The sequence below is a fragment of the Cryobacterium sp. TMT1-66-1 genome (assembly GCF_004403435.1).
Taxonomy (GTDB): Bacteria; Actinomycetota; Actinomycetes; order Actinomycetales; family Microbacteriaceae; genus Cryobacterium; species Cryobacterium flavum.
In genome coordinates this window covers 113,591-171,261 of record NZ_SOGP01000016.1, presented here as the reverse complement: position 1 = coordinate 171,261, position 57,671 = coordinate 113,591, and the positions used below count along the sequence as shown (strand labels likewise).

54 protein-coding genes, 4 tRNA genes and 3 pseudogenes (1 of these 61 cut by a window edge) are annotated in these 57,671 nt (G+C 64.2%); 39 read left to right on the top strand and 22 right to left on the bottom strand.

From position 1 onward, the window contains the following. A protein-coding gene (locus E3T29_RS11870; protein ID WP_166792397.1) for a maleylpyruvate isomerase family mycothiol-dependent enzyme crosses the window boundary here: on the top strand, nt 1–71 show its 3' end. The gene continues 613 nt to the left of window position 1, outside the view; the window shows 71 of its 684 coding nt (coding positions 614–684); its start codon lies beyond the left edge, outside the window; its stop codon occupies nt 69–71. 90 nt (nt 72–161) lie between these two features. Here E3T29_RS11870 and E3T29_RS11865 read toward each other — a convergent pair whose 3' ends face one another. The 12 genes and pseudogenes from E3T29_RS11865 to E3T29_RS11805 form a co-directional block, all read right to left on the bottom strand. After that, entirely contained in the window at nt 162–395 is a 234-nt protein-coding gene (locus E3T29_RS11865) for a hypothetical protein (protein WP_134345593.1), read from the bottom strand. 163 nt (nt 396–558) lie between these two features. Then, a complete protein-coding gene (locus tag E3T29_RS11860; RefSeq protein WP_166792396.1) occupies nt 559–1,128 on the bottom strand; it encodes an alpha/beta fold hydrolase in 570 nt (189 codons plus the stop codon). A gap of 582 nt (nt 1,129–1,710) precedes the next feature. Next, complete coding sequence (locus E3T29_RS11855; RefSeq protein ID WP_134345591.1) at nt 1,711–2,901, bottom strand: glycosyltransferase; 1,191 nt, start codon at nt 2,899–2,901, stop codon at nt 1,711–1,713. Then, the gene (locus E3T29_RS11850) at nt 2,901–3,512 is read right to left on the bottom strand and encodes a TetR/AcrR family transcriptional regulator (protein ID WP_134345590.1); all 612 of its coding nucleotides are present in this window, start codon (nt 3,510–3,512) and stop codon (nt 2,901–2,903) included. The genes E3T29_RS11855 and E3T29_RS11850 overlap by 1 nt, the downstream gene beginning before the upstream one ends. Before the next feature lie 343 nt (nt 3,513–3,855). After that, a complete protein-coding gene (locus tag E3T29_RS11845) occupies nt 3,856–4,227 on the bottom strand; it encodes a cupin domain-containing protein (protein ID WP_134345589.1) in 372 nt (123 codons plus the stop codon). A 708-nt stretch (nt 4,228–4,935) separates the two neighbouring features. Further along, complete coding sequence (locus E3T29_RS11840; protein WP_134345588.1) at nt 4,936–5,364, bottom strand: SRPBCC domain-containing protein; 429 nt, start codon at nt 5,362–5,364, stop codon at nt 4,936–4,938. Further along, nucleotides 5,361–5,741, bottom strand: a complete 381-nt coding sequence (locus E3T29_RS11835) for an ArsR/SmtB family transcription factor (protein WP_370449162.1) — start codon at nt 5,739–5,741, stop codon at nt 5,361–5,363. The genes E3T29_RS11840 and E3T29_RS11835 overlap by 4 nt, the downstream gene beginning before the upstream one ends. Nucleotides 5,742–5,951: 210 nt before the next feature. After that, nucleotides 5,952–7,399, bottom strand: a pseudogene (locus E3T29_RS11830) (IS3 family transposase). A 189-nt stretch (nt 7,400–7,588) separates the two neighbouring features. Beyond that, nucleotides 7,589–7,789: a hypothetical protein gene (locus tag E3T29_RS11820; RefSeq protein ID WP_134345585.1), complete on the bottom strand. Its 201-nt coding sequence runs from the start codon at nt 7,787–7,789 to the stop codon at nt 7,589–7,591. Between the two features lie 167 nt (nt 7,790–7,956). Further along, a pseudogene (locus E3T29_RS11815) lies at nt 7,957–8,846 on the bottom strand (PLP-dependent aminotransferase family protein); the annotation flags it as partial. A gap of 8 nt (nt 8,847–8,854) precedes the next feature. Then, a pseudogene (locus E3T29_RS19900) lies at nt 8,855–8,995 on the bottom strand (transposase); the annotation flags it as partial. Between the two features lie 70 nt (nt 8,996–9,065). After that, nucleotides 9,066–9,500, bottom strand: coding sequence for a hypothetical protein (locus E3T29_RS11805; RefSeq protein WP_134345583.1), 435 nt, complete (start codon nt 9,498–9,500; stop codon nt 9,066–9,068). A gap of 925 nt (nt 9,501–10,425) precedes the next feature. Here E3T29_RS11805 and E3T29_RS11800 point away from each other — a divergent pair. Continuing rightward, entirely contained in the window at nt 10,426–11,034 is a 609-nt protein-coding gene (locus tag E3T29_RS11800) for a hypothetical protein (RefSeq protein WP_134345582.1), read from the top strand. Nucleotides 11,035–11,217: 183 nt separating this feature from the next. Then, complete coding sequence (locus E3T29_RS11795) at nt 11,218–11,532, top strand: hypothetical protein (RefSeq protein WP_134345581.1); 315 nt, start codon at nt 11,218–11,220, stop codon at nt 11,530–11,532. 346 nt (nt 11,533–11,878) lie between these two features. Here E3T29_RS11795 and E3T29_RS11790 read toward each other — a convergent pair whose 3' ends face one another. Beyond that, nucleotides 11,879–13,477, bottom strand: coding sequence for an FAD-dependent monooxygenase (locus E3T29_RS11790; RefSeq protein WP_166792394.1), 1,599 nt, complete (start codon nt 13,475–13,477; stop codon nt 11,879–11,881). Between the two features lie 145 nt (nt 13,478–13,622). Here E3T29_RS11790 and E3T29_RS11785 point away from each other — a divergent pair, with 145 nt between their 5' ends. From E3T29_RS11785 to E3T29_RS20730, 5 genes are all read left to right on the top strand, one after another. Next, complete coding sequence (locus E3T29_RS11785; RefSeq protein ID WP_166792393.1) at nt 13,623–14,219, top strand: TetR/AcrR family transcriptional regulator; 597 nt, start codon at nt 13,623–13,625, stop codon at nt 14,217–14,219. Between the two features lie 110 nt (nt 14,220–14,329). Next, on the top strand, nt 14,330–16,519 hold the full coding sequence (locus tag E3T29_RS11780; RefSeq protein WP_166792392.1) for an MMPL family transporter: 2,190 nt from the start codon (nt 14,330–14,332) through the stop codon (nt 16,517–16,519). 60 nt (nt 16,520–16,579) lie between these two features. Then, the gene (locus E3T29_RS11775) at nt 16,580–16,975 is read left to right on the top strand and encodes a hypothetical protein (protein ID WP_134345577.1); all 396 of its coding nucleotides are present in this window, start codon (nt 16,580–16,582) and stop codon (nt 16,973–16,975) included. 212 nt (nt 16,976–17,187) lie between these two features. Beyond that, complete coding sequence (locus tag E3T29_RS20735) at nt 17,188–17,556, top strand: hypothetical protein (protein WP_134345576.1); 369 nt, start codon at nt 17,188–17,190, stop codon at nt 17,554–17,556. Further along, nucleotides 17,553–17,996, top strand: coding sequence for a hypothetical protein (locus E3T29_RS20730; protein WP_134345575.1), 444 nt, complete (start codon nt 17,553–17,555; stop codon nt 17,994–17,996). Before E3T29_RS20735 ends, E3T29_RS20730 begins: the two co-directional genes overlap by 4 nt. On the opposite strand, the gene E3T29_RS11760 is transcribed toward E3T29_RS20730, so the two are convergent. Continuing rightward, nucleotides 17,968–18,360: a VOC family protein gene (locus tag E3T29_RS11760; protein WP_134345574.1), complete on the bottom strand. Its 393-nt coding sequence runs from the start codon at nt 18,358–18,360 to the stop codon at nt 17,968–17,970. The genes E3T29_RS20730 and E3T29_RS11760 overlap by 29 nt on opposite strands. Before the next feature lie 128 nt (nt 18,361–18,488). Here E3T29_RS11760 and E3T29_RS11755 point away from each other — a divergent pair, with 128 nt between their 5' ends. Further along, nucleotides 18,489–19,043, top strand: coding sequence for a recombinase family protein (locus E3T29_RS11755; RefSeq protein ID WP_134345573.1), 555 nt, complete (start codon nt 18,489–18,491; stop codon nt 19,041–19,043). A 60-nt stretch (nt 19,044–19,103) separates the two neighbouring features. Here E3T29_RS11755 and E3T29_RS11750 read toward each other — a convergent pair whose 3' ends face one another. Beyond that, the gene (locus E3T29_RS11750; protein ID WP_174776421.1) at nt 19,104–19,571 is read right to left on the bottom strand and encodes a GNAT family N-acetyltransferase; all 468 of its coding nucleotides are present in this window, start codon (nt 19,569–19,571) and stop codon (nt 19,104–19,106) included. A 450-nt stretch (nt 19,572–20,021) separates the two neighbouring features. Between E3T29_RS11750 and E3T29_RS11745 the strand changes: the two genes are divergently transcribed. Then, nucleotides 20,022–22,481: an AAA family ATPase gene (locus tag E3T29_RS11745; protein ID WP_134345571.1), complete on the top strand. Its 2,460-nt coding sequence runs from the start codon at nt 20,022–20,024 to the stop codon at nt 22,479–22,481. A 656-nt stretch (nt 22,482–23,137) separates the two neighbouring features. Here the strand turns inward: E3T29_RS11745 and E3T29_RS11740 are convergent. Continuing rightward, nucleotides 23,138–23,911, bottom strand: coding sequence for a hypothetical protein (locus E3T29_RS11740; RefSeq protein ID WP_166792391.1), 774 nt, complete (start codon nt 23,909–23,911; stop codon nt 23,138–23,140). Between the two features lie 302 nt (nt 23,912–24,213). Here E3T29_RS11740 and E3T29_RS11735 point away from each other — a divergent pair, with 302 nt between their 5' ends. Then, nucleotides 24,214–25,206, top strand: a complete 993-nt coding sequence (locus E3T29_RS11735) for a site-specific integrase (protein WP_198417754.1) — start codon at nt 24,214–24,216, stop codon at nt 25,204–25,206. Between the two features lie 10 nt (nt 25,207–25,216). Here E3T29_RS11735 and E3T29_RS11730 read toward each other — a convergent pair. The 3 genes from E3T29_RS11730 to E3T29_RS11720 form a co-directional block, all read right to left on the bottom strand. Further along, nucleotides 25,217–25,292, bottom strand: a tRNA-Phe gene (locus E3T29_RS11730). A gap of 70 nt (nt 25,293–25,362) precedes the next feature. After that, nucleotides 25,363–25,436, bottom strand: a tRNA-Asp gene (locus E3T29_RS11725). An 85-nt stretch (nt 25,437–25,521) separates the two neighbouring features. Beyond that, nucleotides 25,522–25,594: transfer RNA gene (locus E3T29_RS11720), tRNA-Glu, on the bottom strand. Nucleotides 25,595–25,965: 371 nt separating this feature from the next. Here E3T29_RS11720 and E3T29_RS11715 point away from each other — a divergent pair. Next, nucleotides 25,966–27,201: a M23 family metallopeptidase gene (locus E3T29_RS11715; RefSeq protein WP_166792390.1), complete on the top strand. Its 1,236-nt coding sequence runs from the start codon at nt 25,966–25,968 to the stop codon at nt 27,199–27,201. Next, nucleotides 27,194–28,594, top strand: coding sequence for an NlpC/P60 family protein (locus tag E3T29_RS11710; protein ID WP_134345568.1), 1,401 nt, complete (start codon nt 27,194–27,196; stop codon nt 28,592–28,594). Before E3T29_RS11715 ends, E3T29_RS11710 begins: the two co-directional genes overlap by 8 nt. 185 nt (nt 28,595–28,779) lie before the next feature. Here E3T29_RS11710 and ppa read toward each other — a convergent pair whose 3' ends face one another. Then, nucleotides 28,780–29,271, bottom strand: coding sequence for an inorganic diphosphatase (gene ppa, locus E3T29_RS11705; protein WP_092341769.1), 492 nt, complete (start codon nt 29,269–29,271; stop codon nt 28,780–28,782). A gap of 44 nt (nt 29,272–29,315) precedes the next feature. On the opposite strand from ppa, the gene tilS reads away from it, so the two are divergent. The 21 genes from tilS (at nt 29,316) to E3T29_RS11605 (ending at nt 52,647) form a co-directional block, all read left to right on the top strand. Next, nucleotides 29,316–30,287, top strand: a complete 972-nt coding sequence (tilS, locus tag E3T29_RS11700; protein ID WP_134345567.1) for a tRNA lysidine(34) synthetase TilS — start codon at nt 29,316–29,318, stop codon at nt 30,285–30,287. Between the two features lie 31 nt (nt 30,288–30,318). Further along, nucleotides 30,319–30,891 carry a hypoxanthine phosphoribosyltransferase gene (gene hpt, locus E3T29_RS11695; protein WP_105036013.1) on the top strand — a complete coding sequence of 191 codons (573 nt, stop codon included), beginning with the start codon at nt 30,319–30,321 and terminating at the stop codon, nt 30,889–30,891. An 83-nt stretch (nt 30,892–30,974) separates the two neighbouring features. Beyond that, a complete protein-coding gene (ftsH, locus tag E3T29_RS11690; protein WP_134345566.1) occupies nt 30,975–32,984 on the top strand; it encodes an ATP-dependent zinc metalloprotease FtsH in 2,010 nt (669 codons plus the stop codon). A 6-nt stretch (nt 32,985–32,990) separates the two neighbouring features. Continuing rightward, nucleotides 32,991–33,560: a GTP cyclohydrolase I FolE gene (folE, locus tag E3T29_RS11685; RefSeq protein ID WP_134345565.1), complete on the top strand. Its 570-nt coding sequence runs from the start codon at nt 32,991–32,993 to the stop codon at nt 33,558–33,560. After that, nucleotides 33,557–34,414 (top strand): dihydropteroate synthase, encoded by an 858-nt coding sequence (gene folP, locus E3T29_RS11680; RefSeq protein WP_134345564.1) that lies wholly within the window; start codon nt 33,557–33,559, stop codon nt 34,412–34,414. Before folE ends, folP begins: the two co-directional genes overlap by 4 nt. Continuing rightward, a complete protein-coding gene (gene folB / locus E3T29_RS11675; protein WP_104087752.1) occupies nt 34,407–34,769 on the top strand; it encodes a dihydroneopterin aldolase in 363 nt (120 codons plus the stop codon). The genes folP and folB overlap by 8 nt, the downstream gene beginning before the upstream one ends. After that, a complete protein-coding gene (gene folK / locus E3T29_RS11670; protein ID WP_134345563.1) occupies nt 34,766–35,299 on the top strand; it encodes a 2-amino-4-hydroxy-6-hydroxymethyldihydropteridine diphosphokinase in 534 nt (177 codons plus the stop codon). Before folB ends, folK begins: the two co-directional genes overlap by 4 nt. Beyond that, nucleotides 35,296–35,778, top strand: coding sequence for a DUF3180 domain-containing protein (locus tag E3T29_RS11665; RefSeq protein WP_134345562.1), 483 nt, complete (start codon nt 35,296–35,298; stop codon nt 35,776–35,778). The genes folK and E3T29_RS11665 overlap by 4 nt, the downstream gene beginning before the upstream one ends. After that, on the top strand, nt 35,771–36,328 hold the full coding sequence (locus E3T29_RS11660) for a PH domain-containing protein (protein ID WP_370449159.1): 558 nt from the start codon (nt 35,771–35,773) through the stop codon (nt 36,326–36,328). The genes E3T29_RS11665 and E3T29_RS11660 overlap by 8 nt, the downstream gene beginning before the upstream one ends. Next, the gene (locus tag E3T29_RS11655) at nt 36,325–37,998 is read left to right on the top strand and encodes a PH domain-containing protein (RefSeq protein WP_134345561.1); all 1,674 of its coding nucleotides are present in this window, start codon (nt 36,325–36,327) and stop codon (nt 37,996–37,998) included. The genes E3T29_RS11660 and E3T29_RS11655 overlap by 4 nt, the downstream gene beginning before the upstream one ends. Further along, complete coding sequence (locus tag E3T29_RS11650; RefSeq protein WP_134345560.1) at nt 37,995–38,756, top strand: Rossmann-like and DUF2520 domain-containing protein; 762 nt, start codon at nt 37,995–37,997, stop codon at nt 38,754–38,756. Before E3T29_RS11655 ends, E3T29_RS11650 begins: the two co-directional genes overlap by 4 nt. Further along, nucleotides 38,753–39,625: a pantoate--beta-alanine ligase gene (panC, locus tag E3T29_RS11645; protein WP_134345559.1), complete on the top strand. Its 873-nt coding sequence runs from the start codon at nt 38,753–38,755 to the stop codon at nt 39,623–39,625. Before E3T29_RS11650 ends, panC begins: the two co-directional genes overlap by 4 nt. A 50-nt stretch (nt 39,626–39,675) precedes the next feature. Then, entirely contained in the window at nt 39,676–41,202 is a 1,527-nt protein-coding gene (lysS, locus tag E3T29_RS11640; protein ID WP_134345558.1) for a lysine--tRNA ligase, read from the top strand. Further along, nucleotides 41,202–41,345 carry a hypothetical protein gene (locus E3T29_RS19680; RefSeq protein WP_166789959.1) on the top strand — a complete coding sequence of 48 codons (144 nt, stop codon included), beginning with the start codon at nt 41,202–41,204 and terminating at the stop codon, nt 41,343–41,345. The genes lysS and E3T29_RS19680 overlap by 1 nt, the downstream gene beginning before the upstream one ends. Nucleotides 41,346–41,371: 26 nt before the next feature. Further along, nucleotides 41,372–41,551 carry a hypothetical protein gene (locus E3T29_RS11635; protein WP_134345557.1) on the top strand — a complete coding sequence of 60 codons (180 nt, stop codon included), beginning with the start codon at nt 41,372–41,374 and terminating at the stop codon, nt 41,549–41,551. 6 nt (nt 41,552–41,557) lie between these two features. Beyond that, complete coding sequence (gene cls / locus E3T29_RS11630) at nt 41,558–43,021, top strand: cardiolipin synthase (RefSeq protein WP_092341783.1); 1,464 nt, start codon at nt 41,558–41,560, stop codon at nt 43,019–43,021. Nucleotides 43,022–43,123: 102 nt separating this feature from the next. Then, a complete protein-coding gene (locus E3T29_RS11625) occupies nt 43,124–45,649 on the top strand; it encodes an ATP-dependent Clp protease ATP-binding subunit (RefSeq protein WP_134345556.1) in 2,526 nt (841 codons plus the stop codon). 111 nt (nt 45,650–45,760) lie between these two features. Beyond that, complete coding sequence (locus tag E3T29_RS11620) at nt 45,761–46,276, top strand: amino-acid N-acetyltransferase (protein ID WP_092341785.1); 516 nt, start codon at nt 45,761–45,763, stop codon at nt 46,274–46,276. Between the two features lie 197 nt (nt 46,277–46,473). Continuing rightward, nucleotides 46,474–51,213 carry an ExeM/NucH family extracellular endonuclease gene (locus E3T29_RS11615; protein ID WP_134345555.1) on the top strand — a complete coding sequence of 1,580 codons (4,740 nt, stop codon included), beginning with the start codon at nt 46,474–46,476 and terminating at the stop codon, nt 51,211–51,213. A gap of 123 nt (nt 51,214–51,336) precedes the next feature. After that, nucleotides 51,337–51,984: a hypothetical protein gene (locus tag E3T29_RS11610; RefSeq protein WP_134345554.1), complete on the top strand. Its 648-nt coding sequence runs from the start codon at nt 51,337–51,339 to the stop codon at nt 51,982–51,984. A 255-nt stretch (nt 51,985–52,239) separates the two neighbouring features. Beyond that, the gene (locus E3T29_RS11605) at nt 52,240–52,647 is read left to right on the top strand and encodes a dehydrogenase (protein ID WP_241987782.1); all 408 of its coding nucleotides are present in this window, start codon (nt 52,240–52,242) and stop codon (nt 52,645–52,647) included. 56 nt (nt 52,648–52,703) lie between these two features. Here E3T29_RS11605 and radA read toward each other — a convergent pair whose 3' ends face one another. Further along, nucleotides 52,704–54,065 (bottom strand): DNA repair protein RadA, encoded by a 1,362-nt coding sequence (gene radA, locus E3T29_RS11600; protein ID WP_092341789.1) that lies wholly within the window; start codon nt 54,063–54,065, stop codon nt 52,704–52,706. A gap of 190 nt (nt 54,066–54,255) precedes the next feature. On the opposite strand from radA, the gene E3T29_RS11595 reads away from it, so the two are divergent. From E3T29_RS11595 to E3T29_RS11580, 4 genes are all read left to right on the top strand, one after another. Continuing rightward, nucleotides 54,256–54,471, top strand: a complete 216-nt coding sequence (locus E3T29_RS11595) for a hypothetical protein (protein WP_134345552.1) — start codon at nt 54,256–54,258, stop codon at nt 54,469–54,471. Nucleotides 54,472–54,561: 90 nt separating this feature from the next. After that, on the top strand, nt 54,562–55,320 hold the full coding sequence (locus tag E3T29_RS11590) for a hypothetical protein (protein WP_134345551.1): 759 nt from the start codon (nt 54,562–54,564) through the stop codon (nt 55,318–55,320). Continuing rightward, on the top strand, nt 55,317–55,640 hold the full coding sequence (locus tag E3T29_RS11585) for a hypothetical protein (protein ID WP_134345550.1): 324 nt from the start codon (nt 55,317–55,319) through the stop codon (nt 55,638–55,640). Before E3T29_RS11590 ends, E3T29_RS11585 begins: the two co-directional genes overlap by 4 nt. A gap of 29 nt (nt 55,641–55,669) precedes the next feature. Further along, nucleotides 55,670–56,449, top strand: coding sequence for a hypothetical protein (locus tag E3T29_RS11580; protein WP_134345549.1), 780 nt, complete (start codon nt 55,670–55,672; stop codon nt 56,447–56,449). A gap of 5 nt (nt 56,450–56,454) precedes the next feature. Here the strand turns inward: E3T29_RS11580 and E3T29_RS11575 are convergent, their stop codons facing one another. Next, a complete protein-coding gene (locus E3T29_RS11575) occupies nt 56,455–57,225 on the bottom strand; it encodes an SGNH/GDSL hydrolase family protein (protein WP_241987781.1) in 771 nt (256 codons plus the stop codon). Between the two features lie 86 nt (nt 57,226–57,311). Here E3T29_RS11575 and E3T29_RS11570 point away from each other — a divergent pair. After that, a tRNA-Ser gene (locus E3T29_RS11570) sits at nt 57,312–57,401 on the top strand. The last annotated feature ends 270 nt before the right edge of the window (nt 57,402–57,671 follow it).

Sequence of the window (57,671 nt, the reverse complement as noted above, 5' to 3'; positions counted from 1 at the left end):
CCGCGGCTGACTTGGCGGGCGCCGGTGCAGACGAGTTCCGGTCCCGCTTGGGAAGGGTGAGTGGACGCTGATGCACGTCGAGCGAATCGGAATCGTGCATAAATGTTTGTTCGCGAAATTAGCTGGCACCTGAGTTGTGTCGACTCCGGCCGAGAGTGCCGCTATGAGATGTGCTCGCGCACGGCGACGCGAAGGTCGAGGAGTTGTTGAGTGTGGACGGGAACGTGGTCTTCAGCGAGCCCGTCGATGAGGCTTGCAAGGGGGATGGGCTGATCTAGCACGAGCGCGTCGTTAGACAGCAGGAGCGCCGGGATCAGCACGGAGGAAGTTTGGTCGTTGAGTTGATCGGCGATGTCGCACAATATCGTGGCTTGATTTCGAACGTGGTCGATCAAGTTGGACCTACCTGAGTGGGCGGCGATGATCCGGTCCAGGCTGTCGCGCAGGTCACGTGTGGGGAACGCTCAGCGGGCTCAGCAGTCGTAGCCAACGCGCCTGTGACTGCGAACGCTCGATAGTGGCGTTCTATTGTTCCTAGGGCGCCAGAGAAACAACCGATCAGACGGTTAGGTCCAGCCACGCGATGATGGCGGCGCGTGCTGCTGCAGGTTGCTCGTGGAACAGGAAGTGCCCGGCGTCTTTAATAACCGTGTAGCTGGCCGTGGTCAGTGCTGCCGCTGATTCTTCGGCGACAGCAATAGGAATGAGGCGATCGCCAGCACCGTGAATGATCGCGGTCGGGCAGGTAATCGCGGGCAGCAGATAACGCAGGTCAGCTCGATTCACAACAGCCTGCTGTTGCCGGAGAAACGCGTCGGCGCCAACCGGGGTCGTCATCTGTCGCCAGATGGCGAGAAGTGTTTCATCGGATTCGTTCTCTGCCGCGACCACGCCGGGAAAGGCGGCATCGATCAGAGCCGTGAATTGTCCTGCTTCGACGAGGGCCGATTGTCGAGCGCGGGCCGCTTTCTGCTCATCAGTGTCAGCCCGAGCGGATGTGCTCACGAGCGCGAGTGCGGTAATGCGCTCGGGTGCCTGCCGCATCACCTTGAGGGCAACATACCCGCCCATACTCGTTCCGAGAACAGCGAAGTCTCCTGTGTTCTCGCACAGGAGACGTTCTGCCATGGCCGCGATGGTTTTATCGCGGCGTGTATCTGCCATGGTGACTTGCCCTCGCGACCAGAGCGTGTCGAGCACGGGGACGTAGGCAAGAGGCGAGCAGAGGAGGGGCGGGACCACGATTATCTTCATAACTTTATTGTTCCTCCTGTCTGTGACATCGCTCAGTGAGCAGTGCCCACAAGCCGGACGGCGATCGGCACACCCGAGACGGCGATCACCGGCTGTCGCACAGTTCCCGTATGGGAACCTCCACCGGACACACCCTGGCGTTGACGAGCACCGTTGCTGTGACTGTTAATCAGTAATGGCGGGTAATCGCAGCTTCAATTGGCGGTTCTGTCGCCCGGGCTCATGCTAGTCGGGCTCATTGTCAGGTCTGAGTACCTGATATTGGCGCCACACCTGCGGAAATCAGTGCGTTCCTGACTCCTGTTTGTGGTTGCATTCTTCGATCCGCAACCGCAACAGCAACCGCCACCGCATCATTAACGAAACCCAATCGCGGGACGGTTAGTTTCGGAGACCAAATTTCGGTTGCCGACAGGTCGGTGTGTTCAGCAGGGCTCTTGCCTCGTTGAGATGAGTTCAGTGGATCGCGGCGAGGAGGGTCAGCGCCGTTAGGGTTCCGTCCTCGGCGGACATGGCCTTGGCGACCTCGGTGATGCGGGGACGGCACTGCTCCGCCTCGTCGAGTGCGGCGCTGAGGGCTGGGACGGTCAACGCACGTTGCGGGATCGGCGCGGGTGTCAGACCCATTTCGTAGAGACGGGATCCCCAGAACGGCTGGTCAGCGATGAATGGCACGATCACCGATGGTGTTGCGGCAGTCATCGCGGCGTGCACGGTGCCGATGCCGCCGTGATGCACTGCCGCGGTCGCGTGCTGAAGCACCGCCGTATGCGACACGGTCTGCACGACGAGCACGTCGGCGCCGAGGCGGTCCGGGGGCACCTCGATGCCGCCGACACCGGTAGCGATGAGACAGCGGCTCCCGCGCTCCCGCGCTACGTCTACGATTGCGCCTCCACGCCATGTGGCGTTTCCCACCGCCATCGAGCCGAAGCCCGCATAGATGAATGGACCGTCTGTGACGAACTCGGCGACTTCGAGCTCGAGAGCAGCCAATCGGTGTGCGCGAGTCCAGGGGCCGGTGAGGTGCACCGATTCTGGCCAATCGTCGGGGCGCGGAAGGATCGCTGGGCTGATGGGCATGAGAGTGGCAGCGGGGGCAGAAACCTTGCGCTTCCGTGCGCCGACCATTCTGCGCACCTCGCCAAGTTCAGAGCGGAACATTATCGATGCCGCGCCCGCCGCCTGATACGTCAAGCGATTCAGGGGGCCGATTCCGCGAGTAATTGTGCCTGCGGCGGGAAAGGCCCTAGTGGGCGTAAGAGTCGGCACGATTTCGACCACGACGTGTGGCACTCCCAGTGCATCCGCTACCAGCGGAGCCGACAGGACCTTCGGGTGGTAGACAATCAGGTCGGGCTCGTACTCGAGCGCCGCTCGCGCACCGCCGACGATGACGCCTCGCATCACCGGGCGCACCACGGAGCGGTAGTTACGTAGCGCCGCCGTGATAGAAACGCCCTGATCCTCGATCATGCGCGTGTAGTCCACCCCCATGCTTGCGACATCGAGGTCACCCATCTCAACGCCCGAATTCTCCGGGGCGACAAGGCGCACCTCGTGCCCCGCTGCACACGCCCGCTCGGCCAGGGCCGCGAAAGGCTCGACATCACCCCGCGAGCCCGCCGTTGCCAGCAAAATCCTCATTACCGTTCTCCTCGGATGCCCATCGCAGCATCGAGCAGCCCACTGTCCGTGACGAGACCGCGCGTGTAAATCTCCGCAATTGGAACCGCAAGTCGCGCCATTGCCGCGTCCAAGCCTGCGTCTGCCCACCGGGTGAGGTGCGCAGAGAAAGCGAACGGCGTAAGTCCCAGCACGAGCAGCGCCATTGCCTGCGCGTCGGGGTCGGACGATCCGCGCAAAGAGCCCGACTCCGCGCCCTCCGCGACCACCGCACGCGCCATCCCCAGCAGCACATCGAACAGTTCGCGAGACGCCTCGGAGTCCTCCGCGACCGCACGCGTCGCATACGAGCCGTACTGAACGAAGACCGCGTCAAGCCTTTCGGCGGCTGAGGCGTCCGGTCGGCCTTTGTCGCGCAGGAAGTCCACGACGCGACGGTTGCACTCTCGACGGAGGCCGTCCTTGCTGCCGAAGTGGTGAATTACCAGAGCGGCACTCACCCCAGCATCCGCGGCAATCTCCCGGATGGTCGCCGCGGCGAATCCGTCCCGAGCGAAGCGCTTGAACGCCGCAGCTACTATCCGCGCACTCATCTTCAGGTCACTCCACGGCAACGTGGTGTCTGAACTCATGTTCAGTAATCTACTCACTTGTTCAGATTTGCGTCAATACTGCAATCAGAACCGGAGCGTCGGCGCTTGAGCGACGTGCAACTAGGTATTCACGAACGACCGTCCATGAGACACCCGGGGCGGTCGTGCTCCAGATCTGTGAATCACGGCGCTAATGGCGGGCTTTTCGCAGCGCTGAACGTCACCCCAACGCACGTAAGCCGGTCCTTCAACAGTGTGATCAGACCGTTCCGCCGGTCGCACGGATCGCCTCATTGACCGGCGTGTGTCTACTCTGCCCGTCTTTAAATGCCGCGATACGGTCTTGATGCGGCAGGTGCTCAACGGTCGCAAACCGTTGCTCTCAGGACCAGTACTGCGTGTTCCATGGCCCGGTCGCTGTTCCGATCAGCACCGTGTCCTCTTCGGCACCATCGAAATGGATCGCGTGAGCTGGCACAAACAGGAACGACCCCGCCGGGAAGCGATCCGCGTCTCCCTTGATAAAGGAGGTGCCGTATCCGAGCATGAGTTCGCCGTAGGCCACCTGCAGGTGCGCGTCGGCGATGTGGTGGTGCGGGGCGTCGAATACGCCCGCGGGGATAAAGAACGCGTAGGTGAACATGTGCCCTGGCTCACGAGAGCCGACGAGTGTTGCGGACTTCGTGCCGTCGTCGTGAACCGTCTCCCATGGGATGAGGCGGGAATCAAACGACTGTGGCTGCTTCGGTTGCATACCGTCACGGTAACCGCGGCTCACAGCGAACGCTCGCGGAATACAGACACCGCGCTGCTTGGACATAAGGCGACGAAACCTAGGCCAGCTTCGCCAGACCTTCAACAGCATCCAGCGCCCGTTTACCGGTCCCTGAGCGCGACGCGGAACGTCTCGAAAAAGTAATGACTAGTGAGACACCCGCCGCGGCTGCTTTCCCTGAATACGCCAGAGCGAAAAAACATGGCTCATCGTGTCTCGGAAATACGTCTCACCGGAAATTGTTCCAGCAAGTTATTGGGATGGGATTTCTGAGGCACAATGACGGGGCGCCCTGCACAGGTCACATTGGACTGTTTCCTCATCGTTTGCGACACGCAGAATAAATGACTGGTTGTGTGACAATTTGTCCATCCGTTGAAGTTACGATCGTGTTGTCACGCAATCGAACGTATAAATGACACGTGTCGAGCATGAATTGACCGCCCGTTAGCCGAACGTCGAGCGCGACAGATCTGAGGGCAAACCACCTGGCGGCCGAGCGCGCCGACGTTGTGTCACAGAGGAACGACGACCGGGACGCCTGAGCAGGCGGTCGCCAGCTTTGTTCAGATCCCGTAGGTGGAACCCTGAGCGGACCCGGTTGCGGGCTTCGACTTTGACGACTCGGTCGGGGTGGGGTTGCGGTCAGTGTCGCCCTCGCAACGCGCTGACACGGCGGGTGCCCGTCTAGCGGACGAGCAGCTTCTCCATATCGTCGAAGAACGCGGTGTATCCGGCCGTGAGGGCCGCCTTCGACGCGTCGTCGAAGCCCTGGGCGGTTTGCACCATTGTCATCATGGCGCCGCCGTCGACGGCGACGATATCGACGGTGACGGGCTCGCGGGCCGGATCATCGGGCTGGTCGGTGAGGGTGAGGGCGAGCCGCGTCGGACGATTCACCTCTGTGAACTCGCCAACCCAGTGCTTCAGGCTGCCGTCGGGCAGGTGCATGGTCGCCTTCCACCCGCCGCCGACACGGACATCCATCTCGACATCGTCGACCGGGACCGCGGCCGTCCCGAACCAGACCGCGAAAGAAGCCGGCGTTGTCCAGGCGTCGAAGACCTGCTCGGGTGTTGCGGGGAAGGTGCGGGTGATGCTGACGGGGTTGCTCATGAGGTTTCTCCTTTGTCGGTCATGCTTGTTTCGGTGGTCGTGATCTCAGCGAGGACGTCACCGAGGGCATCGAAGCTGGCACCCCAGAACTTCGCGTAGTCGCCGATCCACGCGCAGGCATTCGCCAGCGGTCGAGCGTCAAGGGTCGCGGGGCGATACTGCGCATTCCGACCTCGACTGACCAGTTCCGCGGCTTCGAGCACCCGGAGGTGTTTCGACACCGCTGCGAAACTCATCGCGAACGGCTCTGCTAGCTGCCCAACTGTCGCCTCGCCGTGCGCTAGGCGCGCCAGGATGGCGCGCCGCGTCGGGTCGGCGAGGGCCGCGAAGGTGCGGCTGAGCTGATCGGCGGGCATGTTGTCCAATCTTGTATTCAACTGGCTAGTATAGAACTGATAAGTTGAATATAAGGCATCGCGCGTTTCCCCGTCAAGCCCAGGGCCACCTCTCTTCTGGGCCGGGTCGAAGGAACGCGAGGGTCGAAGAAGGCAGCGGAGCACATCGCGAGTCGCACCATAAAGAATCGTTGTCCCCTCGCGGGTGATTAGCTAATGCCGGAAGATGTCAACCTTTATGAGTCAGTTTCTTTAGGTGGTCATTGAGTTCGTTCCGTCCTTCAGGGGTTCGTTGATCCAGGTTGTTGTCGGGAACGTTGGTGGCTGCGGGTGCTGCCGAACGAAGCGTTCAGGGTGGGCGGCGTAGGCGGTCGTGAGGACGCGGGCGCGAGCGTGCTGGATGGCGGGCGCGCGGCCGTGATGCAGGTTGAAGGGGGTGTGCATTCCGATGCCGGAATGGCGATGCTCGTGGTTGTACCAGTCGTAGAATTCGGTGCAGAATGAGCGTGCCTCGGCGAGGCTGTAGAACCGGTCGGGGAACTCGGGCCGGTACTTCAAAATCTTGAAGTGCGACTCGCTGAATGGATTGTCATTACTCGTATGCGGGCGGGAGTGTGACTTGGTCACGCCCAAATCGGCGAGCAGGAATGCGACGGGTTTCGACGCCATCGAGGACCCGTTGTCGGAGTGGATTGTCAGCTGGTCTCGGCGAATGTTCTGCTTCTCGATCGTGTCGAACAGGAGCCGCTCAGCCAGCTCGGCGGACTCCCGGGTCGCGACCATCCAGCCGACGGCGTACCGAGAGTAAATGTCGATGATCGTATAGAGGTGGAAGTACGACCATTTGGCCGGACCCTTGATCTTCGAGATATCCCACGACCAGGTCATGTTGGGTCCCGTCGCGATGAGTTCGGGCTTGACCCGCGCCGGGTGCTCGGCCTGAGCGCGACGCTCCCCGGTCTCGCCGTGCGCGCGGAGCAAACGATACATCGTCGCCACCGAGCACAGGTAGGTGCCCTCGTCGAGGAGGATCGCATGGATCTCCACCGGCGCCTTGTCCACGAACCGCTCGGACCGCAACACCTCCAGAACCGCAGCGCACTCCAGTTCGGTCAGTGCCAGCGGCTGCTTCGCCGGCTGGGGCCGGGGCCGCGGCGATGACGGCAGTCGTGGCGACCGCGGGTGTTGGCGGTAGTGCGTCGCCCTCGACCTGCCCACCGCCAAGCACGCATCCCGCGTGCCCACGAGACGGACGAGGGCGGTGATGGTAGCGTCGATCATTTCTCAAGGTTCTTGTCGCTGCTGTTGGTCGAGAGTTGATCCAACAGAGCCGAGAGTTTTCCCTGGATCGCGATCACCTGCCTCGCCGTATCCAATTCGCCCGACAGTCGGAGATTCTCTTTCCGCAGTCGGGCCGCGTCCTTCTCCGACGTACTGGCCGGCGGCGCTCCCGCGGGCCGCGCCAAAGCAGCCAGCACCCCCTTGTCTCGCTGGTCACGCCACGAGCTGACTAAAGAGGTATACAGCTTTTCCCGGCGGAGCAGCGCTCCGCGGCCCTGCCGGTTCAGACTGTCGTACTCGGTCAGAATGTCACGTTTGTACTTGGCCGTGTAGGTCCGACGTCGAGCACGCTCGGGAACCTGGGGATCGGGAACATCTTCCATCCCTACAGCCTGCCCGCTCGAGCTCAGTCCTGTCATTACTGCATTCGTCAAGGGAACTCCTTCCCCGCCTCCTACGACACTATTCGAGACGATCCCGGTGCCTTATCCAAGGTTGACAGAGAGGGTGCCGCAAGCGGGACGCCCTGCGCGACAGATCTGCGGCCGACCCAATCAAGGGCCGAGCGTACCGAGGCTGTGTCATTTGGGAACCCTCTACGGAAACGTTCAGTCCTTGGCGGTGTGGGCCTTGCGAACACTACGAAGCACCAAAACCCAAAGACCGGTAGATGCGGCGAGAAGAATAAATGCACCCTGCGGTTGATCAGCCCAAAACCACGCGATGCCATTCCCGTCAAACGTGAACATGGCAGCGATTCCCAGAAGAAGGACGGCGGGGCTGAACAATGGAGAACGAATCACAGTCAAGGGATACTCCTTCTAACTATTAGTTCAAGCCAACTTGTGGATTAAGGCTAGTGGCGATGGAGCCTGATGGCACGAAGATTGCACGCCCCGTAAGGGGAAGCCCCTACGGGACGGTTGAAACTCGGTACTGCGACGGAGCCGGCAATGTTCGCTGCCCCGTGGACCGGTTAGCGGGTAGAGGTTAGCGTCTGGCCGATGATGCGGGCGCCGTCCGTGGACGCTCCGGGGTTCGGTCCGGAGTGGTTGCGCCTGATGAAGGGGCCGGTGGGTTCCGCCGGGAACCAACTCGAGCCGGCAGCGATCAGGACCCCGGCGGTTTCGCAGTCTGCGACCGGTCGCTCGAGGTTGGTCCCATCGGGGAGGCGAGCCCATAGAGTGAGACCACCAGCCGGAACGGTGGTGATGTGGGCGTCGGGTGCGTGTTCGCGCAAACCCATCAGTAGAAGCTCTCGGCGTGCCCGTAGTTGCGGGCGAGGGTTGCGTAGGCGGGTCTGCCAACCCGGTTGAGTGACGGCGTCGAGCACTGCGGTTTGAAGAAGCCCACTGACTCACAGCGATTCGGCCCCGCGGTCGGCCAGAATGCGTTCCTTGGCGGTCCGCGCGCAATAATCGCCACCACGCGAGGAGACGGCGAGACGCTCTTGGTGAGCGATCGCGCGTAAACCACGTGCCCGGCGTCATCGCGAGCGGCGACAGGATTTGGGTCGGTGTCGAGGCCGAAGTCATGGGCCCAGTCGTCCTCGATCAGGAAGGCGCCGTGCGCCCGGACGATGTCGAGGACTTGCGTCGTGGTGGCCTTTGACCACTGTGCCCCAGTTGGGTTCGCGTAGGTGGGCTGTGCATAGACGACACACGAACCGGTTTCTTGGAAGGCCGGGTCGAGCTCGTCGGGATCGGGTCTCTCGGGTCCCGACGGAACCGGGACAACGTCGACGTCAGCTTGTGCTGCCGCCTGGATTGCGCCCCAGTAGGTGGGCGATTCCATCAGCAGAGGCGCTCCGGTGGCGACGGGCGCGCGGAAGATCGTGGCGAGGCCACTTTGACTTCCGGGAAGCACGCTGGGAAGTAGGGTCGTTCGCCAGCTTCCCGCTCGTCGTGCTGCTCGACTAACACCGACCCAGCCATGCGCAGCAGTGCGGCAGTGTTAGGAAACACCCCAACGACGTCGGTGCGGCTTTTGATCTTTTTGTTCACCATTCCAACGGGCTGTCCAATGCCCATGTGTGCGGTACACCGGATGCTGCCGGCGTGCCGCGGTCAAATAGTCCAGGTCACACTATTTCTCTGCTTTCTGCGCTTCTTTGATTGGCGTTGGGACTTTGGATTCTCCCTGGCGAGATTCCCTTATCTTTCGCGCAACGCCCGAGGTGGCCACTAGAGCAAATGCCAGGACTACTAGCGGTGTGCGCGCACCGTGGAGGAACAACGAAGAGATGTCCAGCGGCAGCGGCGCCGCCCACCGGTCGTTGTCGGAACCGGCGATGAAACCCACGACTACGACGAGCAGTATCACACCCGCAACGACTATGGCCATTCCAGCGCGCTGGGCAATAACAGCCCCCAGCCCGATGGCAATGACGACGCTAATCAGAGAAGCCCAAACGTAGTCATTGGGTCTGAGCTGCGCGATCCAGAGCGCCGAGGCCAAGCTCAGCGCATAATAAGTCACTAGGCCGAGCAAAACTCCGCCTACCCAATCGAAAGTCTTCATTCTGCCGCCTCCGTGGTCTCTGGTTTAGGTCCTTAGTATGAACACGTCAGGTTTGCCCGTGGACCCCAAGTCCCCCCGCTGGAACCCCATTGGCCTAAGGCATGGTATTCAATACTGGATGATCCCCAGCAGGTGTTCCCTACGATGTCGATGCCCCATGTGGAGCCATTGTTCAAGGCGTAAACTGAACCGTCAGCACGCTGATACCAAGCGTCGTACAGGTGAAGGTTGAACGTAGACCCTGAGGTGCATCCGGAAGAGATCATTCCCTCCCCACGTACGCGAGGTTGGCTGTTAGATTCGTACGGCGTATAAACCGTAATCGACCTAGTGCACGAAGCTGCCGCTGACTCAGCAGTAGATTTTTCCGTGGTCCCGTCCGTGGTCACGTCCGTGACGGCATCGGTATAAAATATGTGTACTGTTTCACCAAGCTCGGGCATAACCGGAAATTCGCTGTCCTGCGCAACGAATGCCTCGTATTCGCCGCCCGCCCCGGAAAGCGCACGCTCAACGGTCGGTCTCGGCGCAGGATGGTCCACCTGAATGATGCGGTCAGGCGTAGTCTAAGGCCCAGGTTCATGACCGCTGGGCGACGCAGAAGCGCCCGTCGCGGACGCGAGTGTGAGTAGCGCAGCCCCGGTAAGAGCTAAGATGGTGCCAACAAACTTCTTCATGACATTTCCCCCGTTGAGCAGTCAATTCTACTGAGTCGTCAGTCTGACACCTCAAGTAGAGCACGGTCCGAGGCAAATCGGAAGAGGTCAGGAAACGAGGGCGGCGCGTATCTTTGAGCTGCCGCGGGCATTTCGGACAGCGGAATTAATGGTTTCTTCTACGCTGCCAATGCTGGCTGTTGATAACCATAGTGGGCGTCATTCGGCCGGCGGTAACAACTTGCGATCCGAACACAATCCGATGCCAAGTGGAACGGATAGCCGATTCGCTTACTCTATTTGACTGGAACGCCTTCTCATCGACACTCATCGCGACACTCGTCGGTGCTCTTGTCGCGGCGCTTATCAGCATCTCGCTGTATCGACACGAAGGAAAGGCACGTGACGCCGCCGAGGTGGACGCTGCGGTGATCACCCTCATGCGCGCCATTCAGAGCTATTCGCAGGACTACAGGAAGTTCATTCGCGCTCTGGATGCGCGCGCATCGCAGCCTCCGTTGGCCGTTCAGCAGGGATGGACTGATCGCGTCGTCGTGGTCGACGAACCCGATCGCACCGAGATCGACACCGCCGTTGAAACGCTAATCGTCCTTACCAGGACCGACGATCGAGTGATCGCCGAACGCACTCGAGAGGTTTTATATCAGCTCAACTTCTTGAAGGATTCTGATAGACAGGCGATCGAGTATGCCGCTGTGCGCCGTGTTCTTGTTGCTTGGCGAGCCGGCAAGCGCTCAACAGCCGAGACGCTCTCCGGACTGGCTGTTGTAGACGAGCGTCGCCGGCTGATCATAGAAGGAAAGCCCGAGACCGATTTGCCTGCCCCTCCTGAGCCTTACGCCGGAACGGCCGTGTAGCCGCGAGTCCTAGGCTCAGCGTGTGGTGGGGTTCAATCCATCAGGCGCTAGGGGCAGCGGTGGATGGCTGTCGCGCAAGCCGAACGGCTAACGGGACGTCCGCACCGGAAGCGGACCTCCCCGTAATTCGACTGTCGGCGGTACCCGGTACGGTAACGGCAACTAGCTCTATTGGAGGCCACTGTGGACCACTCTCATCCGAACAACATTTTCATCAAAGCCGGTGGAGTCGAGGTCGAAAAGCCGCCTCTCGTCGTCGACGGGGACAACACTCTGAGCGGAACACACAATGGATCAGTGTGCGTGCACGACGGGACGCTCACTATCGTGCGAGGCGCCACCCACAACGGGTCGCTGACGGTGCAACCATCCGCGCACGTCGCCATCCACGGCGTGCACAACGGGTCGTTGACAATCGGTTCCTCCGCGACGAGCGAAGTCCTCGGGGCACAGAACGGGAGCGTGCGAGGCGGCACGGTCACCAAGATTGGCGGATAAGTCATCGACCTCCCTGGGTCGACGATTAAGGAACCACAGCGCGGCGCAGATGGAGCGAACGTCGTTCGTTGGTAGGTCAGCGCCACAACGTGTTCTCGAGTCGTCACTGACGGCGAAACACCGCTTGTAGCGGCGAGTGGGGCGTCCAGTTAGCCGAACCTTCACCGCGACCGTCGGCGTCGGCGACTCGATCGCCCTGCACGCCGGGAGCCCGATCGTAAGTGGATAGCCAACGCCATAGTTGGAGCAACAATTGGCACCGCTATTTGGAATAGTTCTTTCATGCCGTGTATTTCGGCTCGGGCGAGCCTGACGCACAAGTGCTGCTGCGGAATCCACCATCTCTTCAGGCGGGAAATTCTTGCAGGATGTGCTGGCCGATGGATTGCAGGATGTGCTGGCCGATGGACTCGGGCGAGGAGCCGCGAGCCGCGACATAGCGGTCCGGGCGCACGAGGGCCACGCGTTTGCCATCGGGCATGGCGGCCGTGGCCGGAGCCCCGGCCGGAGCGACGAGATCGGAGGCGATGAAGACGACAGGCAGCCCGTGCCAGCGCGCAGTCGACAGATCGGGCCGGGCCTCGCCCGGTCGTCCCCAGACAACCCAGGACCAGCCAGCCGGGCTCAGCCTCTCGTAGAGTCGCCCTCCGCCAGGTAGCTCCGGATTCGGCAGCCGCCGGCCGGCGCCCGGCGCGGTCGCCAGAGGTCCGCTCGAGTACGCCAGGTCGAGCATCCCCGCAGTGCGGCCCAGCTTCGACTGGACGGCTGAGCGCGCCAGTATCCGCGGGGCGAGGCGGCCGAGCGCCCGGCGGATCGCGGTGCGCCGGGTGGTCAGCGCGGTCGTCACCCGGGCGACACCGGTGACCATGCCGCGTGCGGTGTCCCGTCGTTCGGCCTCATAGCTGTCGAGCAGCCGCTCCGCCGCGGCCGAATCCAGGCGGTCGACCGCGGCGAGTTTCCAGAGCAGGTTGTGGGCATCCTGGACCCCGGTGTTCAGGCCCTGCCCGCCGACCGGGCTGTGGATGTGGGCTGCGTCGCCGGCAAGGAAGACCCGGCCGGAGCGGAAGTGGTTGGCCAGCCCGTGGCTCAGGTTGAACTGCGAGGTCCACTTCACGTCGCGGCTGCCGAACTCCATCCCGGACCGCTGCCGAATCAGCTCGTCGAGGAAGGCCGCATCCACGGTCAGTTGCGAACCCTTGTCCGGCGTTGGAACGTGGGCGATGATGCGCCAGCGCTCCGGTTCCGGCATCGGCACGACCAGCAGCAGTCCCTGCGGGTCGAGGTAGGCGTAGCCCTCGTTCTGGGCGATCGGCACGGAGCTCTTGACGTCGGCCAGCACGAACGTTGCGCCGGCGTCCCGACGGGTGAGCCGGAGCCCGACCTGGTCGCGCACCCGGCTCCGGCCGCCGTCGCAGCCGATCAGCCAGCGCGCGCTCACCCGTTCGGTTTCGCCGCCGTCACGGGTGACCAGCGCCTCGACCTGGTCGTCGCCGTTGAGAATCTCGTCGAACGAGGTTCCCCACTCCACGGCCCCGCCGAGCCTGTTCAGATGGTCTTCCAGCACCTGTTCCGTCGCATCCTGTGGAATGGAGAGCCAGAACGGATACGCGGTGTCACCCCAGGGGAGCCCGAGTAGGTCCACGCGGGTGGTCCGGCGTCGGGGGCCGCCGTGCGCGTTGAGGGCCGCGAACGGCACGCCGCCGGCGAGCATCCCATCGGCCACCCCCATGGTCTCGAAGACCTCGAGGGTGCGGGCGTGGGTGACCAGGGCCTTGGAGTGGGTCGAGCGTCCCTGCTTGCGGTCGATGATTCGCACGCTCAGGCCGTGACGCAGGGCCTCGCAGGCCGCCGTCAGCCCGGTCGGGCCGGCGCCCACGACGAGCACATCAACCTCACCCGGCCTGGCTGGTCGAGGCTGGAACGGTGCGTTCTGGGAAGTGTTCATGCCCACAAGCCTAACAATAAACGAGACACGCATGTCTCGTTTTGCAAAGACGGACCCGTGGCGCCGCCGCAATTGTCGGCCATCACGCCCCCGGATGGCGTCGAACGCGTATCGTCGAGGTCGACGCACTCCCCGGAAAGGCACCATGTCCAGCCCCAAACAGCCAGCGGCCACGCGCATCGATGTGGAACGCCACCACCGGGCCCTCCTCGCGGCCGCGGCCGACGAGTTCGCCCGCAACCCTGACTCGTCGATGGCGGATGTCGCCCAGGCGGCGAACCTGACCAGGGCCACCCTCTATCGCCACTTCAGTAACCGGCAGGCGCTTTTGGGGGCCATCCAGGCCGAGGCCATCACCCGCGCGTCGGAAACCCTCATCGCCTGCCGCCTCGACGAGGGATGCGCCCTCGAGGTGCTCGGTCGCGTCATTGGCGAATTGGGCAAGCACGGGATGCGCTTCCGCATCATTCTGATGCGGGCGCCCGACCACAACGCGCGTTTCCTCGCCCAGCGCGACCAGGCGCTCGCGCCCCTGGTCGAGGTGATCAAGCGGGGCCAGGCCGAGGGCGACATCCGCACCGATCTCTCACCGGAGTGGATCGTCACGGCCATGGCCTCCCTGCTCATCTCGGCGGTGCGGGCGGCGCCCAGGACGAAGCACTCGGACGCCGGTGTGTCCGATCTGATCTACCGCACTCTGGTCGGCGGCATCGCGACGCACGCATCAACGGGAGATGCGTAAAACTAGACAAGAGCGTCTCGTTTCATCTAGGCTCAGTTCAGACGGCCCGATCGGTGCCGCCGACTCGATGAACTGTGATGGGACCACCCGTGCTCTCTGCACTCGCTCGCATGTCAACCCGGTACCGCTGGATAGTGGTCGTCGTGTGGCTGGCGCTGATCCTCGGCGCCGTGCTCGGCAGCCGGGCGCTCGGCGGCACCTTCAACAACGACTTGACCCTCGCCGGCACCGACTCGCAGGCCGCCTACGACACCCTGCGCGAGGAGTTCCCCGAGCTCGCCGGTGACGGCATGCAGGCCATCGTGCACAGCACTGATGCCGAAGAGCCCGTCACATCGCCGGCCATGCGCGCCGCGGTCGAGGAAGCCGTGGCCACCGTCGCCGCGCTCGACGGCGTCTCCGCCGCTCGGTCGCCGTACGGTCCGCCCCAGCCCATGGTGTCCGAAGACGGCATGACGGCGATAGTGACGATCCAGTTCGACGAGCGGGCCAAGGACATCCCGGTCGAGACGGTCGCTGAGGCTCAGGCCGCCTTCGGGGGCGTGCAGGATGCCGCCGGCCAGGTCGAATTCGGCGGTCCGGCCGCGCAGGGCGAGTCTGGACCATCCGGCAGTGAGGCCTTCGGCCTGCTCGCGGCAGCTCTCGTGCTGCTCTTCGTGTTCGGCTCGCTGTTCGCCATGCTGGTCACGCTGCTCACCGCCCTCATGGCCCTCGGCATCGGACTCGCCTCGATCACGATGCTCGCCTCGACCGTGACCATCGGCACCTCCGGCCCGATCGTGGCCGCCATGATCGGCCTGGGCGTCGGCATCGACTACGCCCTGCTGATCGTGACCAGACACCGGGAGGGGCTGGCCCAGGGCCTGACTCCGAACAGGTCCATCGAAGCGGCCATGACCACCGCCGGGCGCTCGGTCCTGGTCGCCGGGGCAACCGTGATCATCGCCATCCTCAGCCTCTACGCCATCGGAATCCCGTTCGTGTCGTCGCTCGGACTGGCCAGCGCCATCGTGGTCAGCGCGACAATGCTGGCATCCGTCACCCTGCTGCCGGCCCTGCTGGCCATCTTCGGCCGCAACCTCGACCGGGTGCGGGTGCGCAAGATCGGCAAGAAGGGCGCCTCCCTGACGCACGTCGGCGGCCCGGCAGAAACCTCGCACGCGTCGGGCTGGCGCGGCTGGGTCGGTGGCGTGCAGCGCCACCGATGGATGGCCGCGTTCGCCTCCGTGCTCGTCCTGGCCATCCTCGCCCTGCCCCTGCTGTCGCTGCGCCTCGGCACCGCCGACGGCGGATCTCAGGCCGCCGACACCACCCAGCGCAAGGCCTATGACCTCATCGTGGAAGGATTCGGCGCCGGCTGGGCCGGCCCGCTCCTGGTCACGGTCGACTTCGGCGACGATTCGACGCCGGCCGAGAACCAGGCCGCGAGCACCGAACTGCACGCAGAACTGGCGGCAACCGACGGCGTCAGCGCGGTCACCCCGCCGCGCCTCGGCGAAGACGGGACGACCGGCCTGTACACGGTGATCCCCACGAGCTCGCCGGATGACGCAGCCACGGAAACGCTGGTCCACGACCTACGCCAGACGGTGCTGCCAGAGGCGGCACCCGGCGCGGCCGCCCACGTCGGAGGAGCGACGGCGACCAGCATCGACCTGGCGGATACGCTCCTGGCGCAGATCGGCTGGTTCATCCTCGTTGTCGTCGTGCTCGCCTTCATCGTTCTGCTGATCGAGTTCCGGGCGCCGTTCATCGCGGCCATGGCCGTCATCATGAACCTGTTCGCCGTCGGCGCGGCCTACGGACCCGTTGTCGCCGTGTTCCAATGGGGCTGGTGGCCCGCCGACCTGCTCGGGGTTGTGCCTGGACCGGTGGAGTCGTTCGTTCCGGTCATGCTCTTCGCGGTGCTCTTCGGCCTGTCCACCGACTACACCGTGTTCCTGCTCAGCCGGGTCAAGGAAGAGTTCGCCCGCACGGGGGACGCAAACCGGGCGGTTCGGGACGGCATGGCCGCGACGGCAAGGGTGATCCTGGCCGCGGCATCCGTCATGGTCGTCGTCTTCGGCAGCTTCGTTCTCAACGACCAGCGGACGGTCACGATGTTCGGCTTCGGCCTGGCGATGGCCATTGCCGTGTACGCGCTCGTCGTGATGCTGGTGCTCGTGCCGGCCCTGCTGGCGATCGCTGGCCGCGCGGCCTGGGGACGCACGAAGCGTCGCTCGACCGGCGAGCCCGGGGCCGCTTGTGAGCCCGCGGTCGAGCGCGAACCTGAACTCGTTGAAACGCTCGGGCGGGGTTGAGGATGAGCTGCTCATGATGCCGGGTAACCGCACCCCCGCTTCCAGTTTAGGGAGGCTCCTATGACAAGCACACGGTTCACGGTGGCCCCTGTCCCACGTTGGGCGCTCAGTATCGCGACCGCGCTCGCGATACTGGTAGCCATCGTCTATTTGGCGATCGGATTCGGCCTGGTCCCGGAGAACTTCAAGTCACCTCCCGCTCCCGTCATGGTGGTCGCCGGGCTTGCCTATCTGATCGGCGGCGGGTTGATCTTGGTTGCGAATCGACGGCTGATGCTCGCAGGCGCGGCGGCGAATTCCCTGGTCTTGGTCCTGTTCCTCGTGTCCGCACTCATGGGCAACGCCACGATCGACCCCCTCACCCTCAGCGGCAAGGGGGCCCAAGTGGTGCTGGGCGTGCTGCTCGTCTGGTTCGTGAAGCGGATGGGCAAAGGACGAGACGGTCCTCGAGTGTAGGTGGTCTTCGGGATTTCTGCGGCGACCGTGCCAGGTCGTGCCGGCCGCGTCGCCGGTCGTTCCTCCTGCGGCCGGCGGGGGGCTGCGGCCGGCGACCCGCGTGCTCTACATCTCCCCGCTTAAGGCGCTGGGCGTCGACGTCGAACGTAACCTCCACGCCCCGCTTGTGGGCATCACCCACGCCGCGCGCGGCTCGGGTCCGAACCGCGCGCGTGAGCGTCGGCGTTCGCTCGGGCGACACCCGTCGGCAGACCGGCGGGCGACATCCTGATCACCACCCCGAGCCGCTCTTCCTCATGCTCACCTCCGCGGCCCGCGACTCGCTGCGTGGCGTCGACACCGTCCTCGTCGACGAGGTGCACGCGGTTGCCGCCATTAGGCGCGGCGCCCATCTGGTCCTCTCGCTTGAACGGCTCGACGCGCTGCTCGCGAAACCGGCGCAGCGCATCGGGCTTTCCGCCACCGTGCGCCCGCACAGCGAGGCGGCCGGTTCCTGGGCGGTGCCGCACCGGTCGAGATCGTTGCGCCGGCCTCCGGCAAGCGGTTCGACCCGCGTGTCGTGGTTCCCGTCAACGACATGAGCCGGCTCGACGCCGAGCCGCCGCGGGAGGGCGCGCCGCGGGAGGGACCGACGGCATCCGTTCCCCAGACCGGGTCGATCTGGCCTCACGTCGAGGAGGCGATCGTCGACCAGGTGCTCACGCACACCTCCTCGATCGTGTTCGCGAATTCGCGGCGCCTGGCCGAGCGGCTGACGGCGCGGTTCAACGAGATCCCACGCCGAACGGATGGCGTGGGCCGAGGGCGAGACGCCGGTCACGGCCGGCGTTTCCGCCTGGGATGCGGCATTCGGCGGCGTTGCAGCATCCCGGCCCCCAGCATCAGCGGGCACCGGCTCACGGCCGCGCTGATCGCGGCGAGCGGGCAGAGCCAGGGTGCCGAGCCGCTGCTCGCGCGCACCCACCACGGCTCGGTGAGCAATGTCTTCGGGGTCAGGATGCGGCCACTACCTCGACTTTGAAGCCGGCTTCGTTCTCGAGGTATGCGGCGTAGTGGTCGGGGCCTCCAGCGCGGGGATAGCGATCCGCATAGAGGGAACTCCAGCCGTGGTCTGTTGCTTCGCCAACGATGCCGTCGATGTCAGCTTCGGATCCTCCATGAAGCGCGACGTGGTTGATTCCGGGGAGTCTTCGGTCATGCGCGTCGCCGGAAAGGGTTGGCGGTCGTGTGGTCACAAGGTAGACGTCACCGCATCGCCAGGAAGTCCCGTTTTCCCACTCCTGATCGACCGACCATCCGAGCTTCGCAAGTAGCCAGCCCCAGGACTTTCGAGCGCTGTCTAGGTCAACGACCCAAATCTCAACGTGATGTAGCCCAAGTGCCATGTGGCCATCGTTTCATGGCGGAGCGGACCGTGCCGCAAGGAACGTCTACTGGCCGCAAACACTATCCGCGCTCCCAGCGGTTTACGGCTTGCGAGCTTGAAAAATCATCGTCGTGTCGCTTCCTTTGAATGGAGTTCTCACCCAATCTCCCCAGACCGCTTCGAAACGCTCTGATCGCTCTTGGCGTGACGCCGGAGAAGACGTTTACCGATCAGGGTCTCGCCGGAACGAATCGGGCCCGGCCAGGTCTGCGCGAAGCGTTGGCCGCCTGCCGGGCCGGCGACACCCTCGTCGTGACCAAACTCGACCGACTGGCTCGCTCACTTCGTGATGCCAAGGACATCGTCGATGACCTCACCCTTCGCGAAGTGAAGCTCAGCATCGGCGGTTCCGTTCACGACCCCACCGACCCGGTCGGCAGACTCCTCTTCAACGTGCTCGCGATGGTCGCTGAATTCGAGGCCGACCTGATCCGAGCACGCACCCGCGAAGGGATGCAAGTCGCCAAAGCGGCCGGCCGGCTCCGCGGCAAGCAACCCAAACTGTCCCCGGCGCAGGAAAAGCACCTGATCGAGGTCCACCAACGGGGCGAACACACCACCGCGCAGATCGCAGAACTCTTCAGCGTTGCCAGATCCACGGTCTACCGGGCAATCCAACGAGCCGGGGACACCGCCGCCTGAACGTGCGTCGTGCAAGGGAGTACGGAAGAGCCAGTGGACAGCGATGGCACTATTGCGCGGTCATAGTGCCCCTGGTGTCAGATCATACGTAACCCACTTGGTAGACGTGGCGGTCAAATCATAGAGATGGCGGGCCCGAGTATTGTCCTCTGCCGTGATCCAGCGAACGACTGAGCGTCCTTCGCGTTCGGCCAGCGCGGAGAGTTCGCTCAGTAGCGCGCGCCCGACGCCGGCTCCCCGAGCGCTCGAGTCCGTGAACAGATCGTCGAGGTAGATACCCACGCTTCCCGTTGAGGGACGAGAAAATCGACGATAGTGCGCGAGCCCCACAAGTCGACCCCCGGAGGTGGCGACAAAGGCATTGACTTCATTCGAGTCGTCATTGATCCAGGTCCAGACACGCTCAACGATGCTGTCATCGGGAGACAGCTCGTAGAAGTCTCGATAGCCCCGATAGAGCGCAGCCCACTGGGACGAGTCGGAGGTTCGGACGGCACGGATAGAGACCGAATCGTTTGTAATCACCATCCCAGAGTATCTGCGCGCATTCCGTTCCCTCCCTCGTTCCCATTCGGGCTCTTCTGGCCACGCTTCCACCGTCGGTAGGCCCAGTGGTACGGGGAGCCCGTAGAAGATTGCCCTTACGGGAATTGAGGTTCGTCGATGGCTGGAGCGAGGTGTGAGCGCGACTACGACCACTTGTGCAGACGACTTCGAAAAATGACACCGATCAGTTTCGTCATCTTTGCTCCCGGGGTGTCTCATAACTAATGGTGAGTACCACGGTTCAGGCATGCGGTTATGCGACGTAGTTATGAGAATCGGCGCGCCGCACGATTCCGGGGAACGCGGAGGGAGTCGAGACATGGGCGTGAGACGTCTTGTATCCCTAGGGTTATGAGACAAGCGGCAGTGTGCCCCCGCATGCAAGGATGAACCAGAGGTGACATTGCGGCCACTTCAAATTTGGGGGAATGCATGACGCTGACAGTAGTAGAGGACCCGCCCGAAGCACTCACGGTGTTTTCTTTTGAAGAGATTGTGGAGGAGATCTGTCTCAAACGAGAGTCGGCGCGTCAAGGCATCGAAAGCTGGGACAGGCTCCATGCGGTGACTATCGAACTCGCTGGCTCACCTCGTGACGACACGAATTGGCTGGATCCGAGTCGGGTCTGGCGAATCGAGCGGGTGTCGATCCATAACTACCGCGGCGTTCTAAACGAAGATCCCCTCGTTCTTGTCTTCGACCCCACGCCGGGCATCACAGTTCTGCACGGCTTGAACGGCGCGGGAAAATCAAGCATCAGCGATGCGGTCGACCTGGCTCTTAGCGGGAATACGCCGGCGGTCACCGGGGGGACAGCAGGGAAAGCTGCCCTTTGGGATCCCGTGCATCTGGCGAGAGGGTCATCCTCGGCACGTGTCGAAGTAACCCTCTCCTCCGGAGGGGATCGCTTGGTCATCGCAACAGTCTTGGGGCAAACTGGGGAAACCGTATCTCACGAAGCGCTGCTCGAGAGCCGGAACGGCATCGCGAAAGTCAATCTCGGTCAGAGCTGGCACCAGGCGTTGGCCAGCCATCAACCAGTCTTCGCCTACGCATCTCTTGAGCGCCGCGTCCAGTTGAGCAAAGACCTAGCAACCTACTTCGAAGGTTTATTGGCATTGGGCGGTAGCTTCAGCGCCCTTGAAGAGACGATCACTTTGCGCGGGAATGCATCCGCGGAAGCCTTGAAGCGGTGGAGTGCAGCACGGGAAGCCGGACTGCGTGGGCTCTCTGATGTCGACAAGGAAAGGAGTACCGTCACGACCTCAATGCCACTCGATCCGGTCCCTGAGCCGAACATCAGCGATGACAAAGACACGTGGCTGAGGGACGCAGGTCTGACGGAGACTGGCTTGAATTCTCCTTCTCTTCCGAGTGACGCTAGAGAACGACTTGCGAAGGCTGCAACCGATGTTCGAAGTTCCATTGAGGAGTTTGAGAAAGCCGGCACGACCGCCGAACAAGTTCTCTCAGGGACGCTGGAGCAATTGCACTCCGACGCCGTGGACCGCCATCTGAAGGACGGCACGTGCCCAGTTTGCGCGACCCCGGATTCGAGCTGGCTAACTACGCTTGGCGAAAGCGTCAAACAACACAAGAACCTTGCGACCTTGAGAACGAAGGTTGGTGACGATACAAAAGCACTAGGAACAGCAACGTGTGAGTTGCTAACTGCAGCACTCAAAATAGGAACTCAGGCCGATACGACTGACCCAATCAACGCGCTAAGTTCCATCGGACAGAGCCTCTTGAACAAGTTCGATGTCGCACGCGAATCCGGAATTGCGACTCAACACTCGGTACTGACGGCAACGGCCGAACTTTCAGATTGGCTTTGTTCTCAAGGTGCACGCGACCTCATAACCGAAGCCGTTGCGCGGACCGACGCGACCAAGCAATGGCGCATTGCCAGAGCTCGCGCAGTCGAAAGCTTCGTGACCGTTTGGGAAGAGGACGGTGCTTCTGCCTCCGAGTCTCCCTTGTGGTCTGCCACGTCAAAGCGCGTCGGCGAGCTAAGGAATGGGTTGCGAAAACGTCGGAGCATCTCACTTGAAGGAAAAGCCGGCGCGCGCGTAAAGGAGCTCCTGTCAGATGCGGAACTTCAGCTGAAGAGCATCAATGTTCTCACGAGCAAGGCATCGATGGAGCTGGTTGACCAGAATGGCGGTCAAGTCGACCTCGGCATGCTGAGCGCTGGGCAGAGAAATGCTGTCCTACTAGCACCACTACTCGCGTCCGTCGACGCAGGGCCGTTCGGATTCCTCATTCTTGATGACCCTGTCCACGCTTTCGATGAGCTGAGAATTGATAGGCTCGCGAATTCGCTGTCCAAGTTGGCTGAAACGCGACGCGTGATCGTCTTGACGCATGACGAGCGGTTGAAGGAGCATCTGGCCGCCAGGACCAACGACTGTGACACACGCCTAGTGGCACGATCAGGTGCAACGGGAGCAGTTGAAGTTACGGACAGCAGCCACTTCTGGGACCGATTGCTACTCGATGCTCGGGCTGTGCTTGATCTCTCCCTCAGTGAGACTGGATCCACCAAAGACGTCACCGACGCGGTCCGTGGGTTGTGCCGAATGAGTGTCGACAATGCGCTCCGGTCCTTCGTGATTCGGAATTCAGTCCTTGCCAATCGGGACACTGAAGCCGACCTCACGAAGCTCGACGCCGCATACACGACTGACAAACGTCTCGAAGTCGCCAAGACTTTCTGGAATGAGACGCAGCCTGCACTCAATCCCGTAACGCGGGCCGAGAGGGTATGCGAGCCGCACATGACCTCCTGGAATCAGTCCATCCATGGGAATCCCCAACTAAGCGACTCTACAGAAGTGGAAATCCGCGCGGCGCGCGACGCCTGCAAGGCTCTGGCTGCTGCGTTATGACAGCCAAAGGCATGACGGATGCCACTAAAACACGCTTGGCAGTGATCGACCTGCGCCTCCGTATTGAGCGCCTCGCCACAGGCGCCGTGACGAACGCCTTTCCGGGTAGATCAGTTGTCGTGCCTCAGACCAACATCAGCAATCGGCTAGCATTCATATTTGTTGCGAACGGGACACAAGCTACGCCTTCGGAATTGCTCGGTCTCATTCGCCTCTCGCGCCACATTTACCGGCGAACTTCTGATGTTCTCCACGGTCGATCGAGCATGGTCAACCTGCCAGCGGTGCTCCTGGCTGAGTGGGAAGCCAGCGTCGCTCGCCTCGAGGCGATAGTCCGGGCAGCACACCCCGTCAGCACATCGAGAGCGTGAGCGCGCAATATTCGCAAGAATCGTGGGACGAGGTCATTGGCGGCATGTCTTCAAAGCATGGGGGCTGTCTCGTAACCTAAGTGCCTCAAAACCCATGGGATATACGACGCTGACGTCTTCGGGTTTAGCGTGGCCAATCGGGTCGCTGCGCCAAATAGCGATCAGAAAAAGCCGCCACGTAGCGCCGAAAGCCACAATAGGAGCCACCCTGTTAGACGTAAGCATCAGGAAATCCTGACGTGTACGACCGGGTAGACCCTGATGGACCCCGCGAACGAACTGCGCCTACTTCAGATCAGCGCTGTAGGTAACGCCGGAGTTGAGGTGGTGGCCGTCGAGACGTTTGCCCTTATCGCCGCGTGGGTCATCTCGTTCGGCGTCGATGAGCGGGACGGCAACCCGGGTCGTGTGCACAGAGTCGAGTGTCCAATCACCCTCGGGGTCAACGTCCCAGTCGCCAAGGATTATGTTTAGACCGCCCTTTAGCAGAGCAATGATTCGTCTGATCCGAGGCCGCTTCACCTGAGCGACGTTCCAGTGCTTGCGTGCGCGATCTGCGAAGAACGCACCACCATGCCCTCCGAACGGTGCCGGCCGTCCTTCGAGCTCGTCGGCGGCGATCGGCACGATGACCGTGCCGATGAGGGAGCTCCATTGGATTGCTTCGTCTTTTGTGAAGATCGCTGGGCCCAGTACCGTCGTCGAGTGGATACCCGCGATGTTGGTGTTAGTAAGCGGGACCTCGTCGTCAGTGCACACCTGTGTACCGGCAATTGTTGCCACGTGGATTGCGATCGCCTCCGCCTTCCGTGCATCGCGGCGCGAGCTGAAGGGTTCTACCGTTTGCAGGATAACCGAACCGGGGGCATCGCGGAGCTGTTCTGCAGCCTCATTGTGCCGCTGATATACACGAGCCATGCTGGTGGCGATGCCTATGTAGATAGAGTTCTGTCTTCTGTTCTCGTACATGTAGAGCCAGCAGCAGTCGGCCAAGTCGCTCAACCTTTCGCAGTTTCGGCGGACCTCGACGCGACGCCGGATCCACTTATAGGATCCCATGAACACGACCGTCGCCGCCTCGCGAATCGGACTCGCGCACGGGAGCAATCAATGATGCAGAAAGTACGCGATCATAGCCTTGCAGAGATGAGCAAAACTCCGCGAGATGGAGAGATTCAATGCCCACGATCACGACGTACGCAACGGCCGGCGGCAAGCGCTACCTCGTGCGGTACCGCACACCGGACCGACGACAAACGATGAAGCGTGGCTTTGCCACGAAACGCGATGCGGAACGATTCCTCGCGGGCGTCGAGATATCGAAGGACCGCGGCGAATGGGTCGACCCGACCAAGTCGCGAGTGACCGTCGCTGACTGGGCCGAGCAGTGGTACGAGGCGCAGGTTCAATTGAAACCGACGACGCGGTCCGGGTACCGACACGGCCTCGACAAGCACGTACTGCCGCGGTGGGGCACGACGCGGTTGGGGGAGGTAAGGCACGCTGACGTCCAGGCGTGGGTTTCTGACCTGTCCGCGCGACTTGCACCATCGACCGTGCGCCAAATTCACCTCGTGCTCTCAGGCGTTCTCAAGTACGCCGTCATGGACAAACGCATTCCCGTCAATCCGTCCGATGGTGTGCGCCTCCCCAGGATCGTGAAGAGCTCAAGAGGCTATCTCAGCAACGACCAGGTGTCTCGCCTCGCTCGCGCTTGCGGGCCCGACGCCGACGTCATCATCCTGCTGGCCTATACCGGTCTGCGGTGGGGTGAGATGGCTGGCCTCAAGACGGCGCGAATCGATCTAGATCGCCGCCGCATTGACGTGGCCGAGGCCGTATCTGATCCTCGAGGTCGGGTGATCTGGGGAACACCGAAGTCGCATGAGCGACGTTCCGTGCCGTTCCCCGATTTTCTCTCGGACTCGCTGCGGGCGCGCTGCCAGGGCAAACATTCCGACGACCTGGTCTTCATGGCTCCTGACGGTGGCGTGCTCCGGAGTGGAAACTTTCGAAACCGCCGCTTCAACTCTGCTCTCGCGTCGGTCCAAGCCGCTGACCCGGAATTTCCCAAGGTGACACCCCATGACCTCAGGCACACGGCTGCAAGCCTCGCCGTCTCGGTCGGGGCCAATGTGAAAGCGGTGCAGCGAATGCTGGGACATTCGTCGGCTGCGATGACGCTGGACGTCTACGCAGACCTCTTCGACGACGACTTAGATGCCGTTGCGGTGGCTCTCAATGGCAGTGTTCCATTTTCAGATGTGTTCAAAATGTGTTCACTGGAGGGAAAAGGAGCCGATTCAAAGCTCGAAAATGGGCATAAAAAAAGGCCACTCCCCAGTGTTTCCTAGGGAGTGGCGGTGGTGGCCCCGACCGGCGTCGATCCGGTGACCTTTCGATTTTCAGTCGAACGCTCTACCAACTGAGCTACAGGGCCCCAAAGCTGCGTTGAAAAACGCCTCTTCTAAGGAAAAAAGCCCTTCCTTTCGAAAGGGCTATTACCTTTGCGACCCTGACCGGACTTGAACCGGCGACCTCCGCCGTGACAGGGCGGCGCGCTAACCAACTGCGCTACAGGGCCTCGATGTAAAAATGTGAATCTGTGTGCGAGGCACTTGGTAAGACTATTCTATTTCGAGTAATGCTTCGTGCACGTGCAGTTTGCGTAGCCCCAACGGGATTCGAACCCGTGTTAACGCCGTGAAAGGGCGCCGTCCTAGGCCGCTAAACGATGGGGCCGTGAGCCACAAAGTTCATGGCTGCCGAAGAGTAAGCATACGGTCTTGCGGGGAGAAGGCCAAATCGGCGCGCGCAGCATCCGCTCGATTGGTTAATTGTTTTCGACGCCGGTTCGCACCGCGCCAGCAAATGAGCGGGCCAGCGGGCATTTCGCGGGTTAGATTCACCGGTAAGACTGGGTGAATCGTGCCCAGCTTGTTACTCTGAAGAGTCTGCTTCGGCGCACGTGGCGACTGCTATAAGCCTGTTGGGAAACAATGATTCGTACCAGAACCGTGACCGGCCTTAGGACTGACCCGCCTGCCCGCCGCTTGCGTGTAACCAATCGCTGGCCCAGGCACACCCTGGCGCTGACCAGCATCATGGCTGCCATGACTCTACTGGTCACCCTGGTGAGCCCCGTCGCGCCCGCCCGCGCCGTCGATTACCCCTCCTGGCAGGACCTGCAAAACGCCAAGGCGAACACCGCCTCGGCGGCCGCGCAGGTCACCGCTATCGAGAATCTCATTGCCGGCCTACAGGTGCAGGTACAAGAGACTCAGGCTGCAGCCGAAAAGAGTGCCAATGAACTCGAGGTGGCTCAGCAGGAATTCGACGACGCCACCCGACGTGCCGAAGATATCCAGACCCAGGCCGACGCGAGCAAGGCCACAGCGGATGCCGCGACCAAGCAAGCCGGCCAGCTCGCCGCCCAGCTCTACCGCACCGGTGGCACCGATCTCAGCGTGAACCTGTTCTTGGAGGGCGAGGGAGACGGTGCCGATGCCGACCTGCTGTTGGCCAAACTCGGCAACATGAGCAAGCTCGTTGAGCGCAGCTCCGACGTCTACGAATCGGCGCAGTCGGCCACGAACAACGCCCAGTCTCTCGGTGACCAGGCCAAAGTCGCGCAGTCCGAACGCGAGACTCTGCGCGTCGCCGCCGAGGCCGCGCTCGCCGCAGCCCAGGCTGCCGCCGAAGCAGCAGCGAACGCGCTGGCCGACTCCGAGGCCAAGAGCGTGGAACTGGAGCAGCAGCTGCAGTTCATGCGCGACGCCCAAGCCACTACGACAGCCGGGTATGAAGCCGGAGTTGCCGAACGCGCCCGGCTTGAAGCCATCCGGGTTGCGGCTGAAGCGGCGGCAAAGGCCGCCGCTGCCGCAGCGGCGCGTGCCAACAGCGGAGGGTCCGGTGGTTCCGTGAGCATGACCGGCTGGGCCGTTCCGGCCAGCGGTCGAATCACCGGCGGCTTCGGCCCTCGGTCGGTCATCTGTAACGGTGGCCAGTGCAGCGGCAGCTTCCACTACGCCACCGACCTCGGCACCGGCTGCGGTTCGCCCATCTACGCCGCCCACGCTGGCGTCGTCACCTGGGCTGGCGTTCTCGGCACGTACGGCAACTTCGTGAAGATCAGCCACGGCGACAACGTCTCAACCGGCTACGCCCACATTCAAAACGGCGGCTATAACGTTCGTTCCGGCCAGTCCGTGTCCGCCGGGCAGATCATCGCCTATTCCGGGGATACCGGCGCCGCCAACGGCTGCCACCTGCACTTCGAAGTGTGGATTGGTGGAAACCGCATCAATCCCGTTCCATTCATGGCCGACCGGGGAGCATCACTTGGCTAAGAGCACTACAACCGCACCGAGCACCACCGCACGCGCACGGGGTCGCACCAAGTCGAAGCGGCTGCTGTCGGCGGTGGCGATAGGCGCGGTCTCGGCGGTCACAGCATCCGTTGCCGCTGCCGGCGGGGCAGCCTTCGCCGCCCCCGACTATCCGAGCTGGAATGACGTCGAAAAGGCCAAGCAGAACGAATCGACCAAGCAGGCCGAGATCGCCACTCTCGGCGAGCTGTTGAACGGGCTGGCCAGCCAGGCCGCGAAGGCCGTCACGACCGCGCAGATTGCGGCCGAGGCCTACCGAGTGACGCAGGATGCCCTGGACGCCGCTACCGTGCGCGAAACCAGCCTCAGTGAGCAGGCTGCAACCGCCGAAGCCACCGCCGCAACATCGAAGATGCGGGCCGGCCTCATCGCCGCGCACCTCGCCAAGTCCGGTGCCAGCGGTCTGTCACTCAACCTGTTCCTGAACGGCAACAGCGCGGATGACCTGCTCAGCCAGCTCGGAACGGCCAGCAAGCTGAGTGAGCAGTCGGAGCAGATCTACACCGAAGCCGTGCAGGACAAGAACGCGGCCGAGTCCCTCGGTGAGCAGGCCGCATCGGCGACAGAGGAACGCGAACGTCTCACCGAAGAGTCCAAGACCACCTTTGATGCCGCCACGGCGAGCTCGACCGCAGCCGAGGCCGCTTACAACACTCAGCAACGCAAGTCGAGCGAACTGTTCGAACAACTCGCCTTGCTCAAAGACACCACGGCCGAGGCCGAACGCAGCTTCCATGCCGGCGAAGACGCGGCCGCTGCGGCCAGCGCGTTCGCGCAGGCGCAGGCTTCTGCTGCTGCCATAGCGGATGCCGCGGCCGCGCAGGCCGTGCGGGATACCGCAGCCGCAGCCGCAGCCGCAGCCGGTTCAGGTTCAGGTTCAGGTTCAGGTGCCGGTTCTGGATCAGGTTCGGGTTCTGGGTCGGTTGCGCCGTCCGTGCCGGCAACGCCGTCCCCACCCGTCGCCCTGCCCAATGCGAGCATCGTCGACACCGCGCTGGCGTTCGCCAACGCCCAGCTCGGCGACCGCTACGTCTTCGGCGGCTCCGGCCCAGACGCCTGGGACTGCTCCGGCCTGACCAAGGCCGCCTACGCAGCGGCTGGTGTCTACATCGGAACCCACTCGGCCACGAACCAGTACAACACCATGGCCAGCCAAGGCAAGCTGGTCTCCTTCGCCCAGGTGCAGGTGGGCGACCTGGTGTTCTGGGGCAGCCCCGGCAACTATTACCACGTGGCGATTTACGCGGGGAACGGCCAGGTTCTCGAAGCGCCGAACCCCTCGTCGCGGGTGCGCGTGCACAGCATCTGGTCGTCTTGGGCTGTGGCGCCCTACGTGGGTCGCCCGGCCGCCTAACACCGCGCCGGATAGGCCGCCCGGTGGCTAATTCAGGAGATCCTCGCGGCATCGCACGATGGCTGGCGGACCAGTGCGCGCGCGGCGGCCCTTCCCTGCCGATTTCCTGAATTAGCCCCCGCGAGCAGGCCCACAGACAAAACGAAGGCCCCCTGGTCAGTCAGGGGGCCTTCGTCGGTACCGGGCTAGTGGCCCTCTGCGGCCAGCTTCGCAATGCCGTCGACCACGATCTGGTTGGCCTCTTCGGCGTCGCCCCAGCCCTCCGTCTTGACCCACTTATTCGGCTCGAGGTCCTTGTAGTGCTCGAAGAAGTGCTCGATTTCCTTGCGGGTGTACTCCGGAATGTCGAGGACATCCTGGATGTGATTCCAGCGCGGGTCGCCGGCCGGAACGGCGATGACCTTGGCGTCGCTTCCGCCGTCATCGGTCATGTTGAACACGCCGACCGGGCGCACTGAGACGCCAACGCCCGGGAACAGCGGGTAGTCGAGCAGCACGAGAACGTCGACGGGGTCGCCGTCGAGGCCGAGCGTGTTCTCGAAGTAGCCGTAGTCGGTGGGGTACATGAAGCTCGTGTAGAGCACGCGGTCGAGGTACACGCGACCGGTTTCGTGGTCCACCTCATACTTGTTGCGGCTCCCGCGAGGGATTTCGATGACTGCGTCGTATTCGGCCATGGCTGGTTTCTCCCTTGATCAAAGTCTGCCGCTAACGTTACTGGATGGAATCTCCCCGCCCCCCGCGCCTGACCCCGGCCGTCGCCGACATTCGCCGGGCCGTGCGCGAGCTGCTGCCGCCGGAGGGCCTCGTTCTGGTCGGCCTGAGCGGCGGCGCCGATTCGCTCGCGCTCGCCGCCGCGACCGCTTTCGAAGCCGGGCGGTTGGGCATCCGTGCCGGCGCGGTCATCGTCGATCACAACCTGCAAACCGGGTCAGCGGATGTCGCGGCGCGGGCCGCCGAGGCCGCCAGCCGGCTGGGCCTCGACCCTGTACTGGTGCTGAGCGTGACCGTCCAGCGTGACGGGACCGGCCCGGAGGCCGCGGCACGCGTTCAACGGTACGCGGCGTTCGATACTGCCCTGGCCAAGACCGGCGCGAGCGGCGTACTGCTCGGCCACACCCTCGACGACCAGGCCGAAACCGTGCTCCTCGGCCTCGCCCGCGGCTCCGGATCGACCAGCCTGCGAGGCATGGCGGCGCGAACCGGGCCGATTCTCAGGCCGTTGCTCGGCATCCGTCGTGCCCAAACCTGGCAATTCTGCACCGATGCCGGCCTCGAGCCGTGGAGCGACCCGCAGAACTTCGACCCGCGCTACGCCCGGGTGCGGGTGCGAGAAACGGTGCTGCCGCTGCTGGAAACCGAACTCGGCCCCGGGGTCGCCGGGGCGCTCGCCCGCACCGCCGAGACCCTGCGGGAAGACTCGGACGCCCTCGACGCGCTGGCGCGCACGATGTTGCGGGAAAACTGGGCCAATGGGAAGATCGCCACGGACCTGCTGGACGCGCAGTCGGCCGCCGTGCGGCAGCGCGTGATTCGGTTCGGAGTCGAGGCGATGTGCGGCGTGTGGCTGACTCGAGTGCAGACCCTGGCCGTGGCCGCGCTGGTGACCGACTGGCACGGACAGGGAGCGCTCAGCCTGCCAGGTATTAGAGTTGTACGGCAGGACGGAATGTTGATTTTTTCCGTTCTTTGACACATCTAAAGAAAAGGACTGCACCTTTCACATGGAACCTCGCGACATTGACGGCGACCTCACCGAGATCCTGATCAGCGAGGAGCAGATTCGGGCTCGCCTGGCCGAAATGTCACGCCAGATCGAAGTCGACTACGCCGGCACCGACCTGCTGCTGGTCGGCGTGCTCAAGGGCGCGGTCATGGTCATGGCCGATCTGGCCCGCGAACTGCATCACCCGGTGACCATGGACTGGATGGCGGTCAGTTCCTACGGCTCCGGAACGCAGTCCAGCGGCGTCGTACGCATTTTGAAGGACCTCGATACCGACCTCTCCGGTCGCAACGTGCTCATCGTTGAGGACATCATCGACTCCGGCCTGACCCTCTCGTGGCTGTTGGCGAACCTGAAAACGCGCGGTCCGGCATCCATTGAGATCTGCGCTTTGCTGCGGAAGCCTGATGCCGCGCGCGTCGACATCGACGTGAAATACGTGGGTTTCAACATTCCGAACAAGTTCGTGGTGGGCTATGGCCTCGACTACGACGAGAAGTACCGCAACCTGCGCTCGGTCGGCATTCTCGCCCCGCACGTCTACTCCACCGTCGCCGCAGCCGCGCTCTAGCCACAGCCTGCACCAAGCCCCAAGTTTTCCTTTGGGCGAACACACGGCATTCCCTTGCAATCGAGCGCTAGCCTGAGGTCACCATGAACGTCAAGAAGCTACTCCGCGGCCCGATTCTCTACATTGTGCTCGCCGTCATCGCCGTCTGGGTGGGGTCAAGCCTCATCACCATGAGTGGATTCCGCGAGGTCAGCACGCAAGAGGGCCTCGGCTACCTCAAGTCGGGCAACGTCGCCGAAGCCACCATCGTCGACGGTGAACAGCGCGTCGACCTCACGCTGACCAAGGCCAGCGGTGACCTCGGCACCCAGGTGCAGTTCTACTACGTCGCCCCGCGTGGCGAAGAGATCATCACCGCGGTCACCGCCGCGAACCCCAAGGACGGCTTCACCGACGAGGTACCCCAGCCCAACTGGGTGCTCTCGGTTCTAAGCTTCCTGCTCCCCGTGCTGCTGATCGGTGCCTTCTTCTGGCTCATGATCTCGATGCAGGGCGGTGGCAGCAAGGTCATGAAGTTTGGCAAGTCCAAGGCCAAGCTCGTCTCCAAGGAAAGCCCGCAGGTCACCTTCGCCGACGTCGCCGGCGCAGACGAAGCCATCGAAGAACTCGAAGAGATCAAAGACTTTCTCAAGGAACCCGCCAAATTCCAGGCGGTCGGCGCCCGCATCCCGAAGGGCGTGCTGCTCTACGGCCCTCCCGGAACCGGTAAAACGCTGCTCGCCCGCGCGGTCGCAGGCGAGGCCAACGTGCCGTTCTACGCCATCAGCGGCTCGGACTTCGTCGAAATGTTCGTCGGTGTCGGCGCCAGCCGGGTGCGCGACCTGTTCAGCCAAGCCAAAGAGAACGCTCCCGCCATTATCTTCATCGACGAGATCGACGCTGTCGGCCGTCACCGCGGCGCCGGCATGGGCGGCGGCCACGACGAACGCGAGCAGACCCTCAACCAGCTGCTGGTCGAGATGGACGGCTTCGACGTGAAGGCGAACGTCATCCTCATCGCCGCCACCAACCGCCCCGACATCCTCGACCCCGCGCTGCTGCGCCCGGGCCGGTTCGACCGGCAGATCGGCGTCGACGCACCCGACATGCTCGGCCGCAAGCGCATCCTCGAGGTGCACTCCAAGGGCAAGCCGATGGCCGAAGGCGTCGACCTTGAAGTGCTCGCCCGCAAGACACCTGGCTTCACCGGAGCCGACCTGGCCAACGTGCTCAACGAAGCCGCGCTGCTCACCGCCCGGTCCAACGCCCAGCTCATCGACAACCGTGCGCTCGACGAAGCCGTCGACCGGGTCATGGCCGGACCGCAGCGCCGCACCCGCGTCATGCGCGACAAAGAGAAGCTCATCACCGCGTACCACGAGGGCGGCCACGCCCTCGTCGCCACCGCGATGAACTTCACCGACCCGGTGACCAAGATCACCATTTTGCCGCGCGGCCGGGCCCTCGGCTACACGATGGTGATGCCGCTCGAAGACCGCTACTCGGTCACCCGAAACGAACTGCTCGACCAGCTGGCCTACGCCATGGGCGGCCGCGTCGCCGAAGAAATCATCTTTCACGACCCGACCAGCGGCGCCTCCAATGACATCGAGAAAGCCACGGCGACCGCACGCAAGATGGTCACCGAATTCGGCATGAGCAGTGTCGTCGGCCCGCTCAAGCTCGGCCAGGGCTCCGGTGAGGTCTTCCTCGGCCGCGACATGGGCCACCAGCGCGACTACTCGGAGCGCGTCGCCGAGAGCGTCGACCGCGAGGTGCGCCAGCTGCTCGAAGACGCCCACGACGAGGCCTACGAAGTTCTGATCAAGAACCGTGTCATTCTCGACAACCTCGCCACGGCCCTGCTCGAACATGAGACTCTCGACCAGACCGCCCTGGCCGAGATCTTCGCCAACGTCGAGAAGCTGCCGTCGCGCCCGCAGTGGCTCTCCAGCGACAAGCGACCCGTTTCCGACGTGCCGCCCATCGCCATGCCGGCCCCGAAGGCTCCCATCGACGGCGCTGCCGTTGACGGAGGCATCTCCAGCGGCGACGCCGTTCCCGCCAAACCAAAGCGCGCGCCGGCCCGCAACCCCCGCCCCGCAACCGCCTAGGCGCCCGTGGCAGTGGATAGGGCGCGCATCCAGGCGGCCGTCTTGGAGATCCTCGCTGCAATCGGCGAGGATCCGGAGCGAGTGGGCCTGGAAAGCACCCCGCGACGGGTAGCGGATGCCTACGCCGAGTTCTTCGCCGGCCTCGACCAGAACCCGCAGGACCTGCTGGCGGACTTCGTTCCGGTCGGGGAAAGCACGGGCGAACTCGTGCTGCTGCGCGACATCGCCTTTCGTTCGATCTGCGAACACCACTTGCTGCCCTTCCTCGGCATCGCGCACGTGGCCTACCTGCCAGGGGACCGCGTCGTTGGGCTCGGCCGACTACCAGCCGTGGTCGAAACCATCGCAGCCAGGCCCCAGCTGCAGGAGCGGCTCACCGAAGAGATCGCCGATGCGCTGCAGACCGGCCTTGACCCGATCGGCGTTCTCGTCGTGCTCGACGCCGTGCACGGCTGCGTCGGCACCCGCGGCCCGCGGCAGAGCGCGAGCTCGACCGTGACCATGGCCTCCCGCGGCGCCCTGACCGATCCGACGGCTCGCGCCGAGATCATCGCGCTGATTGCGGCCGGCGGATGACGCTCATCATGGGCGTGCTCAACGTCACCCCCGATTCGTTCAGCGATGGCGGCCAGTGGGCGTCAACGGATGCCGCCATCGAGCACGGCCTGCTACTGCACGCCCAGGGCGCTGACCTGATCGACGTGGGCGGCGAGTCAACCCGGCCCGGCGCCACCCGGGTGTCGCCCGAGCAGGAACAGCGCCGGGTCATCCCCGTCGTCGCCGAGCTCGCCCGGCAGGGCCTCAAACTCAGCATCGACACGCTCAACGCCTCGACCGCCCGCGCAGCAGCGCAAGCCGGTGCGAGCGTCATCAACGACGTTTCCGGCGGACTCGCCGACCCCGGCATGGCCGCCGTCGCCGCCGACACCGGCCTCACCTATATCGCCATGCACTGGCGTGCCCACGCTCAGCAGATGGATACCCTCGACGACTACGGCGACGTCGTCACCGACGTTGTCGCGGAACTGAGCGCCCGCGTCGACGCGCTGACCGCCGCCGGAGTGGCCCGGGATCGAATCGTGCTCGACCCGGGCCTCGGATTCTCCAAGAAGACCGAACACAACTGGCAGCTCCTCCATCGGCTCGACGCCTTCGCCGCACTCGACCTCCCGGTCATGGTCGGGGCGTCCCGCAAACGCTTTCTCGCCAGCGTGCTGCCGGTCGGTGCCCCCGTCATCGAGCGAGACCTGGCCACCGCGGTGGTCAGCGTGTTGGCCGCCCAGGCCGGCGCCTGGGCGGTGCGGGTGCACGACGTCGCGGCGACCCGCACGGCCCTGAACGTACTGGCCAGTGTTCGGCGGTCGACGCCCTGCGTCACGGAGGAATTGCCGGGACCCGCGTCGAGTCCGTCACAATGGACCCATGACTGATTCGATCACCCTCACCGGCCTGCGGGTGAACGCCCACCACGGCGTCTACGACTTCGAGAAGGAAAACGGCCAGGACTTCGTCATCGACGTCACCGTCTGGCTCGATCTGGTGCGCGCAGCGGCGAGCGACGACGTGACCCAGACCATCCACTATGGCGAACTCGCCGAGGAGGTCACGGCCGCGGCCGCGCACAACCCGGTCGACCTCATCGAAACCGTCGCCGAGCGCATCGCGGGCGTCGTGCTGGCCCACCCGCCAGCCTTGCGCGTGCAGGTCACGGTGCACAAGCCGCAGGCCCCGATCTCCGTGCCGTTCACCGATGTGGCTGTGCAAATCACCCGGTCGCGGTCATGACCGGGTCAACGGCACGCGTCGTGCTCGCCCTCGGCAGTAATCTGGGCGACCGCGAGGCCACCCTGTCCGAGGCCGTGCGCGATCTGGCCGCCCTGCCCGGGGCCGCGCTCATGGCCGTCTCGCCCGCCTACGAATCGGCCGCGGTGAAACCGGGCGGCGTCGACGAGAGCGCGCCGCGCTACCTCAACGCGGTGCTGACCATCGACTACGCGGGCGACCCACACGGCCTGCTCGACGCCGTCAACGCCATCGAGGCGGAGCACGGCCGGGTACGCGCCGAACGCTGGGGCGACCGCACACTGGACATCGACCTCATCGTGTTCGGCGATCTGAGCGTCGACGACGACCGCCTGACCCTTCCGCATCCGCGTGCAGCGGAACGAGACTTCGTCCTCGCTCCCTGGCTCGACGTCGACTCCGCAGCCGTTATCCCGGGCCGCGGTCTGGTGCGCGACCTCCTGGCCGCGACCGGCAATACGGTGCACCGGGCAGCGGATGACGCAGACCTCGCGCTGGGTGCCGGGCAATGAAGCGCTCCCACGCGACCGGGCTGCTCGCCGTTCTGCTGATCGGCCTCGTGATCGGCTTTCTGCTCGAGATCGCCTTCGCGGCCTCCGGTGCCCCGATCGTCGTTCCGCCGGTCACCCTGCCGCTGACTCTGATCCTGCTGGGTGCGGTGGTCGTCAGCCTGGCCTGGCAGGTGCGCCAAGGCAGCCATCGCAAGGCGCTGCGCCGCATCGACCCGTTCTGGGCGATGCGCGTGGCCGTGCTGTCGAAGGCGACCTCGCTGTCTTCGTCGCTGCTGCTCGGTGCCGCCCTCGGCGTCGTGCTGTACATTCTCACCCGATCGGTCGTTCCGGCGGTCACGTCCTTGTGGCTCGCGATCGGTACGGCCATCGGGGCGGCCCTCATGCTCACGGCCGGCCTGGTGGCCGAACACTTCTGCACCCTGCCGCCCGACAATGACAGGAACGGCGACACCGACGAGTCTGGAGGTACCCGTGCCTGATCCTGACCTGACCGACGTGAACCTGCCGGCAGTGCTGCCTCCGACGGCTGACCTGCCCGAGCCGTCGAAACGCCTCGAACTGGCCGACGTGGGGGAGTGGAAGCGCGTCTCCCCGAAGTACGTGCTGGTCGAGATCGTCGGCACCATCGTGAACGCCGTCGTCGTCTGCGGCGGAGCGAGCCTGCTCTGGCTGCTGCTCGATGCGACCTGGGCAATGTGGGTTGGCATCGTGGTGCTCGTCCTGTCGATCATCAACCTCATCTTCGAACCCCGGCGCGTGCGCTCCATCGGCTACCTGCTGCGCGACGATGACCTGCTCTTTCGCCGCGGCATCCTCTTTCAACGCTTCGTCGCGGTGCCCTACGGGCGTATGCAGCTCATTGACATCACCCGCGGCCCGGTCGCCCGCTGGCTGGGCCTGGCCGATCTCAAGTTCGTGACCGCCGCGGCGACCGCCGGGGTATCTATTCCCGGCCTGGCCGAGGCCGACGCTGAAAGCCTGCGCGACCGGCTGGTGGAACTCGCGGAGAGCCGCCGGGCGGGGCTGTGACCGAGCCCGCCGCTGCGGTTCCGGCGCCCCTCGCAGCACCGCGCACCGACCTCACCGACGGTGAATGGCACCGCCTGCACCCGGCGACCCCGCTGCTGCGCGGCGGAATCTTCATGGTGGCCATCATCGGCTTCATCGTGGCCAACCTGCGCGAACGCCTCATCGATCTGTTCATCGGCGAAGAGAATTACGGTAGCGATCCGATCGACGAGATCTACCAGCGCGGGGCCACCGGCTGGGCGTTGCTCATCATCGCCGGCATTCTGCTGGTCATCCTCGTAGCCTTTTATTTGTCTTGGCGCATGCACACCTTTCGTGTTAACGGCGAAGTCGTCGAAGTGCGCAGCGGCCTCGTTTTTCGCAGTCACCGCAAGGCCCGCCTCGACCGGGTGCAGGGCGTCAACCTCGCCCGGCCGTTGATTCCCCGCCTGTTCGGTGCCGCCCGACTCGAAATCACCGTCGCCGGGCAAGATGGCAACGTGCAGCTCGCGTACCTCGGCTCGAAACTAGCGGATGACCTGCGCCGCGACATCCTGCACCTCGCCTCGGGCCTGCGCCAGGCCAGGCAGCCCGGCACGGCACCCGACGCACCCGGCGCCCTCGCGGCCGCCGCACAGCCCCTGCCCGGCGACAGCGCCGCGCCACCGCTGATCGGCCCGCCCATCGCCCACTCCGCCCTCGGCGACTTCGCAACCGCGCGCTTCAACGAGTTTCGGGCGCCGGAACTGGACCCGGATGCCGCCCCACCGGAGTCGATCGTGCGCATTCCGCCGGGGCGGCTGATCGGGTCGGTCGTGCTGAGCGGCTTCACCGTCTTTCTCCTGCTGGCCGGTGTCGGCCTCATCATCAGCGTGATCGCCGGCAGCAGCGGCTGGGTGCTCGTAGCCGTGCTGCCCGGCCTCATCGGCAGCGCTGGATACTACTTCTCCCGCATCACCAAGACGTTGCGATTCAGCATCGCGGGCACCACCGACGGAGTGCGCGTCGGCTACGGGCTGCTCTCGACCAGCAGCCAGACCCTGCCGCCCGGGCGCATCCACGCCATCAAGGTGTCACAGCCCATTCTCTGGCGCCGTTTCGGATGGTGGCAGATCAGCATCAACACCGCCGGGCAGACGTCCGGCCGCAGCAGTGGCGCGGTGACGAGCACCACCCTGCTGCCGGTCGGCACCCTCGCCGACGTCGAAAAAGTACTGCAACTGGCGCTTCCCGGGTTCGACACCGACGCCCACCGTGCCTTGGTCGAAAACGGCATGCTCGGCGGCCGCAAACGTGACGCCGGCCTCGCCGATTTTTACAGCAACGCCCCAGCGCGGGCCGTCTGGCTGCGCCCGTTCTCGTGGTGGCGCACCGGCTGGGCCGTCTCTGGCCCGGTGGCCCTGATACGTCGCGGCGTGCTGTCGCGCGACCTCATTCTGGTGCCCCTCGCACGCATGCAGGGAGTGCGCATCAGCCAGGGCGCCGTTCGGCGCCGACTGCGCCTCGCTTCGGCCGACCTGCACACGGTCGCCGGACCGGTCAGTGCCTCGCTCAGCGTCATCGACGTTGACGAAGCCCTCGTCTTGTTCGAGTGGATGTCGACGGGCGCGGTGCGATCGGCCCTCGCCGATACCAGTCACCACTGGAGTCGGACTGCGACTCCAGGGCCAGCCACGGAGGCCGCCGAATGAACGCCAAACCGGGACGCCTCGGCGTCGGAATCATCGGCGCCGGCCACGTCGGCCCCATTCTCGGAGCCGCCCTCGCTGGCGCCGGCCACGCCATCGTCGGCATCTCCGCGATCTCGCAGGCCAGTCGAGACCGCGCCGAAGCCATTCTGCCGCTCGTGCCGATTCTGCCCGTGCCCGAGGTCGTCGAACGCAGCGAACTGGTCATCATCGCCGTGCCCGACGCCCAGCTGGAAAGCCTCGTGCAGGGCCTCGCCGCGACCAACACCTGGCAGCCCGGCCAACTCGTGCTCCACACCTCCGCCCGCTACGGCACCGCGGTGCTCGCGCCCGCGCAGGCCGCCGGCGCGATTCCGCTCGCCATCCACCCAGCCATGGCCTTCACCGGAACGAGTCTCGACCTGGCCCGCCTCGCCGACAGCTACTTCGCCGTGACCGCGCCAGGTCCGGTGCTGCCGATCGGGCAGGCGCTCGTCGTGGAGATGGGCGGCGAACCGCTCATCGTCGCCGAGGCGGACCGCACCAGCTACGCCGAAGCCATCCAGATTGCCACCGTGTTCTCCACCTCGATCGTCGAGCAGGCCACCCGGCTGCTCGACGGAATCGGCCTCGAGCATCCGGGGGCTATTCTTGGTCCGCTGCTGCGCTCTGCGATGGAAAACGCCCTCGGGCGCACGAGCCCCGAACGACTGGACCTGGCCGGGTTCGACCAGATCGAGCAGCGACAGCATCCGTTTGATGACGACCGGGAGGTCGAATGAGTACCATCGAAGTTCTCAGCACCATTGCCGAACTGCACGACCGTCTGGGGCAGGCCCGCGACCGCGCGGCGCTGACCGGCGGAGACACGCGCACCGTGCTGGTGCCGACCATGGGGGCGCTGCACGCCGGACACCTCGCGCTGGTGCGGCGGGCACGCGCGCTCGCCGACATCGTGGTGGTATCGATCTTCGTGAACCCGCTGCAGTTCGGCGCTGGCGAAGACCTCGACAGCTACCCGCGCACCCTCGACGCCGACCTCGCTGCTCTGGCGGCCGAGAACGTCTCGTTTGTGTTCGCGCCGAGCGCCCGCGAGATGTATCCGGGCGGTGCCAGCGACACCCGGGTGACCACCGGCCCGGTCGGCTCGCTCTACGAGGGTGCCGCGCGCCCCGGTCACTTCGACGGCATGCTCACCGTCGTGGCAAAACTACTGAACATCGTCACACCGGATGCCGCGGTGTTCGGCCAAAAAGACGGCCAGCAGGCGTTTTTGGTGCAGCGGATGGTTGCCGATCTCAACGTGCGCACGGTCATCGAGGTCGTCGAGACCGTACGCGAACCGAGTGGTCTGGCCCTGTCGAGCCGCAACCGCTATCTCGACGACGCCGGGCACACGGCGGCGCAGGCCCTGTTCGCCGGGCTCAGCGCGGCGGTGGAGGCGGCGCCGGCCGGCCCGACTGCTGCCCTCGCGGCTGCGAATGCGCGCATTGGCTCCCAGTCGCTGGTTAAACTGGACTATCTCGTGATCGTGCACCCACTGACGCTGTTGACGGTGCCGGGCGACTATCGAGGGCCGGCCCGGATGCTCGTGGCCGCGCGGGTGGGCGCGACCCGGCTGATCGACAACGTGTCGCTCACCCTGGGGTGAGGGGCAGCATCCGCTTTATTGTGAACAGACAGCACCAACGAAAGAAGTATATGAGCCAGAATCCCACGCCCGCCGCGACCGACGACGAGGGCTTCTCCGACGCGGAGATGAACGAGCAGAAGGCCGTGCGCCTCGGCAAACGCGACCGCCTGAACGCGTCCGCCGCGAGCCCGGCCGGCGGCGCGTACCCGGTTTCGGTTCCGGTCACCCACACAATTCCGGCCGTGCGCGCCGAATTCGGCGACCTCGAAGCGGATGCCGTCACCGGCGTCACCGTGGGACTGGCCGGCCGCATCGTGCACCTGCGCAACACCGGCAAGCTATGCTTCGCGAGCCTGCAGTCGGGTGACGGCACCCGGATCCAGGCCATGGTCTCCCTCGCCGCCGTCGGCGACGAGTCCCTCGCTGCCTGGAAGGAGCTGGTCGACCTCGGCGACCACCTGTTCGTTACCGGAGAGGTCATCTCGAGCCGCCGCGGCGAGCTGTCGATCATGGTGACCGACTGGCGGGTCGCTTCGAAGGCGCTGCTGCCGCTGCCCAACCTGCACAGTGAGCTCAGCGAAGAGACCCGGGTGCGCAGTCGCTACCTCGACCTGATCAGCCGCGAGCAGGCCCGTACCAACGTGCTCTCGCGCTCCAAAGCTGTTGCAAGCCTGCGTCGCACCTTCACCGACCGAGGCTTCATCGAGATCGAAACCCCGATGCTGCAGACGATGCATGGCGGGGCATCCGCTCGCCCGTTCCAGACCCACAGCAACGCCTTCGACACCGAGCTGTTCCTGCGTATCGCACCCGAGCTGTTCCTGAAGCGGGCTGTTGTTGGCGGCATCGACCGCGTCTACGAGATCAACCGCAACTTTCGCAACGAGGGCGCGGACTCGACCCACTCACCCGAGTTCGCGATGCTCGAGGCCTATGAGGCCTACGGCGATTACAACTCCATCGCCGACCTCACCCAGAAGCTTATTCAGGATGCCGCGTTTGCTATTGCCGGATCATGCGTGGTGACCTGGGCCGACGGTACCCTGTTCGACCTCGGCGGCGACTGGGACCGCATCGGCATGTACGACAGCCTGTCGGTGGCCGCAGGAATCACTATCACGCCAGCGACACCGCTCGCCGACCTCGTTGCGCTCGCCGCGCGCGAGGGCATCGAGATCGACCACCCCATCCACGGCAAGTACGTCGAGGAACTGTGGGAGCACTTCGTCAAGGGTTCACTCGTGCGCCCCACCTTCGTTATGGACTTTCCGATCGACACCAGCCCCCTTGTGCGTGGACATCGTTCGGTGGCCGGCGTCGTCGAGAAGTGGGACCTCTACGTGCGCGGCTTCGAACTGGCCACCGGCTACTCCGAGCTCGTCGACCCGGTCGTGCAGCGCGAACGCTTCATCGAACAGGCCAGCCTCGCCGCCGGCGGTGACCCGGAGGCTATGCGCCTTGACGAAGAATTTCTGCGCGCCCTCGAATACGGCATGCCGCCGACCGGTGGCATGGGCATGGGCATCGACCGTATGCTGATGGCCCTGACCGGGCTCGGCATTCGCGAAACAATTCTCTTTCCACTGGTGAAGTAATGAACTATCTGCCCGACGACGAGTTGAAGCCGGACAAGGGTGGGCGCAAGCTGTCGATGAACCGCATCGCGCTCTGGGTTATCGTCGGCGGTGTCGGGGTGTATTACCTGGGCGCCGGCATGTTCGGCCTGCTCAGCAAGTAGGGCGCCTTTGCGCGTAGTCTGGGGTTGTGATTGAGAACTTCTGGGGTAACGCGCTCTTTTCGGTCGTACCCACCATTGCGCTCGGCCTGGTCTTCTGGATGCTGATGCGCGCGATCCTGCGCGCCGACCGTACCGAACGCAAGGTGTACGCCCAAATCGAAGCCGAAGAACGCGCCAGGCTCGGTCTCGACAAACCGACCACCTAAGTACCAATGTTCGGCATCGACGGCCTGACCATCACCGTTCTGCTGGCCCTGATCGCCGACTTCTCCGTTCGCGTGGTGGCCATCATCGTGGTCCCGCGCAATCGCCGCCCGATGTCGGGCATGGCCTGGCTGCTGACCATCTTCTTCATTCCGTACCTCGGTGTGCTGCTGTTTCTGATGATCGGCTACCGCACCCTGCCGAAGAAGCGCCGCCTGATGCAGGATGAAATCAACAAGTTCATCCTCGACAGCACCGAGGGTATGGAACTGGTGAGCCGCGAGCATCCGTGGCCGAGCTGGCTCGAATCGGTCGTCGAACTCAACCGCAACCTCGGGGCGATGCCGCTCGTCGGCGACAACACGGCCAGCCTGATCAACGAATACCAGGTGGCCTTCGACACCATGATCGCCGACATCAACCTGGCCAAGAAATATGTGCACGTCGAGTTTTATATCCTCTCGCTCGATCACACCACCGCGCCCTTCTTCGACGCCCTCGAAAACGCGCACAAACGCGGCGTCAGCGTGCGGGTGCTCCTGGACCACATTCAGTCGATGCGTAAGCCCGGCTTTCGCCAGACCAAGAAACGGCTGACGGATGCCGGTATTCCGTGGCAGTTGATGCTGCCGGTGCAGCCGTTCAAGGGCAAATGGCAGCGGCCCGACCTGCGCAACCATCGCAAGCTGCTCATCGTCGACGGCCTGGTCGGATTCATGGGGTCGCAGAACATCATCGACCGCACCTACAACATGCGCAAAAACATTCGTCGCGGATTGATGTGGAAAGACTTCATGACGCGGCTGGAGGGCCCGATCGTGTCGGGACTCAACGCCATCTTCATCACCGACTGGTACAGCGAAACCAATGAACTGCTCACCCGCGACATCGAGCCGGTGCATCCGAGACCGGTAACGGATGCTCTCGACTGCCAGGTCGTGCCGAGCGGCCCCGGGTTCAAGGGCGAAAACAATCTGCGCCTGTTCCTCGCGCTGCTCTATTACGCGCAGGATCGCATCATCATCACGAGCCCGTATTTCGTGCCAGACGAATCCATCATGTATGCCATCACGACCGCCGTGCAGCGGGGGCTGCACGTGGAACTGTTCGTGTCGGAGATCGGCGACCAGGCCGTGGTGTATCACGCCCAGCGCTCCTACTACGAGGAGCTATTGACCGCTGGCGTGCACATCTACATGTACAAGGCGCCGTATATTCTGCACGCGAAGCACTTCACGATCGATGACGAGGTGGCGGTCGTCGGCTCCAGCAACATGGACCAGCGCTCGTTCAGCCTCAACATGGAGGTGTCGCTCATGGTGCGCGGCCGGTCGTTCGTGCGCAACCTGCGCGCCATGGAAGACGAGAACCGGCGCAACAGCCGCGAGCTCACTCTCGAGGAATGGCTCAAGCAGCCGCTGCGCTCCACCATCCTCGACAACCTCGCCCGCCTCACGTCCGCGGTGCAATAGGCAGCCCATAACGCCTACGGCGAACAAACGCCCGCGAGGCGCGCAGGCTGGTTATTCTCGATGTAACGGCACCAACTGCCCTGGCGCCAAGGGAGCGATCATATGTTTGAGAGATTTACCGACCGAGCTCGTCGCGTCGTCGTTTTGGCCCAGGAAGAGGCCAAGATGCTCAACCACAACTACATCGGTACCGAGCACATTTTGCTCGGGCTGATTCACGAGGGTGAAGGCGTCGCCGCGAAGGCCCTCGAGAGCCTCGGCATCTCGCTGGATGCCGTGCGCGAGCAGGTTCAGGACATCATCGGCCAGGGGCAGCAGCAGCCCACCGGCCACATCCCCTTCACGCCCCGTGCGAAGAAGGTTCTCGAGCTGAGCCTGCGCGAAGCGCTGCAGCTCGGCCACAACTACATCGGAACCGAGCACATTCTGCTCGGCCTCATTCGCGAGGGCGAGGGCGTCGCCGCCCAGGTTCTCGTGAAGCTCGGTGCCGACCTCAATCGAGTGCGCCAGCAGGTCATCCAGCTCCTCTCCGGTTACCAGGGCAAGGAGCAGGTGGCGGTCGGTGCCAACGAGCAGGCGGCCAACACGGCCGGCAGCCAGGTGCTCGACCAGTTCGGTCGCAACCTCACCCAGATGGCCCGCGATAACAAACTCGACCCGGTCATCGGGCGCGAGAAAGAGATCGAGCGGGTCATGCAGATCCTCTCGCGTCGCACCAAGAACAACCCTGTGCTGATCGGTGAGCCCGGCGTTGGCAAGACCGCGGTCGTCGAGGGCCTCGCCCAGGCCATCGTCAAGGGTGATGTGCCCGAGACCCTGAAGGACAAGCAGCTCTACTCGCTCGACCTCGGTTCGCTCATCGCCGGCAGCCGTTACCGCGGTGACTTCGAAGAGCGCCTGAAGAAGGTCACCAAGGAGATCCGCACCCGCGGCGACATCATCGTCTTCATTGACGAGATCCACACCCTGGTGGGTGCGGGGGCCGCCGAGGGCGCCATCGACGCAGCATCCATTTTGAAGCCGTTGCTCGCTCGCGGTGAGCTGCAGACCATCGGTGCGACCACCCTCGACGAGTACCGCAAGCACTTCGAGAAGGATGCCGCCCTCGAGCGCCGCTTCCAGCCGATCCAGGTGAACGAGCCGTCGCTGGCGCACACCATCAACATCCTCAAGGGACTGCGTGACCGCTACGAAGCGCACCACAAGGTGTCAATCACCGACGGTGCCCTCGTGGCCGCGGCGAACCTCGCCGACCGCTACGTCTCCGACCGGTTCCTGCCCGACAAGGCCATCGACCTGATCGATGAGGCCGGCGCCCGACTGCGCCTGTCGATCCTGTCGTCGCCGCCGGAGCTGCGCGAATTCGACGAGAAGATCGCCGTGGTGCGCGCCGCCAAGGAGCTCGCCATCGAAGAGCAGGACTTCGAGAAGGCCGCCGGCCTGCGCGACGAGGAGAAGAACCTCCTCGGCGAGCGTCTGCGCCTCGAGAAGAAGTGGAAGTCCGGCGACGTCAAGACCACCGCGGTCGTCGACGAAGGCCTGATCGCCGAAGTGCTCGCTCAGGCCACCGGCATCCCGGTGTTCAAGCTCACCGAAGAAGAGTCCTCGCGGCTCGTCTTCATGGAGAAGGCACTGCACCAGCGCGTCATCGGTCAGGAAGAGGCCATCTCGGCCCTCGCCAAGACCATCCGTCGTACCCGTGCCGGCCTGAAGGACCCGAAGCGTCCCTCCGGTTCCTTCATCTTCGCCGGCCCCACCGGCGTCGGCAAGACCGAGCTGGCCAAGGCGCTCGCCGAGTTCCTGTTCGACGACGAGGCCGCCATGATCTCGCTCGACATGAGTGAGTACGGCGAGAAGCACACCGTGTCGCGTCTGTTCGGTGCGCCTCCCGGATTCGTCGGCTTCGAAGAGGGCGGCCAGCTTACCGAGAAGGTGCGGCGCAAGCCGTTCTCCGTGGTGCTGTTCGACGAGATCGAGAAGGCCCACCCCGACATCTTCAACTCCCTGCTCCAGATTCTGGAAGAGGGCCGGTTGACGGATGGTCAGGGTCGCGTCGTCGACTTCAAGAACACCGTCATCATCATGACCACCAACCTTGGTACCAAGGACATCTCGGGCGGACCGGTCGGCTTCCAGCTGGAAGGCGACAGCACGACCGGGTACGAGCGCATGGCCGGCAAGGTGAAAGACGAGCTGAAGAAGCACTTCAAGCCCGAGTTCCTCAACCGCGTGGACGAGATCATCGTGTTCCCGCAGCTGACCAAGCCCGAGCTGCTGCAGATCGTCGACCTGTTCATCAAGCGCCTCGGCGTGCGTCTGCTCGACCGGGACATGACCGTCGAGGTCACCGTTCCGGCGAAGGAACACCTGATCGAGGTCGGTTTCGACCCGACGCTCGGTGCTCGCCCGCTGCGTCGCGCGATTCAGCGCGAGGTGGAGGACCGCCTGTCGGAGAAAATTCTGCAGGGCGAGCTCAACGCTGGCGATCACGTGCACGTCGACTACGTCAACGGCGAGTACATCTTCACCACGACGACCCGGGTTGACCCGGTCGGCGTCGGAGTGAACACGGCCGCCGCAGTGGGGACCGGTCCGGCCACTCCCGACCTGGCCATCACGAGCGACTAGTTCTACCTGCTCGCGAGAGCGCAAAAAGTGCCCCAATGGACGTCCATTAGGGCACTTTTTGCGCTCTCGCGGGAGAAACGGGGGTGGTGGGGCGGTCAATAGACTAGGGGAGTGAAATTGGAAACGAGATACACGGTGCGCCGTGCTCGCACCAGCGACGTGCCCGGCATCGAAGCGCTTGTCGAACCGCTCGTGCAGCAGCGCATTCTGCTCGGCAAGGACCGAGTCGTGTTCTATGAGGCCGTGCAGGAATTTCGCGTGGCCGTTGACTCGTCCGGCACACTGATCGGCTGCGGCGCACTGCACGTCATGTGGGAGGACCTCGGCGAAGTGCGCACTCTCGCCGTCGACGCCGAGTGGCTCGGAGCCGGGGTCGGCTACACCATGATGCAGCGCCTCGAAGCGGATGCCCGCGACCTCGGCCTCAGCCGCCTGTTCTGCCTCACCTTCGAGGTGGGTTTCTTTACCCGCAACGGGTTCAGTGACATGGGCACCGAGACCGTCGATCCGGCCGTCTATGCCGAGCTCGTGCGCTCGCCCGATGAGGGCGTCGCGGAGTTTCTCGACCTGGCCCGGGTGAAGCCGAACACGCTCGGCAACACCCGCATGGTGAAGCGCCTGAACTAGCGAATGTCGGCGCGATCGGCCCGATCACGGCTTAAAGCGCTGCTCATAGGAGCAAAATACGCGGAGTTTACCCCCCGGACACGGGCCGTCGCTAGGCTGCGAACTATTGCACCTGCCAACCGTGGGCCGGGGGAACTTCCGATAAGCACGACCCCGGGCGCAATGACACACGCATCATTCTATGAATGAGGAGATCCATGTCATCCGCCGATCATCGCCGTACCAGGCTGGTTTTCGCCACACTACTTGGGGTGAGCCTCACGGCCGCTCCGCTCATCGCTATGCCGGCCAGCGCCAACACCGCCGGCACCGGAGTCGTCATCAACGAGGCGTACCTGAACGGCGGCAGCTCGGGCGCGACCTACCTGAATAAGTTCGTCGAGCTCTACAACCCCAGCGACGCCGACGTGTCGCTCGACGGCACCTCCATTCAGTACCGCTCGGCCAGCGGCACGTCGAACCCCACCGGGGTCGTCGCCCTGACCGGCACTATTGCTGCCGGCGGCTATTACCTTGTGCAGGGCAGCTCGAATGCGGCAAACGGCGCAACCCTGCCCACAGCGGATGCCGCCTTCGGCACCTCCTTTGCCGCCGGCTCTGGCACGATCTTCTTCGCCAACCAGTCGACGGCACTGACGGCTCCGGCCACCGGCTCACTGACCGGCCAGACCGAGATCCTCGACCTGATCGGCTACGGCAGCTCGAACACTTTTGAAGGAACGGCCGCCACCGCGGCATCCGTCACCACATCGGTGAACCGCACCGGATCTGTCGATACGGACGTCAATGCCGCCGACTTCACCGCGTCGGCCCCGACGCCCACGAACGCCGCCGGCGACACTGGCACACCGGTCGAACCCGAGCCGGACCCCGACCCGACCCCGGCGCCCGACGAACTGACCGCGATCGACGCGATCCAGGGAACGACCGACACGAGCCCGCTCGCCGGAACCGTCGTCAAGACCTCGGGTGTCGTCACGGCCGCCTACCCGACCGGCGGCTTCGACGGGTTCTACCTGCAAACCGCAGCGACCGGCGGCGAGCTGGACTTCGCCAGCCACACTGCCTCGCACGGCGTGTTCGCCTACTCCAGCACGGCGACCGCCGACGTGAAGATCGGTGACCACGTTCAGGTCGTCGGCACCGTCGTGGAATTCTTTGGCATGACCGAGGTCACCTTCGGCACCGTCGACGACGTCACTCAGCTCTCCACCACAGACGTGGTCGCCCCGACCCCGGTCACTGTGGCGCTGCCGACCGGCGCAGAACAGCGCGAAACCCTCGAGGGTATGCTGCTTGCCCCGCAGGGCGACTTCACCGTCACCAACAACTACACGACCAACCAATACGCCGAAATTGGCCTCGCCGCTGGAACGACCCCACTAGTGAACCCGAGCGTCACGGCCCTGCCCGGCTCCGCCGAGTATCAGTCGGCCCTCGCCGAGAATGCCGGCCGAGCAGTCACCCTCGACGACGGCGCCACGACGAACTACCTGGCCGCAGCGAACCAGGGCAGCCCGGTTCCGTACCTGTCGACCAGTGCACCGGTGCGCATCGGCGCCGCGGTCTCCTTCCTCTCGCCGGTCATCTTCGACTTTCGCAACGACGCTTGGAAGTTCCAGCCGGTGACAGCCCTCGTATCGTCCAATGCAGCTACCGTACAGCCGGTGACCTTCGCCGACACCCGCACGAGCGCGCCGGAGAACGTGGGCGGCGACATCCGCTTGGCGAGTTTCAACGTGCTGAACTACTTCTCGACCACGGGGGACTCGCTCGACGGTTGCCGGTTCTACAACGACCGGGCCGGCGTTCCGACCACGGTGAGCAGCGGATGCGACGCCCGCGGCGCCGCCACCCAGCTCAGTTTCGAACGCCAGCAGGCCAAGATCGTCTCGGCGATCAATGCCCTCGATGCCGACGTGGTCTCGCTCGAGGAGATCGAGAACTCGGCCGCGTTCGGCAAGGACCGCGACGACGCCCTCGCCAACCTGACCGCAGCGCTCAACGCGGCGTCCGGCAGTGACGTCTGGGCGTTCGTGGCCTCGCCGGCCGCGCTTCCGGCCAGCGAGGACGTGATTCGCACCGCCTTCATCTACAAGCCCGCCGCTGTTGAAACGGTGGGGGAGTCGGTCATCCTCACCGAATCCGTCGCCTTCAACGGCCGCGCACGTGAACCACTCGCCCAGGCATTCCAGCTGGTCGGGGACGACGAGTCGAGCTTTCTCGCCATCGTGAACCACTTCAAGTCGAAGGGATCAGGCACCGGTGACGACGCCGATCAGGGTGACGGTCAGGGAGCATCCAACCCGACCCGCATCGAGCAGGCCAACGCGCTCGTAGCCTTCGCTGACCAGGTCAAGGCCGATTCCGGCATCGATCGGGTCTTTCTCACCGGCGATTTCAACGCCTACGACCTCGAAGACCCGATTCGGGTGCTGCTTGACGCCGGTTACATCAACCAGGGCGATAAGAGCGGCGAGTATACGTACGCCTACGGCGGCACTGTCGGCTCACTCGACCACGTCTTCGCCTCGCCCGAAGCGGCTGTCACGGTCAACGCCGTCGACGTCTGGAACATCAACTCGGTGGAATCGGTCGCGCTGGAGTACAGCAGGTACAACAACAACGTCACCGACTTCTACGTCGCCGACGCGTTCCGCTCGTCGGATCACGACCCGGTCGTGCTCGGACTAAACCTCGCCACGCCCACCGCTGTTGAGCTCAACCTGCTCAACGTCAATGATTTCCACGGACGCATCGACGCCAATACCGTCAAGTTCGCCGGAACCATTGAGCAGCTCCGGGCGGAATATGGCGACGCCAACTCGCTGTTCCTCTCGGACGGCGACAACATCGGCGCCTCGCTGTTCGCCTCAGCCTCGCAGAACGACCAGCCCACGATCGATGTGCTGAACGCACTCAACCTCGTGGCCTCTGGTGTGGGAAACCACGAGTTCGACCAGGGGTTTAGCGACCTCAGCGGTCGAGTGGCCGACACGGCGAACTTCGACTACCTCGGTGCCAACGTCTACAACGCGGGCACTGAAACTCCAGCCATGCGGGAGTACACCATCATCGACGTGGCCGGCGTGCAGGTCGGCGTTATCGGTGCCGTGACGGAAGAGACCCCGGCGCTTGTCTCGCCCAACGGCATCGCCAGCCTCAGCTTTGGTGACCCGGTCGCCGCGGTCAACCGCGTGGCCGCCCAGCTCACCGACGGCGACCCGTCGAACGGTGAAGCGGATGTTCTCATCGCCGAGTACCACGAGGGTGCCGGCGCGGGGATTCCCGATGGTGCCACGCTCGAGCAGGAGCTCACCGAAGGCGGCGCCTTCGCCGCAATCGTGAATGACACCTCGGCAGAGGTCGACGCGATCTTCACCGGGCACACGCACAAGCAGTACGCGTGGGACGCACAGGTTCCCGGGGCAGCTGACGGCGTGACGCGCCCGGTGCTGCAGACTGGCAGTTACGGAGAGAACATCGGCCAGGTCGTGCTCAGCTACGACATCGCCACCGGGGACACGACCACGGTCAAGAACCGGAACGTGGCCCGCTCCACCGCACCCGACGCCGACCTCGTGGCCGCGTACCCGCGCGCTGCCGAGGTTCAGACGATCACGAACGCCGCGCTGGCCGAGGCCGCGGTCCAGGGCAACGTGCCCGTCGGTTCGGTCACCGCTGACATCACTCGGGCCTGCACGGGCGGAGTTGCGCCGTGCGCCGAAGACCGCATGGCTCCCTCTACCATGGGCACGCTCGTGGCAAACTCGCTGCGCGCCTCCCTGGCCGACTCCACCATCGGCGGCGCCGAGATTGGCATCGTTAACCCCGGGGGGATGCGTGCTGACCTGTCTCTTGATCCCGACGGTGTCGTGACCTACGCCGAGGCAAATGCAGTACTGCCGTTCTTGAACAACCTCTGGACCACGAGCCTCACGGGCGCGCAGTTCAAAACCGTTCTCGAGCAGCAGTGGCAGACCAACGCCGACGGCACGATTCCGAGTCGTCCGTTCCTGCAGCTCGGCCTGAGCGACAACGTTAACTACACGTTCGACGCCGACCGTGGCGCTGGCGACCGCGTGACAGGCGTCTGGATCGATGGCACCCCGATCGACCCTGCGCAGTCATATCGCATCGGTTCGTTCAACTTTCTGCTCACCGGCGGCGACAACTTCCGCGAGTTCCTGAACGGCACCGATACCCGGGACTCCGGTCTCGTCGACCGGGACGCCTGGATCTCCTACATCCAGACGAACAGCCCGCTGTCGCCGTCGTTCAAGGCAAACCAGGCCTCGATCACCGGTGCCCCCACGGCGGCAGTCGACCCGGGTGACTCGGTCACTTTCACGGTCGGCCGCCTCAACCTCACCTCGCTTGGCGCTCCGAAGAACACGCAGCTCGCGCTGCGCTGGTCGGGCACCGACGTGGGGACGGCATCCGTTGATTCGACGGGTACGGCCACCGTCAGCGTCACGGTGCCGGCGGATGCGGTAGAGAACAGCATGCTCGAGATGACCGCAGCGGAGTCGGGCACGATCGTGCGGCTCGCCGTGGCGGTTTCCGTGAGCGCCGAACCCGGCGATGCGCCTATCGCGGCTGGTGAGAAGGAGCTCACCAAGAAGCTCAAGAACGTGATCGACACTGACAAGAAGGCCTATCGGGCTGGTGACACGGTAGTTATTGAGGTTGGTGTCAAACACGCGGGTGAGTACGTGTCGGTGTGGGCCTACTCCAAGAAGAAAGCCGACGACCTGGGCGGCTGGCTGCTCGTGAGTGCCGAGGGTACCGTGAGCGTCACGCTCGCAGACAACCTCAAGAACGGCAAATACACAGTGTCCGCACAGAACGCGGACGGTGAGGTGATCGGCTGGACCGATGTGAAGGTCGACAAGGCCAAGAAAGCACCGAAGCCGCCCAAATACGGGCACCACTAAACAGCGGGCACCGGAGTGCCCGTTCGCAGTCTTTCGATTGCGAGCGGGTCTTTCCGGCAGCAATTACCGCCGACACGCACACCATTACCGAGTTCTGCCGCTGAACTTCAATAACCTTGGGGCATGTCGACGATCAAGCAACCGGTCGGCCGCCAGTCCAGCAAGGTGTACCGGCGCCGGCGTTTCGTAGTGGGGCTCGGCCTGCTCGCCGTGCTCGTCATTCTGTTTCTCATCATCGTGCAACCGGGCGTGAGCAAGGGCGACGGGGACTCCCCGAAAACGCCCGCGGCCGACACGACCGAGTCGGCGACGCCGACGGATGCCGTCACCACCATCCCCGAGGTAGCGACCACCGTCGACGGCGCGGCCTGCGACCCGTCGGCCGTGCAGGTTGCGGCCGTCACGGACGCGACCAACTATGCCGTTGGAGTCCTGCCGCAGCTGTCGCTGAGCCTGACCAACATCGGAACCACCGACTGTGTGATCAACGCCGGCAACGCCAAGCAGGTGTTCACCGTGATGAGCGGGCAGGACGTCTACTGGACCTCCACCGACTGCCAGACCAACCCGATCGACGCCCAGGTCACCCTCAAGCCCGGTGTGGTCATGCCGCTGGCAACACCGATCACCTGGGATCGCACCCGCTCGGCCGTCGATACCTGTCAAGCCGAAGCCCGCACCGCGGTTCCGGCCGGCGGAGCCTCGTATTACCTGCACGTGACCGTGGACGGCATCGAGGCGGCCGACCCGGCCTTGATGATCCTGAACTAGGGCCTGTCGGTCGACCGGCTGGCACTCGGCTCGGTGGCTAATTCAGGAGATCCGGTCGCGGGAGCGATCAGGACCGCCGTACCTGTGGGACGGCTGCTTCGGCACCCGGATGATTTTTTGATTTAGCCCGCGCGCACGGTTTAGCTCCCGTACACGGGGTCCGGTTTGCGCGCCGCGGGGGCGAGCGGGCATCCGTTCGCTCGTGGCGTGCGCTGCCAGCTGGGCGTCTGGAGCTTCGCCTGATTGAATGAATGGGTGACCGATACGACTGCCAACACCCGTTCCGAGGCGCTCGCCGCCGCACTGGCAGCGCAGGACGTCGTCGCCGTCGCCTATGCGTTGCGCAACGACTACATGATCGTGCCGCGACTCGTGGTCAACGGCGAGGCGGCCCAGGTGCGCGTGTTCGGCCGCGAAGGCTCAGACAAGCGGATGCTGCTGCTCTTCTCCGCCGCGGAGAACTACCTGCGAGTGGTTCCCGACGACGTGGACCCGCAGGTCATGGTGTGCGACGGCCAGTGGTTGCGGGAGTTTCTCACCGTGCACGCCGCGACGCTGGAGATGGTCTTCTTCGACATTGCCGGACCCAACGTGATGCAGGCCGCCCCGGCCGACCTGCTGAACGCCCTGAGCCCTGAGCTCGGCCACAGCGACGCCGACTAACCGAATCGCGCACCGGGTGCGCCCGACGGAACAATCGAGCCCGGGGGCGGCCGGGGCTAGAACGCCCGATCGAGTTCAGCGTCGCGCGGTTTGCGGGTGGTGCCGAGTGCCAGGGCGACCGCCGCGTGGATCGACCCGCAGGCGGCGTCGATCTGGGTGGTGAACCCGAGGCGAACGGCCTCGTTCACTCGCTGCTTCGACATGAGTGCTCCGCGTACCTCGCCGGCCAGGCTGATCTCGCCGAAGGCGACCACATTGTGCGCCACGGCCAGCCCGGTGAACGCGGACGCGATAGCCAGCGCGATGGCCAGGTCGGCGGCCGGCTCACTCAGACGGATGCCACCGACCGTCGACACGTATACATCTTTGGTGGAGAGGTTCATTCCCGCGCGCTCCTGCAAAACCGCGAGCAGCATAGCCACGCGGGCGGAGTCCACGCCGCTCGTGACCCGGCGGGGATTCGGTGCCTGGGTGTCGGTGACGAGCGCCTGCACCTCGACCGGCATCGCCCGACGGCCTTCCAACGCGACGGTCACACACGTGCCGTCGACCGGTTCGGTGGCCCGGCTCAGGAACAGCCCGCTCGGGTCGGGCACTTCGGCGATGCCGTCGCCGGTCATCTCGAAGCAGCCGACCTCGTCGGTAGGCCCGAACCGGTTCTTCAGAGCGCGAATGAACCGCAGCGAGGTCTGCCGGTCGCCCTCGAACTGACACACCACGTCGACCAGGTGCTCGAGCACCCGCGGACCGGCGATTGAGCCGTCTTTGGTGACGTGACCGACGAGCAGCACCGGCAGGCCGCGATCCTTGGCGACCCGAATCAGAGTGGATGCCACCTCCCGCACCTGGCTGGGCATACCCGGCGACCCGTCGGAGAGCGCACTCGACACGGTCTGCACGGAGTCAATGATGATGAGGTCGGGCTTGACAGCATCGATCTGCCCGAGGATGACTCCGAGATCGGTTTCGGCGGCGATATAGAGTTCGGGTTCGAGTGCGTTGGTGCGTTCGGCGCGCAGCCGAACCTGGCTCACCGACTCTTCGGCGCTGACGTAGAGCACGCGGCTCTTCGCTGCGGCCGCCTTAGACGCGACCTCGAGCAGCAGCGTGGACTTGCCGACGCCAGGCTCCCCACTGAGCAGAATCACCGAGCCGGGCACGATGCCGCCGCCGAGCACACGGTCGAATTCATTAATGCCGGTCGGCCAGTGAGCGGCGGCATCCGTTTCGACGTGGGTGATCGGGCGGGCGATGCCATCGCCGACGAGCGTGATGGCCTTGAGCTTGCGGGTGATGCCGGCTGTCTGGCCGGCATCGACGACGGTGCCCCACTGCTGGCATTCGCCGCAGCGGCCCGCCCATTTCAGGGTCGTCCAGCCGCACTCGGAGCAGCGGAAAGAAGAGACGGATTTTGCCATGTCTCGAGCCTAGCCGGGGCCACCGACAGTCGGCTCTGCGGCGGCAATCGGCTGCCTGAACCGGCCGTTGCGGTCGCAGAACGTCAGACCCGGTCGTATCCTGAACAGAACGAACCAGCAGTGGGGAGAAAGAGGAACAATGGCCGACCTATGTGTCAGCGCACAGTCTTTGAGGGGACTGAGTGACGAATTGACCATTGTCGCGCAGGAATTCAACAATGCGAACACGCGAAGTGACACGATTGCGGCGGCCGTTGGGCATTCCGGGCTGGCCGACGCTGTGACGGATTTTGCTCACGGATGGGACGACCGTCGCTCCGAGATGGTCGACTCGATTGCTTTTCTCGCAGAAGGCGCGGCTGGCTGCGCGGACAGTGCAGACGGTCCGCCACGGTTTACCGTATGAAGGAAATCTCGGCGGTGCGCCGGAGTATCGCATCCCGTGGGATGCCCAGGGCAAAATTACGGTGCTGAACGACCTGCCGTTCGTTGTTCCATGAGCGTATGGCGACGCACGGTTGCGCAGCTGACGTACTCGTACGACGTGGGTGTGTGGGGGGAGCCGGGCCATTTTGTCGCGCGCGGGCTGCAGGCATCCGCTCGTATCGGTGGCTGGAATCGTGGGGTCTTTCTGCGCAACGCCAGCGTGGATTCCAGCCTCCCCTCGACGTACTTGTTTGCCCAGGCTCGTGCTCGCGCCGTGGCCGATCGTTCCGACCCGGAGAGCTGGATGGTTTCAGCGGTCGTTTACGCCGTTGACGGTTCGGAGACGCCGGCGAACGCTCGTGCCGAAATCATGAGGCGGGGATCGGCGACCGCGCTCGCCGAGGTGGAATTCGTCGCCGACGCAGCCCGTGCCGGCAAGCTGCAAGCGGATGCCGACCAGTTCTACAATGGACGTCGCGCCGAGACGCCGTGGATCACTGATGCGGCCTATGCGGGCGATTTTGCGGCGGCGCAGTGGGCGCAGGACCTGAGCGGGTCATTCGGCGTCTTTCCCATTAATCTTCTCAAACGGGAGTACCCCCCGTTCCTTCACATGTTCGCGGCGCTCAAGCCTCCGCCGGGGTGGCCAAGTGCCAGTCTCGTGCTCGCCAATCCGACGCCGATCAAAGACCGGTTCGAGTTGTTTTCCGTTGGCGCCCGCGAGAACGAAGTCGACGTGACCGAGGACGCGCTGCTTGGCCGACGCGAGGCGCTGTGCACGGTGCGGATAGGGTCAAAGGACGAGATTGATGCGGAGAAATTGTCATGACGGATGAGCTGCCGGACGGCATCGTCGTTGCTGCCACGACCGAGGTCGGGTCGGCGCATTTGGCCGTCGCGCTTGAGAATCAGGATGTCGAGGCTATCGGCCGAGCGCTGCGCCTCGACTTTGTCGTCGTGCCGTTGCTGCGAAGTAAAGTCGGGGTGCTCGAGACCCGGGTGTTCGCCGCCGCTGACTCCCCCGCGGGCGCTCCACGTTTCAACCTCTGTCTGTTCTCCTCCACTGAGACATTCGCAGAATTCATCAGCGACATTTCCGACCGCGAGTTCGCCCTTTGCAGCGCGGTGCAGCACTCGTACCGTTTCTGATCCAGCATGCCGATTTTCTCAATGCGGTCGTGTTTGATCCCGCTGGCCCGCACACGATGTCGGCCTCCGTTGCCGACGTGATCGCCGCATTGGAGCCGCAACCCGGCGATGATGAGGCGGCCTGGGTAGCCGGCGATACGCACCCGTCTGAATTTCGAAGCGATGGAGACCCGACCCTGTCGCTGGTCACCGGCTTTGACTTGCCGCTTTCCGGAGACTGGTTTTCGATCGCTCTCGACGATGCCGCCGCACGAGATGCGAGTGTCAAGCAACTCGTCAATCGTCAACTGAAGGGGCTGCCGGCGGCGCCGGTGTTGCGACGAGAACTCGCCCGCTGGCTCACCGAAACCTGCATTCGTGCGGCTGCCGGCGGAGCCGAATTCATGGCCTACCTGTTGCAGCGCAACCGCACCGGGGCACTCGCGCTGAATGTTGTGTTGTACTGGCAGCAACTCGGGCCGGCCCAGGGAGGCCGCACCCATCTCGACAGTATGGCCAAGCGGCTGAGCGAACGGCTGGCACCCGAGGCAAAACTTCTCAGCGCGGTCACCCCGGCGGGCCCACTCGTGAGGCACAGCAGGGTCGCGAGCGCGTCGGCCGACGTGGGCACGCCAGACCTCCCGCTTCTCATCGTTGACTACTGGATTGAGTTTCCCGACCATCGCGGCTTGTGCCTGATCACTTTTTCCAGCCCGCACGTTGACCTGGCTGACACCCTGCTCACCTTGATGGACAATATTGTGTTGTCGGGGGCATGGGAGCTGGAGACTCCCATGGGGGACGCCGATTCGGTCGCTGCGCAGCAGTGAGCGAGTTAGGTTACTGCCGCTCCCTGATGCGCTGACACCCGCGCGGCATCCGCGCTCATCGCTGGCAGGAACGCCTCGGCCCAGGAACGGTAGCCGCGGTCGTTGGGGTGAAACAAGTCTTTGGCGACGTGGGTCAGGATGCTGCGGAACCCGGCCCGTTTGGTGGTCGAGTGCAGCGGGACCACGGTCAGTTCGTGTTCGTCGGCGACGCGTCGAATGATCTCGTTGGCCTCTGCCACCTTGACCTCGTTGTGGGGAAGGTGAAAGCACGGCAGGTCGGCGACGAGGGTGTGCGACGGCAGCGCGGCGAAAATGGTGCGAATGCCCGCTTCGAAGGTTGTGGGGTTCCACTGGGCGATATCGTTGGCACCGATCGCGACCGTCACCAGGTCGGGCTCAAGCTTTTCGAAGCGGGGAAGCTGGTCGCGCACGGCCAAAGCCACCGTGGCACCCGACACGCTGAGGTTCACAACACGCACGGTTTGGCCGGTGACGCGCCGCACGTGATCGGCGAGCACGCCGACGTAGCTCCTGTTCGGGCTGGAGGCACCGATGCCCTGGGCTGCACTGTCGCCCATCGCGACGTAGAGCAGCTCACCCGGTTGCTTGGCATTGTTGCGCCACCAGGCGGAATGCACCGGCAGGGTTTCGTTCAGAATGGCCTTCTGCTGTTCGAGGTCGCGACGAAACCAGGTCGTGGCAAGCACAATGCCGGTCGCGACAACGGCGATACCGGTAGCGATTAACGGGCGGATGCTCGGGGTTGATTCGCGCACCCACTGAGGCTACTCCGCGGCATCCGTGTGTCTGCTGCATGTTCGCCGATTCGCGTCGGACCCCAGTCTCTACTAGGATCGACGGCGGTACCGTGTCCGAGCGGCCGAAGGTGCGACTCTCGAAAAGTCGTGTGGGGGAGACTCCACCGTGGGTTCAAATCCCACCGGTACCGCCACGAAAAACCCCCTACAACCCAGTGTTTCACTGGGGAGCAGGGGGTTTCGTTTTTCTAGGATGGCCGTTTTGCCCACATTTTGCCCACACTTCAAAAAGTTTTGGTCACAGAAAACACGCCGTAACGTGATCACACGGAGGGTTCACGCAAGTTCAGTCCGTGTCGATTGGGACCAGTGAACGCTCAAGAATTCGACTTCTCCCGGTGTCCAAGATCGGCACAGCGGCCCTTCTCCGCGGAGCGGGTGGGTTGGTTGAAACTAGACCGAAG

Coding starts and splice junctions, on each gene's coding strand:
- cls (WP_092341783.1), top strand. CDS start 41,558: ATGTTCGGCATCGACGGCCTGACCATCACCGTTCTGCTGGCCCTGATC.
- E3T29_RS11860 (WP_166792396.1), bottom strand. CDS start 1,128: ATGGCAGAACGTCTCCTGTGCGAGAACACAGGAGACTTCGCTGTTCTC.
- E3T29_RS11650 (WP_134345560.1), top strand. CDS start 37,995: ATGAACGCCAAACCGGGACGCCTCGGCGTCGGAATCATCGGCGCCGGC.
- E3T29_RS11585 (WP_134345550.1), top strand. CDS start 55,317: ATGACGGATGAGCTGCCGGACGGCATCGTCGTTGCTGCCACGACCGAG.
- E3T29_RS11805 (WP_134345583.1), bottom strand. CDS start 9,500: ATGAAGACTTTCGATTGGGTAGGCGGAGTTTTGCTCGGCCTAGTGACT.
- E3T29_RS11785 (WP_166792393.1), top strand. CDS start 13,623: ATGTCCAGCCCCAAACAGCCAGCGGCCACGCGCATCGATGTGGAACGC.
- E3T29_RS11790 (WP_166792394.1), bottom strand. CDS start 13,477: ATGAACACTTCCCAGAACGCACCGTTCCAGCCTCGACCAGCCAGGCCG.
- lysS (WP_134345558.1), top strand. CDS start 39,676: ATGAGCCAGAATCCCACGCCCGCCGCGACCGACGACGAGGGCTTCTCC.
- E3T29_RS11850 (WP_134345590.1), bottom strand. CDS start 3,512: ATGAGTTCAGACACCACGTTGCCGTGGAGTGACCTGAAGATGAGTGCG.
- E3T29_RS11755 (WP_134345573.1), top strand. CDS start 18,489: ATGGAGTTCTCACCCAATCTCCCCAGACCGCTTCGAAACGCTCTGATC.
- E3T29_RS11750 (WP_174776421.1), bottom strand. CDS start 19,571: ATGGTGATTACAAACGATTCGGTCTCTATCCGTGCCGTCCGAACCTCC.
- E3T29_RS11840 (WP_134345588.1), bottom strand. CDS start 5,364: ATGAGCAACCCCGTCAGCATCACCCGCACCTTCCCCGCAACACCCGAG.
- E3T29_RS19680 (WP_166789959.1), top strand. CDS start 41,202: ATGAACTATCTGCCCGACGACGAGTTGAAGCCGGACAAGGGTGGGCGC.
- E3T29_RS11745 (WP_134345571.1), top strand. CDS start 20,022: ATGACGCTGACAGTAGTAGAGGACCCGCCCGAAGCACTCACGGTGTTT.
- E3T29_RS11625 (WP_134345556.1), top strand. CDS start 43,124: ATGTTTGAGAGATTTACCGACCGAGCTCGTCGCGTCGTCGTTTTGGCC.
- E3T29_RS11590 (WP_134345551.1), top strand. CDS start 54,562: ATGAGCGTATGGCGACGCACGGTTGCGCAGCTGACGTACTCGTACGAC.
- panC (WP_134345559.1), top strand. CDS start 38,753: ATGAGTACCATCGAAGTTCTCAGCACCATTGCCGAACTGCACGACCGT.
- ppa (WP_092341769.1), bottom strand. CDS start 29,271: ATGGCCGAATACGACGCAGTCATCGAAATCCCTCGCGGGAGCCGCAAC.
- E3T29_RS11845 (WP_134345589.1), bottom strand. CDS start 4,227: ATGCAACCGAAGCAGCCACAGTCGTTTGATTCCCGCCTCATCCCATGG.
- E3T29_RS20730 (WP_134345575.1), top strand. CDS start 17,553: ATGAGCCGGCTCGACGCCGAGCCGCCGCGGGAGGGCGCGCCGCGGGAG.
- E3T29_RS11665 (WP_134345562.1), top strand. CDS start 35,296: ATGAAGCGCTCCCACGCGACCGGGCTGCTCGCCGTTCTGCTGATCGGC.
- E3T29_RS11715 (WP_166792390.1), top strand. CDS start 25,966: ATGACTCTACTGGTCACCCTGGTGAGCCCCGTCGCGCCCGCCCGCGCC.
- tilS (WP_134345567.1), top strand. CDS start 29,316: ATGGAATCTCCCCGCCCCCCGCGCCTGACCCCGGCCGTCGCCGACATT.
- E3T29_RS11780 (WP_166792392.1), top strand. CDS start 14,330: ATGTCAACCCGGTACCGCTGGATAGTGGTCGTCGTGTGGCTGGCGCTG.
- E3T29_RS11855 (WP_134345591.1), bottom strand. CDS start 2,901: ATGAGGATTTTGCTGGCAACGGCGGGCTCGCGGGGTGATGTCGAGCCT.
- radA (WP_092341789.1), bottom strand. CDS start 54,065: ATGGCAAAATCCGTCTCTTCTTTCCGCTGCTCCGAGTGCGGCTGGACG.
- E3T29_RS11775 (WP_134345577.1), top strand. CDS start 16,580: ATGACAAGCACACGGTTCACGGTGGCCCCTGTCCCACGTTGGGCGCTC.
- E3T29_RS11610 (WP_134345554.1), top strand. CDS start 51,337: ATGTCGACGATCAAGCAACCGGTCGGCCGCCAGTCCAGCAAGGTGTAC.
- E3T29_RS11615 (WP_134345555.1), top strand. CDS start 46,474: ATGTCATCCGCCGATCATCGCCGTACCAGGCTGGTTTTCGCCACACTA.
- folP (WP_134345564.1), top strand. CDS start 33,557: ATGACGCTCATCATGGGCGTGCTCAACGTCACCCCCGATTCGTTCAGC.
- folB (WP_104087752.1), top strand. CDS start 34,407: ATGACTGATTCGATCACCCTCACCGGCCTGCGGGTGAACGCCCACCAC.
- folK (WP_134345563.1), top strand. CDS start 34,766: ATGACCGGGTCAACGGCACGCGTCGTGCTCGCCCTCGGCAGTAATCTG.
- hpt (WP_105036013.1), top strand. CDS start 30,319: ATGGAACCTCGCGACATTGACGGCGACCTCACCGAGATCCTGATCAGC.
- E3T29_RS11760 (WP_134345574.1), bottom strand. CDS start 18,360: ATGGCACTTGGGCTACATCACGTTGAGATTTGGGTCGTTGACCTAGAC.
- ftsH (WP_134345566.1), top strand. CDS start 30,975: ATGAACGTCAAGAAGCTACTCCGCGGCCCGATTCTCTACATTGTGCTC.
- E3T29_RS11740 (WP_166792391.1), bottom strand. CDS start 23,911: ATGGGATCCTATAAGTGGATCCGGCGTCGCGTCGAGGTCCGCCGAAAC.